55 protein-coding genes and 1 pseudogene (2 of these 56 cut by a window edge) are annotated in these 56,027 nt (G+C 67.0%); 33 read left to right on the top strand and 23 right to left on the bottom strand.

What is annotated here, in order from left to right; translation table 11 throughout:
- The 4 genes from OM977_RS10900 to OM977_RS10885 form a co-directional block, all read right to left on the bottom strand.
- Positions 1–58: the 5' portion of a hypothetical protein gene (locus tag OM977_RS10900; RefSeq protein WP_264353994.1), read on the bottom strand. It extends 71 nt beyond the left edge of the window; only the first 58 of its 129 coding nucleotides appear in the window; its start codon is at positions 56–58; its stop codon lies off the left edge, out of view.
- A 170-nt stretch (positions 59–228) separates the two neighbouring features.
- Positions 229–396 (bottom strand): hypothetical protein, encoded by a 168-nt coding sequence (locus OM977_RS10895; protein ID WP_264353993.1) that lies wholly within the window; start codon positions 394–396, stop codon positions 229–231.
- 19 nt (positions 397–415) lie between these two features.
- Positions 416–961, bottom strand: a complete 546-nt coding sequence (locus tag OM977_RS10890; protein ID WP_264353992.1) for an Hsp20/alpha crystallin family protein — start codon at positions 959–961, stop codon at positions 416–418.
- A gap of 148 nt (positions 962–1,109) precedes the next feature.
- On the bottom strand, positions 1,110–1,799 hold the full coding sequence (locus OM977_RS10885) for an endonuclease/exonuclease/phosphatase family protein (protein ID WP_264357384.1): 690 nt from the start codon (positions 1,797–1,799) through the stop codon (positions 1,110–1,112).
- A gap of 173 nt (positions 1,800–1,972) precedes the next feature.
- On the opposite strand from OM977_RS10885, the gene OM977_RS10880 reads away from it, so the two are divergent.
- Positions 1,973–2,257: a DUF427 domain-containing protein gene (locus OM977_RS10880; RefSeq protein ID WP_264353991.1), complete on the top strand. Its 285-nt coding sequence runs from the start codon at positions 1,973–1,975 to the stop codon at positions 2,255–2,257.
- 67 nt (positions 2,258–2,324) lie between these two features.
- Here OM977_RS10880 and OM977_RS10875 read toward each other — a convergent pair whose 3' ends face one another.
- From OM977_RS10875 to OM977_RS10855, 5 genes are all read right to left on the bottom strand, one after another.
- A complete protein-coding gene (locus OM977_RS10875; protein ID WP_264353990.1) occupies positions 2,325–3,890 on the bottom strand; it encodes a carbohydrate-binding domain-containing protein in 1,566 nt (521 codons plus the stop codon).
- 130 nt (positions 3,891–4,020) lie between these two features.
- Positions 4,021–4,803 carry a polyphosphate polymerase domain-containing protein gene (locus OM977_RS10870; RefSeq protein WP_264353989.1) on the bottom strand — a complete coding sequence of 261 codons (783 nt, stop codon included), beginning with the start codon at positions 4,801–4,803 and terminating at the stop codon, positions 4,021–4,023.
- On the bottom strand, positions 4,800–5,447 hold the full coding sequence (locus OM977_RS10865; protein WP_264353988.1) for a DUF4956 domain-containing protein: 648 nt from the start codon (positions 5,445–5,447) through the stop codon (positions 4,800–4,802). Before OM977_RS10865 ends, OM977_RS10870 begins: the two co-directional genes overlap by 4 nt.
- Positions 5,448–5,461: 14 nt before the next feature.
- Positions 5,462–6,616 carry a bifunctional glycosyltransferase family 2/GtrA family protein gene (locus OM977_RS10860; protein ID WP_264353987.1) on the bottom strand — a complete coding sequence of 385 codons (1,155 nt, stop codon included), beginning with the start codon at positions 6,614–6,616 and terminating at the stop codon, positions 5,462–5,464.
- 9 nt (positions 6,617–6,625) lie between these two features.
- On the bottom strand, positions 6,626–7,591 hold the full coding sequence (locus OM977_RS10855) for a phosphodiester glycosidase family protein (protein ID WP_264353986.1): 966 nt from the start codon (positions 7,589–7,591) through the stop codon (positions 6,626–6,628).
- 130 nt (positions 7,592–7,721) lie between these two features.
- Here OM977_RS10855 and OM977_RS10850 point away from each other — a divergent pair, with 130 nt between their 5' ends.
- Positions 7,722–8,525, top strand: coding sequence for a thioesterase family protein (locus OM977_RS10850; RefSeq protein ID WP_264353985.1), 804 nt, complete (start codon positions 7,722–7,724; stop codon positions 8,523–8,525).
- Between the two features lie 58 nt (positions 8,526–8,583).
- Here OM977_RS10850 and OM977_RS10845 read toward each other — a convergent pair whose 3' ends face one another.
- The gene (locus tag OM977_RS10845; protein WP_264353984.1) at positions 8,584–8,967 is read right to left on the bottom strand and encodes a DUF2177 family protein; all 384 of its coding nucleotides are present in this window, start codon (positions 8,965–8,967) and stop codon (positions 8,584–8,586) included.
- Between the two features lie 16 nt (positions 8,968–8,983).
- Between OM977_RS10845 and OM977_RS10840 the strand changes: the two genes are divergently transcribed.
- Positions 8,984–9,733: a lipoate--protein ligase family protein gene (locus tag OM977_RS10840; protein WP_264353983.1), complete on the top strand. Its 750-nt coding sequence runs from the start codon at positions 8,984–8,986 to the stop codon at positions 9,731–9,733.
- Between the two features lie 24 nt (positions 9,734–9,757).
- Here the strand turns inward: OM977_RS10840 and OM977_RS10835 are convergent, their stop codons facing one another.
- From OM977_RS10835 to OM977_RS10825, 3 genes are all read right to left on the bottom strand, one after another.
- A complete protein-coding gene (locus OM977_RS10835; RefSeq protein ID WP_264353982.1) occupies positions 9,758–10,381 on the bottom strand; it encodes an MBL fold metallo-hydrolase in 624 nt (207 codons plus the stop codon).
- Between the two features lie 38 nt (positions 10,382–10,419).
- On the bottom strand, positions 10,420–11,505 hold the full coding sequence (locus OM977_RS10830; RefSeq protein WP_264353981.1) for an S-(hydroxymethyl)mycothiol dehydrogenase: 1,086 nt from the start codon (positions 11,503–11,505) through the stop codon (positions 10,420–10,422).
- Between the two features lie 98 nt (positions 11,506–11,603).
- The gene (locus tag OM977_RS10825; protein ID WP_264353980.1) at positions 11,604–11,861 is read right to left on the bottom strand and encodes a mycoredoxin; all 258 of its coding nucleotides are present in this window, start codon (positions 11,859–11,861) and stop codon (positions 11,604–11,606) included.
- A gap of 166 nt (positions 11,862–12,027) precedes the next feature.
- On the opposite strand from OM977_RS10825, the gene OM977_RS10820 reads away from it, so the two are divergent.
- Positions 12,028–12,756 carry an SOS response-associated peptidase gene (locus OM977_RS10820; RefSeq protein WP_264357383.1) on the top strand — a complete coding sequence of 243 codons (729 nt, stop codon included), beginning with the start codon at positions 12,028–12,030 and terminating at the stop codon, positions 12,754–12,756.
- A 1-nt stretch (position 12,757) separates the two neighbouring features.
- On the opposite strand, the gene OM977_RS10815 is transcribed toward OM977_RS10820, so the two are convergent.
- Positions 12,758–13,180 (bottom strand): VOC family protein, encoded by a 423-nt coding sequence (locus tag OM977_RS10815; RefSeq protein WP_264353979.1) that lies wholly within the window; start codon positions 13,178–13,180, stop codon positions 12,758–12,760.
- 14 nt (positions 13,181–13,194) lie between these two features.
- Here OM977_RS10815 and OM977_RS10810 point away from each other — a divergent pair, with 14 nt between their 5' ends.
- Positions 13,195–13,521, top strand: a complete 327-nt coding sequence (locus tag OM977_RS10810) for a chorismate mutase (protein ID WP_264353978.1) — start codon at positions 13,195–13,197, stop codon at positions 13,519–13,521.
- 10 nt (positions 13,522–13,531) lie between these two features.
- Here the strand turns inward: OM977_RS10810 and OM977_RS10805 are convergent, their stop codons facing one another.
- Complete coding sequence (locus OM977_RS10805; RefSeq protein ID WP_264353977.1) at positions 13,532–13,918, bottom strand: hypothetical protein; 387 nt, start codon at positions 13,916–13,918, stop codon at positions 13,532–13,534.
- A 165-nt stretch (positions 13,919–14,083) separates the two neighbouring features.
- Between OM977_RS10805 and OM977_RS10800 the strand changes: the two genes are divergently transcribed.
- From OM977_RS10800 to pdxS, 6 genes are all read left to right on the top strand, one after another.
- Complete coding sequence (locus tag OM977_RS10800; protein ID WP_264353976.1) at positions 14,084–14,407, top strand: DUF6504 family protein; 324 nt, start codon at positions 14,084–14,086, stop codon at positions 14,405–14,407.
- Positions 14,404–17,904 carry a DNA polymerase III subunit alpha gene (locus OM977_RS10795; protein WP_264353975.1) on the top strand — a complete coding sequence of 1,167 codons (3,501 nt, stop codon included), beginning with the start codon at positions 14,404–14,406 and terminating at the stop codon, positions 17,902–17,904. The genes OM977_RS10800 and OM977_RS10795 overlap by 4 nt, the downstream gene beginning before the upstream one ends.
- Before the next feature lie 106 nt (positions 17,905–18,010).
- Positions 18,011–20,020: a threonine--tRNA ligase gene (thrS, locus tag OM977_RS10790; protein WP_264353974.1), complete on the top strand. Its 2,010-nt coding sequence runs from the start codon at positions 18,011–18,013 to the stop codon at positions 20,018–20,020.
- A 9-nt stretch (positions 20,021–20,029) separates the two neighbouring features.
- On the top strand, positions 20,030–20,698 hold the full coding sequence (locus tag OM977_RS10785) for an HIT family protein (protein ID WP_264353973.1): 669 nt from the start codon (positions 20,030–20,032) through the stop codon (positions 20,696–20,698).
- Positions 20,688–21,326 carry a phosphatidylinositol phosphate synthase gene (gene pgsA, locus OM977_RS10780; RefSeq protein ID WP_264353972.1) on the top strand — a complete coding sequence of 213 codons (639 nt, stop codon included), beginning with the start codon at positions 20,688–20,690 and terminating at the stop codon, positions 21,324–21,326. Before OM977_RS10785 ends, pgsA begins: the two co-directional genes overlap by 11 nt.
- A 172-nt stretch (positions 21,327–21,498) precedes the next feature.
- Positions 21,499–22,425 carry a pyridoxal 5'-phosphate synthase lyase subunit PdxS gene (pdxS, locus tag OM977_RS10775; protein WP_270102931.1) on the top strand — a complete coding sequence of 309 codons (927 nt, stop codon included), beginning with the start codon at positions 21,499–21,501 and terminating at the stop codon, positions 22,423–22,425.
- Positions 22,426–22,652: 227 nt separating this feature from the next.
- Here the strand turns inward: pdxS and OM977_RS10770 are convergent, their stop codons facing one another.
- Positions 22,653–24,665: a M3 family metallopeptidase gene (locus OM977_RS10770; protein WP_264353971.1), complete on the bottom strand. Its 2,013-nt coding sequence runs from the start codon at positions 24,663–24,665 to the stop codon at positions 22,653–22,655.
- Between the two features lie 81 nt (positions 24,666–24,746).
- Between OM977_RS10770 and OM977_RS10765 the strand changes: the two genes are divergently transcribed.
- The 3 genes from OM977_RS10765 to OM977_RS10755 all read left to right on the top strand — a co-directional run bounded on the left by OM977_RS10765 (position 24,747) and on the right by OM977_RS10755 (position 27,770).
- A complete protein-coding gene (locus OM977_RS10765) occupies positions 24,747–26,015 on the top strand; it encodes a CapA family protein (protein ID WP_264353970.1) in 1,269 nt (422 codons plus the stop codon).
- Positions 26,016–26,082: 67 nt separating this feature from the next.
- Positions 26,083–26,877, top strand: coding sequence for an alpha/beta fold hydrolase (locus OM977_RS10760; protein WP_264353969.1), 795 nt, complete (start codon positions 26,083–26,085; stop codon positions 26,875–26,877).
- Positions 26,878–26,927: 50 nt separating this feature from the next.
- On the top strand, positions 26,928–27,770 hold the full coding sequence (locus tag OM977_RS10755; protein WP_264353968.1) for an alpha/beta fold hydrolase: 843 nt from the start codon (positions 26,928–26,930) through the stop codon (positions 27,768–27,770).
- Here the strand turns inward: OM977_RS10755 and OM977_RS10750 are convergent.
- The 3 genes and pseudogenes from OM977_RS10750 to OM977_RS19685 form a co-directional block, all read right to left on the bottom strand.
- A complete protein-coding gene (locus OM977_RS10750; RefSeq protein ID WP_264353967.1) occupies positions 27,751–28,254 on the bottom strand; it encodes a GNAT family N-acetyltransferase in 504 nt (167 codons plus the stop codon). The two genes, OM977_RS10755 and OM977_RS10750, sit on opposite strands and share 20 nt — an antisense overlap.
- A 41-nt stretch (positions 28,255–28,295) precedes the next feature.
- Positions 28,296–28,973, bottom strand: coding sequence for a type 1 glutamine amidotransferase (locus OM977_RS10745; protein WP_264357381.1), 678 nt, complete (start codon positions 28,971–28,973; stop codon positions 28,296–28,298).
- Positions 28,974–29,104: 131 nt separating this feature from the next.
- Positions 29,105–30,396, bottom strand: a pseudogene (locus tag OM977_RS19685) (MurT ligase domain-containing protein).
- Between the two features lie 113 nt (positions 30,397–30,509).
- Between OM977_RS19685 and pdxT the strand changes: the two are divergent.
- The 9 genes from pdxT (at position 30,510) to OM977_RS10690 (ending at position 40,508) form a co-directional block, all read left to right on the top strand.
- Positions 30,510–31,211: a pyridoxal 5'-phosphate synthase glutaminase subunit PdxT gene (gene pdxT, locus OM977_RS10730; RefSeq protein WP_264353964.1), complete on the top strand. Its 702-nt coding sequence runs from the start codon at positions 30,510–30,512 to the stop codon at positions 31,209–31,211.
- Positions 31,212–31,214: 3 nt separating this feature from the next.
- Positions 31,215–31,970 carry a YebC/PmpR family DNA-binding transcriptional regulator gene (locus OM977_RS10725; protein ID WP_264353963.1) on the top strand — a complete coding sequence of 252 codons (756 nt, stop codon included), beginning with the start codon at positions 31,215–31,217 and terminating at the stop codon, positions 31,968–31,970.
- The gene (gene ruvC, locus OM977_RS10720) at positions 31,967–32,554 is read left to right on the top strand and encodes a crossover junction endodeoxyribonuclease RuvC (protein WP_264353962.1); all 588 of its coding nucleotides are present in this window, start codon (positions 31,967–31,969) and stop codon (positions 32,552–32,554) included. Before OM977_RS10725 ends, ruvC begins: the two co-directional genes overlap by 4 nt.
- A gap of 101 nt (positions 32,555–32,655) precedes the next feature.
- Positions 32,656–33,309 (top strand): Holliday junction branch migration protein RuvA, encoded by a 654-nt coding sequence (ruvA, locus tag OM977_RS10715; protein ID WP_264353961.1) that lies wholly within the window; start codon positions 32,656–32,658, stop codon positions 33,307–33,309.
- Positions 33,302–34,402: a Holliday junction branch migration DNA helicase RuvB gene (gene ruvB / locus OM977_RS10710; RefSeq protein ID WP_264353960.1), complete on the top strand. Its 1,101-nt coding sequence runs from the start codon at positions 33,302–33,304 to the stop codon at positions 34,400–34,402. Before ruvA ends, ruvB begins: the two co-directional genes overlap by 8 nt.
- Before the next feature lie 262 nt (positions 34,403–34,664).
- The gene (yajC, locus tag OM977_RS10705) at positions 34,665–35,072 is read left to right on the top strand and encodes a preprotein translocase subunit YajC (protein ID WP_264357380.1); all 408 of its coding nucleotides are present in this window, start codon (positions 34,665–34,667) and stop codon (positions 35,070–35,072) included.
- A 106-nt stretch (positions 35,073–35,178) separates the two neighbouring features.
- Positions 35,179–36,954 carry a protein translocase subunit SecD gene (gene secD / locus OM977_RS10700; protein WP_264353959.1) on the top strand — a complete coding sequence of 592 codons (1,776 nt, stop codon included), beginning with the start codon at positions 35,179–35,181 and terminating at the stop codon, positions 36,952–36,954.
- Entirely contained in the window at positions 36,955–37,965 is a 1,011-nt protein-coding gene (gene secF, locus OM977_RS10695) for a protein translocase subunit SecF (protein ID WP_264353958.1), read from the top strand.
- A gap of 149 nt (positions 37,966–38,114) precedes the next feature.
- Positions 38,115–40,508 carry a RelA/SpoT family protein gene (locus tag OM977_RS10690; protein WP_442960638.1) on the top strand — a complete coding sequence of 798 codons (2,394 nt, stop codon included), beginning with the start codon at positions 38,115–38,117 and terminating at the stop codon, positions 40,506–40,508.
- Here OM977_RS10690 and OM977_RS10685 read toward each other — a convergent pair.
- The 3 genes from OM977_RS10685 to OM977_RS10675 all read right to left on the bottom strand — a co-directional run bounded on the left by OM977_RS10685 (position 40,505) and on the right by OM977_RS10675 (position 43,872).
- Entirely contained in the window at positions 40,505–40,918 is a 414-nt protein-coding gene (locus OM977_RS10685; RefSeq protein WP_264357379.1) for a type IV toxin-antitoxin system AbiEi family antitoxin, read from the bottom strand. The two genes, OM977_RS10690 and OM977_RS10685, sit on opposite strands and share 4 nt — an antisense overlap.
- A gap of 295 nt (positions 40,919–41,213) precedes the next feature.
- A complete protein-coding gene (locus OM977_RS10680; RefSeq protein WP_264353956.1) occupies positions 41,214–43,010 on the bottom strand; it encodes a DUF349 domain-containing protein in 1,797 nt (598 codons plus the stop codon).
- 61 nt (positions 43,011–43,071) lie between these two features.
- Entirely contained in the window at positions 43,072–43,872 is an 801-nt protein-coding gene (locus OM977_RS10675; RefSeq protein WP_264353955.1) for a peptidylprolyl isomerase, read from the bottom strand.
- A gap of 257 nt (positions 43,873–44,129) precedes the next feature.
- Between OM977_RS10675 and hisS the strand changes: the two genes are divergently transcribed.
- The 6 genes from hisS (at position 44,130) to OM977_RS10645 (ending at position 51,989) form a co-directional block, all read left to right on the top strand.
- Positions 44,130–45,476: a histidine--tRNA ligase gene (hisS, locus tag OM977_RS10670; RefSeq protein WP_264353954.1), complete on the top strand. Its 1,347-nt coding sequence runs from the start codon at positions 44,130–44,132 to the stop codon at positions 45,474–45,476.
- A gap of 181 nt (positions 45,477–45,657) precedes the next feature.
- Positions 45,658–47,463 carry an aspartate--tRNA ligase gene (aspS, locus tag OM977_RS10665; protein WP_264353953.1) on the top strand — a complete coding sequence of 602 codons (1,806 nt, stop codon included), beginning with the start codon at positions 45,658–45,660 and terminating at the stop codon, positions 47,461–47,463.
- Positions 47,464–47,559: 96 nt separating this feature from the next.
- Positions 47,560–48,348: a GNAT family N-acetyltransferase gene (locus OM977_RS10660; RefSeq protein ID WP_264353952.1), complete on the top strand. Its 789-nt coding sequence runs from the start codon at positions 47,560–47,562 to the stop codon at positions 48,346–48,348.
- A 172-nt stretch (positions 48,349–48,520) separates the two neighbouring features.
- Positions 48,521–49,048, top strand: a complete 528-nt coding sequence (locus OM977_RS10655) for a PadR family transcriptional regulator (RefSeq protein WP_264353951.1) — start codon at positions 48,521–48,523, stop codon at positions 49,046–49,048.
- Positions 49,045–49,758: an ABC transporter ATP-binding protein gene (locus OM977_RS10650; RefSeq protein ID WP_264353950.1), complete on the top strand. Its 714-nt coding sequence runs from the start codon at positions 49,045–49,047 to the stop codon at positions 49,756–49,758. The genes OM977_RS10655 and OM977_RS10650 overlap by 4 nt, the downstream gene beginning before the upstream one ends.
- Positions 49,755–51,989 (top strand): FtsX-like permease family protein, encoded by a 2,235-nt coding sequence (locus OM977_RS10645; RefSeq protein WP_264353949.1) that lies wholly within the window; start codon positions 49,755–49,757, stop codon positions 51,987–51,989. The genes OM977_RS10650 and OM977_RS10645 overlap by 4 nt, the downstream gene beginning before the upstream one ends.
- Before the next feature lie 72 nt (positions 51,990–52,061).
- On the opposite strand, the gene OM977_RS10640 is transcribed toward OM977_RS10645, so the two are convergent.
- Complete coding sequence (locus tag OM977_RS10640) at positions 52,062–52,709, bottom strand: acVLRF1 family peptidyl-tRNA hydrolase (protein ID WP_264353948.1); 648 nt, start codon at positions 52,707–52,709, stop codon at positions 52,062–52,064.
- Between the two features lie 60 nt (positions 52,710–52,769).
- On the opposite strand from OM977_RS10640, the gene OM977_RS10635 reads away from it, so the two are divergent.
- From OM977_RS10635 to OM977_RS10620, 4 genes are all read left to right on the top strand, one after another.
- Complete coding sequence (locus tag OM977_RS10635; protein ID WP_264353947.1) at positions 52,770–54,224, top strand: replication-associated recombination protein A; 1,455 nt, start codon at positions 52,770–52,772, stop codon at positions 54,222–54,224.
- A 143-nt stretch (positions 54,225–54,367) separates the two neighbouring features.
- A complete protein-coding gene (locus OM977_RS10630) occupies positions 54,368–54,769 on the top strand; it encodes a cupin (protein ID WP_264353946.1) in 402 nt (133 codons plus the stop codon).
- Positions 54,770–54,981: 212 nt separating this feature from the next.
- On the top strand, positions 54,982–55,608 hold the full coding sequence (gene rpsD / locus OM977_RS10625) for a 30S ribosomal protein S4 (RefSeq protein WP_264353945.1): 627 nt from the start codon (positions 54,982–54,984) through the stop codon (positions 55,606–55,608).
- 145 nt (positions 55,609–55,753) lie between these two features.
- Positions 55,754–56,027 carry the 5' portion of a DUF948 domain-containing protein gene (locus OM977_RS10620; RefSeq protein WP_264353944.1) on the top strand. Its footprint extends 101 nt past the window's final position, so the window shows 274 of its 375 coding nt (coding positions 1–274); the start codon lies at positions 55,754–55,756; its stop codon lies off the right edge, out of view.

Genomic DNA, 56,027 nt, shown 5'->3' with positions numbered 1-56,027 from the left:
CCAGGTGGTGTGCCAGCTTTTCCTCGGCCTCCGCACGCCGTTGCCCGACGATGCGCATTTGCTGAGTCGTCGGATTTTCGTGACGGAGCGAGTGACCGGGATGACGGGCCCGCGCCGGGCCCCCGGGGTTGCTGTGGGGCGGATGAGGATCGGTGTTTTCGCTCATAAACGAATCGTCCCACAGCCCGTGTGGGAGAAAAAGGGTCCATTTCGGCGGAACGGACGCTGCTACCGCGGGATTCGCCGGCCCCCGGAACGGTTCAGGATAAAGAGCAGAACGGCGATCACCAAAAGAACCGGCGCGATCCAGAGGAGAAACGAGACCGCCTGGATGGTGCCGCCGAGAAGGAGAGCCACGATGGCCAAAACGCCGACGACCCAGATCAATCGATTCATAACGTTCCTGTCCAGCTGCTCAGACGGACCCTGTCGGGGGTGCTGACGGTCCGCCGGGTTCCGGTGGGGTGGTGGCGGAGAAATGCCCGGGTGCCGTGGCTTCGCTGGTGGTGTCGGGGGTGCCCAAGCCCGCGGACCCTTGGCCGGCGGCCGAGGACGTGCGGCTCACGGGAACTTTTCGGCTGGGGTTTGCATCCTGTTCCGGAGTGGGAATGCGGACTTCCAGGACCCCGTCGGTGTACGACGCCTTGATGTCCTCCTCCCTCGTGCCCTGCGGCAGCTGAATATGGCGTGTGAACGCGCCATACTGGAATTCGGAGCGGTAGTTGTGCTTGCCCCTGTATTCGGTCCGTTCCTCACGTCTGGCCTCGATGGTGAGCGTGGTGCCCGAGACGGTGATATCGACGTCGCGGTCGGGGTCAATGCCGGGCAGTTCGGCCCGGACCACCATTGTTGAGCCGTCCTGGAACTCCTCGACGCGGAGCATGGCCCCGGTCTCGCCGTGCAGGAACCGGCGGAATGGCTCGGGCACATCGAAAGGGACGTGCCGCATGATGTCGCTCATGATTTCCTCCCGGTGATGATGCGATTCTGGCCGGCGGGGCGGGCCTTCGCGGCGCGGCCCAGCCGTTATCAGTACAAGCTACGCCTGAGGTCGGACATGCGAAAGGGAGATTCTTCGGGCGCCCCGGCGGGCCCGGGCCGGGAACGGATCAGTCGGCCGTCGGGGCGTCCTGACCGTACTCGGCCGAGATCAGGATAGGGAGGTGGTCGGAGGCGCCGCGGGGGAGTGTCTCGACACTTTCGATCACCAGGCCCTGGGACGTGGCGAAGTCGAAGTGTCCCTTGAAGACCTTGTACCGCGTGTAGGTCCGCCGGTCGCTGAGGGTCAGGTCATAACCGGCGTCCTTCATCTGGGCGGTGAGGTACTTGGTGAAGAACGGGTAGTTGAAGTCGCCCACCATGAGCGACATCAAGCCGCCGCCCATGCTGAGCAGTTCGGCGTGGGCGGCGTGGATCTGGTTGCGCCGGAGCGAATTGGACGCGGTCAGCGGGGCCGCATGGAACGACGCGATGACAAGATCGTGGTCCGTTTCCCTGTCGATCACGCGCGTGCCGATGAGGCGCTCATGCGCGGGTGACAGGACGCGGTCATGCATCGACTTCTTGAGGGCGAACGTCTTGGTTTCGTAGGCCGTGAACCGGCTCATGCGGTAGTAGATCGCCAGGCCCAGCCGGTTGCCCTTGGTGGCATCGGCCAGGTGCAGATCGCCGATGGTTTCGGGCAGATCGTCCGTGTCGCACTCCTGGAGGCATAAGGCGTCAATCTCAAAATCGCGGGCCAGATCAATCAGCTCACCACTGGCCTTGTGCTTGCGGAGGTTATAACTGATGACTCGAATCAGGAGAGCACCTCTTCGGAGGATAGTCGGGAAAAGCCTGTTTCCGAGTGTACCCAGTCCACGTCGGATCATGCTGGCGGAATCAATGCCGTCCGCGCGTCGTTGAGCCAGTAGCAGGCGGCCACGGCCGCCAGAGACAGGTAGTTCCCGGCAACCAGTACGGAGACCGAACCATGGCAAAGGCAATGTGGAACGGGGCGGTGATCGCCGAAAGCGAGGATACCGTCCTGGTGGAAGGCAACCACTACTTCCCGATCTCCTCCGTCAAGCGCGAATACCTCGAGGACAGCAGCCACCGCAGTGTCTGCGTCTGGAAGGGCGAGGCCAGTTATTACAGCCTGATGGTGGACGGCCAGCGGAACCGGGACGCGGCCTGGTTCTACGCGGAGCCGAAGTCCGACGCAGCCCAGATCAAGGACCATGTGGCCTTCTGGCGGGGCGTCCGCGTCGAAGCCTGAAGCACAGCGGCCGGCGAATCCGACGCCGGCCGCTGTGGTTTTGCGGTGTCGCTTCGGGGCTCCGTTTCTAGCGGCGGTCGCCGGGGCCCCGCGCCGCCGTGTATTCTCCGGCGGTAACGGTGCCCTGCTGCCGGGCGCCGTCCAGTGATCCTTCACCCACGCCCGCCATGACCTGCGCCGTTCCTCCGGTGTAGACGGTGTACTCCTCGCCGGCCGTTATGGCGGCGGAGGAGTACACGAGGGACGCCGCCTGCTTGGCCGTCACGAAGGTAGCCACTAGCTGCCCGCTGGAATCGGCCAGCTGGATGGTCGTCCCGGCCGGTACTGCCGTGCCAAAGGTGACCTGAACGCCGGACTGCGTCGACGACGTCGCGGGGGTCACCGCCATGCCCGCGCTGCCGGCCGCCGCCACGGTGCCTCCGCTGACGGCCAGCCCGCCGTTCACGTCCAGCGCGCCGTTGCCGTCATTGCTTGGTCCGTTGACGACGACGGTGCCGCCGCTGATGGTGGCGTTGCCGTTGGAGTCCAGGCCGTCGCCCTGGGAGTTGATGGTGACATCGCCGCCGCTGATGTCCACGGAATAGTCGCCGACGGTTTCACCGCCGCCCATGCCGCCGCCTTGACCGCCGGTCTGGCTGCCCGTTTGGGTGCTGGAGCTGCCGCCGGCGGCGTTGACGCCGTCGTCGTTGGCGGTGACGCTGACCGTGCCGCCGCTGACGGCGATGTGGGCCGATTCCAGGCCCTCTTCGGACTCTTCGACAGTGACGGTGCCACCGGCGACCGTGAGCTGGGTGACGGCTTTGACGCCGTCGTCCCCTGCCTTTACGGTCAGCGCTCCGCCGCTGACCAGCAGCCAGCCCCGGCCCTCGTCAGTGTCGTTGTCGGCCTTCACTCCGTCGCCGCCGGCGGTGACGGTGTAGGCGCCGTCCAGCAGCACCGTGTAGTCCTTGCCCCGGATGCCGTCGTCCGCGGCGTCCACGCTCACATTGCCGGCCGCGAGTACGAGGCCGTCCTTGGAGACGATGCCGTCGTTGTACCTGCCGCTGACCGTCAGTGCACCGGTGCCGGCGATGGTCAGGTCGGCCAGGGAATAGAGCGCCGCGTTGGGGGCATCGGTTCCCTGGTCCGCGTAGCTGGCGGCGTCCTCAATGGTGTTCGTGCTGCCCTCCTCGAGGTAGACGATGGCCTCGTTGGCGCTCTGGACGACGAACGGGGATCCGGTGGAACTGCTGAGTTCCACCCCGTCCAGGATGATGCGCACAACATCCTCCTCGCCGGCGGCAATGACCACCTGGCCGTCGGACAGGCTGCCGGAAAGCCGGTAGGTGCCGGCCGCGCTGATGGTGACGGTGCCGCCGTCGATCTTGACGGCGTCCGACGTCGACCCTGCGGCCACGGTGCTGGCACTGTCGGCGAGTGTCACGGCCACTTCCTCTGCCGCGTCCCAGCTGAGATCGTCGGAATCGAAGTGCGTGTCCTCTTCCACGGAGGCGACGGTCACGGCGGACTGGGCCCCCGTTCCGGCTGTGCCGGCCTGGCCGGTGGAGGAAGCCGTACCGGCCACCGAACAGCCGGTAAGCGAGACGGCCAGGGCGAGGGCTGCGACGGACATGTAGTTGCGGAACTTGTTCATGGGGGTCCTTGTCTGCTGAAGTGCGCGGTCTGTGAAGTGCGCGGGAAATGAAGGGGAGGTCGTTGAAGTGCGCGGGAAATGGTGGGGTGGTCGTGCGGGGTGCCAGGAGTGGCGGCGGGGAAGCGGCAGGTCAGGCGGCCGCTGCGGGGGTGAGGTGCAGGCTCCGCCGCAGCGTGCCGTGCCAACGGTTGGCCGGAAGTTCGGGGCGCAGGGCGGCCATGCCGGTGGCGAATTTGGAGATGCGGCTGGGCCTGACGCCGTTGGCCCAGAGATGTCGGTCCAGCGGTCCGGCCGTCGAGCCGGACTTTGTCTCGAGGACCAGCGCCCCGTCGAGGAGCCAGGAGCTCCCGCCCGGTCGCTGCCAGATGACCGCTTCGTCGAGGGTGGCGCGGCTGTCCGATGCGGGCAGGAACAGCGTGGTGCGCCGGTAACGGGTCTCAAGCACAGGTTCCAGCGGACCGGGCGGGACGTGCCCAATGGTTGCCGCGAGCGTTTCGTTGATGTAGCCGAGTCCCTCGGCGGTGATCCGGCTGCGGTCCCGCAGCCCGTACGGGATGCGGTCCTTGACGGTGGCTTCGCGGCTGCCTTCCGTTTTGACTTCCAGGAAGCTTACGGCGCTGTCGACGTAGGTCCGGGTGCGGATCTTGAAGCGCCGGCGCCTGCCCCTGGCGGCCAGCAGGTAGCTGTCCAGCTGGGGGGTGTCGAAGTACACGGAGTCGTAGTCGAAAGTGCGTTTTCCGTCCATCTCCAGGATCATCAGGTCCGCCTCGAACGCGGCCAACAGCTGTTGGCCCTGTTGGGCCGGGACAACGTATTTGCGGTCCACCCTGGTCTGCAGCGCAGCGGCGGCATTGAGTTCCTCGAGCCCGATCGGGGGCAGGTGCCGGAGGTTGCCCGCAATGCCGGCGCTCATGCCGCACCGGCTGTGGCGGGGGCAAGCTGGTGCCGCGGCAGTTCCTCGCGGGCCTCGGCGCTGGTGTGCAGGCCGGACATGAGGCCACCTGGTGCGCCGCCGGGGACATAGGCGTAGCGGACGTCGACGATTGTTTTGTCGTTGACCAGGTCGAGTTCCTGCACGGTGGCCGAGTGGACTGTCCCGTGCAGGACCTCCTCCAGGCGTGCGGTGAGTTCCGCGTCGCCGGCGATCGCGCGGTCCAGGATGACTGTCTGGTGGCGGTAGGCCGGCAGGACCCGCGGGTGGTCCCCCACGAACATCACCAGCAGGATCATTGCCATCAGGGACAGCGGCAGCCACACCGGTTCGATCCCCAGGCCGGAGATGAGTCCAAGGGCCAGGGCGGAGAAGTAGTAGGCCACTTCGTGCTGGGCCAGCTCGGTGGAGCGGAGCCGGATGATGGAGAGTACGCCGAAGAGTCCCAGGCCGAGCCCGATGCCGGCGGCCGAGCCGGAGAGGGCGGCGGCCACGGCCATCACGCCGACGTTCATGCCGAGGTAGGACACCACGAGATCGCGGCGGCGGTGCCGGCGCAGGTACAGGGCGAAGGTCAGGATGCTGATGGCGGCCAGGTCGGCGGCAATGAGAATTAGGGGTGTCATGGGAGTCTCCGGAATCAGTGGGTGGATTGGTCTCTACGATTCCCGCTCAGGCTGTGCGGGAACTGTGCCGGGACCATGGCGGGAATATGAGTCGCGTCGACGGCACCGGCCCGGTCCGCGGCCCGGCCTGCGCCGCGGCCTGTGGCCGGATGTTCCGGGGCGAACAGGAACCGCTGCTGCACGGAGTAGCTGACTGCGAGCAGTGCCGCTTCCACCAGGAGCTTGGCGGGCAGGGCCGCGACGGCGATCTGGTCCAGTGCCGCCATCAGCGCCAGGTTGGCGGCCAGAAGCGTGAGGACCAGGGCGAAGTACCGGACGCCGGTACGGGTGGCCTTGCGCTCGCGGCCGTGGCGGAATACCAGGTGCCGGTTGATCAGGAAGTTCACCGCCGAGCTGATACCACGGGCACCGACGACGGCGACCAGGACGGAACCGGTGACGGCGATAATGACGAGGAACGCGGCGGTGTCGAGAACGAACGCGGTCAGGGACGACGCCAGGAACTTCAGCAGGGGTGCGTAGATCCGCACCGAGTCAGCCAGCGGGCGGAAGTGCGAGCCCGAGTTGTGGTCCAGGTAGACGGTTGCGATGTCGACCGTCCGGATCAGGTAACCGGCCTGCCTGGCTTCGAGCAAAAGGTTGAGTTCATACTCGTAGCGCTCGCCGGGGACCCCCCTGAGCCAAGGGAGCATCGCCGCGGGGTATCCCCGGAGCCCGGTCTGCGTGTCCGGGATGGTTTCACCCGTGGCCAGGCGGAACAGCCATCGTGTGGCCGCGTTGCCTATCCTGCTGCGGGCCGGGACTGTGCCGCTGAAACTGCGGGTGCCCAGGACCATCGCATCCGACGCCGCGGGCAGCCGGCCGGCGACCCGCAGGATGTCCTCGACGCGGTGCTGGCCGTCGCTGTCCGCGCAGACCACGTCCCGGCCGGGAAAGTGGTCCGCGATGTAGCCGAAGCCCGCCTTCAGCGCGTGGCCCTTGCCCCGGTTGCGGTCATAGCCGATGACGGTGCACCCAAGCCGGGCCGCGCCGTCGAACACGGGCTGGTAGTCCGGCCCGCTGCCGTCATCGACCACCACCAGAGCGAGCTGCGGAGCCGCGGCGGCGATCGAGCGGATCAGGCGGAGCAACTGGTCGTCCGGCTCGTAGGCCGATATCAGGATGATCATGGCTCCGGCTCACTGTCCTATGTAGAGGATGTCGGAGGTGCCGCGTTCCTTGTTCTGGCCGAGCGGGTTGTTGACGAGCTGGCCGTTGAAATACATGGTGGAGGACCCGCCGCCGTCCAGGTTGTACGCGGTGGTGGCGCCGAGCCCCTGCAGAATTTCCGCGAGTCCGGTCATGGTGACGCCGGCACTGTAGCCGGGGCTGCGGCCGTCCACCACGACGAAGGCGAGGTGGTTGGTGCCGAGAACTCCCACGGCCGTCCGGGGCTGTTCGCCCTGGATGGAGTGGTTGCCGACGTTCGCGTCCACTTCCACGTCCTCAATGCCGTCCACGACCTGGCTGTCCTCAAGGACGGCCGGTCCGAACGACAGTGTGTTCCAGACGCCGTCGGCCACGAGTTGGGCGGCCGTGGTGCTGGTTTCGTCGTAGACCTCCACGGTGCCGTCCCGGTAGAAGGCCAGCCCCTGCCGCGCGCCCTCGTCCCGGTAGACGACGCCGTTGCGGATGACGATTCCGGTGTCCCGGAAACCGTAGTAGTCGCCGTTGATGGCGAAGACGGCGTCGTGGTCGGCCGCGGTGGCCGAGGTGGTCTCCGTGATGTTCCCGCCAAAACTGTTGTCGGCAAACGCGGACTGCAGGACGGTGGCATCGCTGAGGACGACGTCGGCCACGTAGTAGGTGACAGTGCTGTCGCCGCTGCCGGTCACGACCGTGGAGATGTTGATGTTCGAGTCCGCCGAAGTGTATGAACTGTCCGTGGTCTCGGCCGCGGCAACCGCCGTGTCCGCCGTGCCGGACGTTACGCCCCGGCTTGCCTCGTAGGCTGCGACGTCGGAGATCTCGACATGCTCAAAGACGAAGCGGTCCAGCGCCCAGGCGGTGGCGCCTCCCGCCGAGAGAGTCAGGGCCAGGGCTCCGGCCAGCACGGCGCGCCGCACGCGGCCGCCCTTACGGTGGGTGTTCTTCTCAGGTGTCATGCACTATTTCTAGGCGCCGGACTTATACCGGCCATGAGCTCCGGTTTAGCGGGAGCTGTGAAAGCGGCAAGACCCGCGGCCCGAAGGGATAGTGTGTTCAGAACTCACCAGCCACGCGAAAGGGCGCACGTTGACTGCTGTATTACCGGAGCTTGCCGAGGGCGACTTCTACTATGAGGTGCTGGGGGAAGGTCGATTCCGCTCCACCATCCATGCGCAGGGTGCGTGGAATGAGCACGAGCAGCACATGGCGCCCGCGTCCGGGATCCTGGCGGACTGCCTGGACCGGCACGAGCCCCGCGCTGACATGCGTATGGCCCGCCTGAGCTATGAGATCCTCGGCCTGATCCCCGGTGGCGAGTTCGAGGTCACCACCAGGACGCTCCGCCCGGGGCGGACCATCGAGCTGGTGCAGGCCGAGCTCGTGGCGGGCGGCCGCGTGGCCATCCGTGCCACGGCCTGGCGAATGCTGATGTCCGACACCTCCGCCATCGCCGCCTTTGAGGACCCGCGGATTCCGGCGCCGGAAGCCTGCGAACCGTACGACGCCGCAAACGTCTGGCCGGGCGGGTACATCGCCTCGTTGCGGATGCGGATTGCCGAGGGCCACCGTGCGGGTTCGGGCACCGTCTGGCTGCACACCGAGCACCCGCTGACGGACAAGGGCGACAGCAGCGAACTGGCCCGCCTGGTCGGCCTCGTGGACACCGCCAACGGGATTGCCGCGCGCGTCCCGCCGGGGAAGGGCAGCTACGCCTTCCCCAACCTGGACCTGCAGATCCACATGTACCGGCGGCCCGAAGGGGAATGGCTGGGGCTGGACAATGAGGTCTCGTTCGGGACGGACGGGATCGGCCTGACCTCGACGGTGCTGCACGACCTGCAGGGGCCGTTCGGCCGGGCGGAACAGATCCTGACCCTGCGGGCCTCCTAGGGCCGGACCTGGGGCCGGACCGCCGGCGCTCGCCGCCGTCGCCTGCCCGATCGTGGGCCTAGTGGAAGACGAGCCAGCCCACAACTGTGGCGAGTCCGGTCAGCACGGCACCCCAGAGGATGTCCGCCACGACGATGCTGAGGGGCCACTTTTTGAGGGTCGCGGCGTTGGTGAGGTCATAGGTGGCGTAGGCGAAGGTTCCGAGGGCGGCGCCGTAGCCCAGCGCGGTGAGCCAAGTGCCGCCGTCGAGCGCCGGCTGCAGCGCGAAGAAGAGGATCCCGATGATGTACAGGACGTAGAAGACGACGGCGTACCCTAGATGGGGCTTGTCCGCCATGAGGTGCCCCAGGTTCCGCCGGTAAAACTTGCTCGTCGACTTAAGCCAGACGGAATCGAGAACGGCAAATGCGGCGGCAACAACGAGGAACTGCAAGATGATCATAAGGGAGCATAACAATATGCCGGAGGCCGCTGGCGGACCACGGACGCTGACGATTGTCCGGCAGGAGGATTCGCTCGGCGCGGCCGGGGACCTGGACTTCGCCATCGAGCTGCTGCAGAGGGTCAAGACCGGTGCCGTCGGGCCCATGCTCCGCCTCTACCGTCCGGTGCCCACCGTGGCGTTCGGGCAGCGGGACACGCATCTTCCGGGCTTCGAGGCCGCGGCCCAAGCGTGCCGCGAACTGGGCTTTGAGCCGCTGGTCCGCAAGGCCGGCGGCCGGGCCGCGGCCTACCATCAGGGGACTCTGGTAATCGACCACCTGGAACCGGAACGGGACGCGATCGCCGGCGCCAAGGGCCGGTTCTCCTTCTTCGGCGAACTGCTCGCGCGGGCACTTCGCGGCGCCGGCGTCGACGCCGCCGTCGGCGAGATCCCCGGCGAATACTGCCCCGGGGAGTTCAGCGTGCACGGCCAGGATCCGGAATTTCCGCAGCACCAGGTGAAGCTGGTCGGCACCGCCCAGCGGGTGGTCGCCGGCGGCTGGCTGTTCAGTTCCGTGATCGTGGTGGAGAACTCGGCCCCGATCCGGGCCGTCCTGGAAGCCAGTTACGCCGCGCTCGGCCTGGACTGGGACCCGGCGACGGCGGGCGCCGTCAACGACCTCGTCCCGCACCTGGATGTGGACGCCATCGAGGCGGCTGTCATTGAAACGTACGCCCGCTACGCGCAGCTCAGCTACGGAGCATTCGCCGGCCTGCGCGGCTGAGGCGCGCAGACCGGCGAGGGGAGGCTAGTGCCCCCGGGCGATCCATTCCTCCAGCTGCGGCGCCTCGGCGCCGATCGTCGTCGGATCGCCGTGGCCGGTCAACACCACCGTCTCCGCCGGGAGGGTCAGCAGACGCGTCCGGATGGATTCGATAATGGTGGGGAAATCGCTATAGGAACGGCCTGTGGCGCCGGGGCCGCCCTGGAACAGGGTGTCGCCGCTGAAGACTGTGCCCTCGCTTTGCAGGGAGAAGCACATGGAGCCCGGCGAATGCCCCGGCGTGTGCAGCGCCACAAGGCGTGCCCCGGCGACGTCGAAGGTGTCCCCGTCCGCGATGGCGTGCTGGGGCTCGGTGCCCGGGAACACACTGTCCCACAGCATCCAGTCCTCGCGGTTCAGGTACACCGGAGCGTTGACGAGCCGACGGAACTGGCCGACGGCGGCGATGTGGTCATCGTGGCCGTGCGTCAACAGGATTGCCCGCACGGTCCGGCCCGCAACCGCTGTCTCGATGGCGGCCGCGTCGTGCGCCGGGTCGATCACGATGCATTCTGCGTCGTTGCCGACGACCCAGACGTTGTTGTCGACATCCCAGGTGCCGCCGTCGAGCGAAAACGTGCCCGAGGTGACCAGGCGATCGATCCGCACGTTGGCTCCGGCCCCAGTTCCGCCTTCGGCTCCGGCGCTCACAGTTCGACCACCGAGCGCAGCACGGAGCCGGCATGCATCTTGTCGAATGCTTCCTCGACCTCGTCGATGGTGATTCGTTCGGTGACGAAAGCATCGAGATCCAGCTTGCCCTGCCGGTAGAGGCTGATCAGCATCGGGAAGTCGCGTGAGGGCAGGCAGTCGCCGTACCAGGAGGACTTCAGCGCGCCGCCGCGCCCGAAAACGTCCAGGAGCGGGAGTTCCAGGGTCATGTCCGGGCTCGGCACGCCCACCAGGACGACCGTGCCGGCGAGGTCGCGGGCGTAAAACGCTTGCTTGTACGTCTCGGGACGTCCGACGGCGTCGATTACGACGTCGGCGCCGAAGCCGCCGGTGAGTTCGCGGATCGCCTCGACCGGGTCGACCTTGGAGGAGTCAACGATGTGGGTGGCGCCCAGTTCCTTGGCACGTTCGAGCTTCCTGGCGTCGATGTCCACCGCAATCACAGTGGTGGCACCGGCGAGCGCAGCTCCGGCGACGGCTGCCGTGCCCACTCCGCCGCAGCCGATGACCGCGACGGAATCGCCAAGCGAGACGTTTCCGGTGTTGATGGCGGCGCCGAGGCCGGCCATGACACCGCAGCCCAGCAGGCCGATGGCGGCCGGGTCGGCTTCGGGGTCGACTTTGGTGCACTGGCCGGCGGCCACGAGGGTCTTTTCGGCGAAGGCACCGATGCCCAGGGCACCCGTGAGTTCGGTGCCGTCCTCCAGCGTCATCTTCTGCGTGGCGTTGTGGGTGTTGAAGCAGTACTGCGGCTTGCCGCGGCGGCAGGCCCGGCAGTCGCCGCAGACGGCACGCCAGTTCAGGACCACGCGGTCGCCGGGGGCCACCTCGGTGACGTCCGGTCCGACGGCGCTGACAACGCCGGTGGCCTCATGGCCCAGCAGGAACGGGAAGTCGTCATTGATGGCCCCGAGCTTGTAGTGCAAATCGGTGTGGCAGACGCCGCTGGTGAGGATATCCACCAGTGCTTCGCCGGGTCCGGGATCAGGGACCAGGATGGTCTCCACTGTGACGGGCGCTCCCTTGGAGCGGGCTACTACGCCTTTGACTTTGTGGACCATGAGAATCTCCCTCTTTTTCGCGCGTCGCTGCACGCGCTAAGGCGCGGTCCCGCGGGACCGCGCCTTCGTGGTTGAAGTCGTGCGTGGATGGAGTGGGTCTAGGCGGCGAGCCGGCTCTTGACCTCGGCCGCGGAAGGGTTCGTGGCCGCGGTGCCGTCCGGGAACAGCACCGTAGGGACGGTGCGGTTGCCGCCGTTGAGCGTCTCAACGAGATCGGCGGTGCCCTCAACCTCTTCGATATTGATCTCGGTGTAACCGATGCCCTGAGCGTCCAGCTGCTTCTTCAGGCGGTTGCAGTAACCGCACCAGGTGGTCGAAAACATGGTGATGGTGCCGGATTCGGGGGTGAAATCCACGAAGTTCTCCTCAAAGCTGATTGACAAAGCTGGCGGGCGAAGCCCGTTGACAGCGCCGGTTGCCGACAAAAGTCGGACGCCACTCTCAACAACCGTATCCCGAAGCCGGCTATTCCCGCAGAGCACGGGGCGGTGGCATGCTGGTGCCATGTGTGGACGCTATGTGATGGCCCGGGCCGTCGGAGACCTGTTGGCCGAGTTCGACGCCGAACTCGAGGAGGAAATCGCGATCCCGCCATCGTGGAATGTGGCCCCGACCGCGGACGTGCCGGTCCTCCTGGAACGGCTGGTGGACGGTGAGCCGGTCCGCCAGCTGCACCTGGCGCGGTGGGGCCTGGTGCCGTCCTGGGCGAAGGACCCGGGCATCGGCTCGAAGATGATCAACGCCCGCAGCGAAAGCGTGCTGGAGAAGCCTGCGTTCCGGAAAGCCACGCGCTCACGGCGCTGCGCTGTCCCCGCCGACGGCTATTACGAATGGAAGGGCGAGGGCCGGAGCAAGCAGCCCTATTACGTGCACCCGAAGGATGGGCGCCCCATTGTCTTCGCCGGGCTCTATGAATGGTGGAAGGACCCGTCAAAGGCCGACGACGACCCGGAGCGCTGGTTGCTCTCGACCTCGATTCTGACCACTGACTCGCCGCCGGAAGGATACGCCGGGGGGATGCTGGCCGAACTGACCGCGCTGCATGACCGGGTGCCGCTGCCAATGGACCGCGAGACCATGCAGGACTGGCTGGACCCGCACGCCGACGACGCCGCCGCCCTCGTGGGGCTGGTCCGGGCGGGGGCGCATGACGTTGCGGAGGGCTGGACGATCGACGCCGTTGGCACCGCCGTGGGGAACGTGAAGAACGACTCCCCGGAGCTCATCCAGCCGGTAGGAAGCCTGTTCTAGCTCACAGCGTTACCCGGCCGCCGGCGTCGACCGCCCAGGTGGGATTGAAGGCGACCTCCCAGCGGTAGCCGTCAGGGTCGGCAAAGTAGCCCGTGTAGCCGCCCCAGGGCTGGGTCTTGGCCGCGGCGACAATGGTGGCACCGGCCGTCTCTGCGTCCGCCATCACGACGTCGACTTCCGCGGCACTGCCAAGGTTGTGGCTCAGCGTGATGCATGGAATGCCGGCCGGGGGATCGGTGGCCGCCTCGGACCGCATCTGGCCCGCATCCCAAAGCGAAAGGAGCAGGCCGTGATTGGCCTGGATGAAGAGGACTTCGCCCGGAACCTCCCGGTGGACGGGCCATTTTAGGCCATCAACATAGAAGCGGCGGGAGGCGTCAACACTGCGGACGCCGAGTGAAATTAAGTCGACTCGTGGCTGCATATTTCGATACTGTCATGCACATGTCCACAAATCACGCAGACGACAAGACCGCCCAGGCCGACCGGGAACAGCTCGCCGCAGTGCGGGTAGCAGTCGATGAGGTCGACGAGCAGATTGTGGCCCTGATTGGACGCCGGGAACGGCTGATCCGGATCGCCGGCACCCTCAAGGCCGACAGCGCCGAAGTGCGGGCACCGGGGCGGGTGGAGCGGGTCATCGAACACGTCAAGGCGACGGCGGAACACAAGGACATCGACGTCGACCTGGTGGAAAAGACGTACCGGGCCATGATCGATGCCTTCATCACGCTGGAGCTGGAAGTCTACAAGGCCGGCTCCTAGCAGGTCAGGCTTAGAGGGCCTCTTCCACCGGAACGTTGGCCTGGTACTCCCGGCCGTCACAGTCGCTGAAGGCTGTCATGAGGTGTCCTTTGGGGAGACCGAGGACCGTCTCAATCGGGAAGTTGCCGGTGATGGAGCTGCCTGAGTGCTCCACGCCCTTAAGGTCGAAATTTTCTTCGGTTCCGTCGTGGTTGAAGTAGTAAAAAGAAATGGCCTCGCCATTCATGAACTCAATCCCCAGCCTGCGCTGGTGGGAATAGTCCGGTTCGGCGGCCAGAAGGCCTACCACGAAGGCGCCCTGACCCGGGATATTTCCGTCTATATCGAACTTCGCCACCAAGGCGGCGTCCTTGGCGGCGATGCTGACGTGCTTCAGAAGTGCGTTATGGGAGCTCATGGCTCAATCCTGCTACCTGTGCAGGCGTCCGTCCACCCCCGATCTAGGTTTTGTCCGCACCCCGGCGTAGACTGTATTTGTTCGAAGATATATTCGAACAACTGCTTCCGGTTTTGCTGAATAGCTCTACCGGCGGTTCTTACAGGGGTTGGTCCGGGAGGCGCATTGGGCATGTTCAGCGAGTCAGTCGACGTCGTGTGCACACCCTCCGGTGCCCCGGCGGAGCTGGACTGGGCAGGCCGGCACTACACCGTCTGCGCCGAACCGGTCCGCTGGTACGAGCGGCGCCAATGGTGGGCCGAAGAACAGCGGGCACCGCTGGGGAGCGGCCCAGGGCTGGTGGACTCCGAGATCTGGCGGGTCCAGGTACGCCAGACAGATTCACCCGATCCGGAAACCCTCACCCTTGACCTGACCCGCTCAGTCGGCAGCGGCCGTTGGCGGCTGCTTAGGATCCACGACGCCCTGCTTCCACCGAAATCAGCATGAGCTTCACCCATCTCCACGTCTCAACCGCCTTCAGCGCCCATTACGGGGTTTCCTGGCCGGATGAACTGGCTGCCGCGGCTGCGGCTGACGGAGCAACCGCGCTTGCCTGCACAGACCGCGACGGCCTGTACGGGACGGTCAAGCACCTGAAGGCCTGCATGGCAGCGGGACTTGATCCGATCGTCGGCGTCGACCTTGCTGTCTTTGCCGACGACGGCGACCTCCGCACCCAGGTGGGGGGACGGGTCCTGGTCCTGGCCCACGGGCATAACAACGGCGCCGGCTACCGGGCGCTGTGCCGGCTGATCTCCGACGCTCATGCGCGCACCACCGGCAAGGCCGGAGGAGCGGTGCCTGTCGCCGTGACCAGGGCGGAGCTGGCTTCCCGGACCCTTCACCCCGAAACACTGCAACCGGTCCTGACCGTCCTGATCGGGCCGGACTCCGACGTCGGACGGGAAATGGGCGGCAGGCGCTACCTGCGCCCCCGCACCCTGTTCAAGCGCTGGCTGGACGCCATGCCGCCCGGGACGCTCGCCGCCGAGGTGGTCACGCAGCTTAGCCCGCCCGGGGAGCCGCTGAGCACCGCCCACGCGGTGCGGATGCTCAAACTCGCCGCCGAGCACGGCGTGCCTGCCGTGCTAAGCAATGCCGTGCGCTACGTCGCCGAAGACGGGGCCGCCACCGCCGATGTGCTGGATTCGGCCCGGACGCTGAAATCCCTGCCGGAGCTTTCCGCCGCCCCGTTGCTCCAGCCCAACGGGCAGGGCTGGCTCAAATCGGCGGCGCAGATGCTGCAGCTGGGCAAAGAGATCATGCAGGCGGCGGGATACGGTACCGCGGACCTGAAACGGCTGATGGCTCAGACCGAGGCGCTCGCGGACCGTTGCCGGATGGACCCGGTCCGCGACATGGGATGGAAGCAGCCGGTGGTTCCGGAGGCGTCGGTGATCGGAATTGCCGGGGACCCCCTCGTCGAGCTCAGCCAGCGGTGCGAGGCAGGCATCAGCCGCCGTTTCCCGGGAATCGCCGGTAAAGCCGCCGAGCAGCTGCGCAGCCGGCTCGGACACGAGCTGCGGATCATCGACAGCCTGGGCTTCGCCTCCTATTTCCTCACCGTCGCCGAGGTGTCCCGGATGATCATTGACATGGGCGTCCGGGCCGCAGCCCGGGGATCCGGGGCTTCCAGCCTGGTCAATTACCTGATCGACGTCAGCCAGGTGAACCCCCTGCAGCACGACCTCATCTTCGAACGCTTCCTGTCCCGGGACCGGGCCACCCTGCCGGATATCGACATCGACGTCGAAAGCGCCGAACGGCACAACGTCTACCGGAAGATCTTTGAGCGCTTCGGTGCTGAACGCGTCACGTTGATGAGCATGCAGAACGGCTACCGCGCTCGCGGTGCAGTACGGGATGCCGGACTGGCTCTGGGCATGGAGGAAGGCGAAATCGGGGACATCGCCAAACAGCTCTGGCGCTTCTCGGCCCGCAATTTCCGTGAGGCGCTCGAGGAGAAACCGGAGCTGAAGGAATTCGCTGGCCGGGTGGAACAACGGGACTTCACCGGAAACCAGCAACTGGATCTTCTCGTGGATCTCACCGAACGGCTGGACCGGCTCCCGCGCCACATCTCCATGCACCCATGCGGCGTCATCCTCGGCGACGCCACCCTGCTGGACCGCACCCCGGTCCAGCCCAGCGGTCTGGGACTGCCGATGAGCCAGTTCGACAAGCACGACATGGACCCCATGGGCATGCTCAAACTCGATGTGCTGGGGGTTCGGATGCAGAGCGCCATGGCCTTCGCCGTCCGCGAGGTCATCCGGCTGCACCCCTCCAAGGCCGAGGTAGTGGCGGCCGGGGCGCACCCGGCCGGACCGGATGGCACGGGACCCGATTACATTTCACCGGACGGGAGCATCGACCTCAACGCCGTACCGCTCGATGACGAACCCACCTACGAACTGATCCGCAGCACCCACACCCTTGGCTGTTTCCAGATCGAGTCTCCGGGCCAGCGCGAGCTCATCGGCAAGCTGGCGCCCCGGGAATTCAACGACCTCATCATCGACATCTCGCTGTTCCGCCCGGGGCCGATGAAATCGGACATGGTCCGGCCCTTCCTGGAGCACCGGCACGGCTTCGCGCCGGAGGTCTATCCGCACCCGGACCTCAAACCGGTCCTCCAGGAGACCCACGGTGTCACCGTGTTCCACGAGCAGATCCTGAAGACCTTCGACGTGATGACCGGCTGCGGACTGGCGCGGGCCGACGAATTCCGCCGGGCGCTCGGCAACGAGGTACTGGAAGGCAGGGTAGAGGAGTTTTTCCGGAAGGAAGCCCGGGCACGGAAATACAGCCCCGAGGTGGTCGACCAAGTCTGGGGGACGCTGAAGGCTTTCGGCAGCTTCGGCTTTTGCAAAGCCCACGGTGCCGCCTTTGCCGTACCCACGTACCAGTCGGCCTGGCTCAAGACCCACCACCCGGAGGCGTTCCTCGCCGGGCTGTGGGAGCACGATCCCGGGATGTATCCCAAGCGCCTCCTGGTCGCGGAGGCGCGGCGGCTGGGGATCCCGATCCTGCCCCTGGACATCAACCTAAGCCAGGCCGAGTACCGGGTGGAGCGGGTGGCAGCCGGGCCGGACCGCGGCAAACTGGGCATCCGGCTGAGCCTGAACGGCATTTACGGGCTCTCCGGCGCCGAGCTGAAGCGGATCGTGGCGGGACAGCCATACGACTCCCTCGCGGACCTGCGCGCCCGGTCCCGGCTGAGCAAGCCGAGCATCCAGCGGCTGGCCCAGCTGGGTGCCTTCGATTCCCTGCACAGGGCGTCGGGGAATTCCGGCAACCGCGCTGACCTGGTCCAGCACCTGCAGAGCCTGCAGGGCCGGCCCCAGCGGAAGGGGACCGAGGTGATTGACGGCCAGCTGTCACTGCCGCTGGGCGACGTCGAACTCAGCAACCTGAAGGCCGCCCTACCGGCCCCCACCCTGGTGGACACCGTCCGGGCGGAACTGGATCTGATGGCCATGGACGTCAGCGATCACCTGATGTCCAGCCACCGGCCGCTGCTGGACCGGTTGGGGGTCACCACTGCCGACAAACTGCTGGGGTTGCGCAACGGCACCGAGGTGCTGGTGGCCGGCGTCCGGGTCGCCACCCAGACCCCGCCTATGCGGGGCGGCCGCCGGGTGGTGTTCATCAGCATCGACGACGGCACGGGCTGCGTGGATTCGGTCTTCTTCCATGAGGCCCAGGAACAGGCAGGCCCCTTGCTGTTCGGCACCCGGCTGCTGCTGATCCGCGGAACCACCCGTCGGACCGGCCCGCGGGGGATCAGCATCAGCGCCAGCATGGCCTGGGACCTCAGCAACACCGGGACCCTGCCGTTCCCGGAGCCGGCCTCCGGCCGGCCGGTCTACCGGGAACCTGAGCCTCCTGGCGCGCTGGACGGGATCACCCGGAACCTGGCCATCACCGGGTTTGGCGGCTGAGTGGCGCGTTGGTTGGCCTCTGGAGAAACCGATAGCATGGACGAGGCTGGCTGTGGTCCCCGTACGCCACAAGCTACGAAGCCTTAACTTTGAATAGGAGACACCCGTGTCAGATGCCCAGCAGATCACCCTTCTCGTCGATGGCGAAGAGACCAAGGTGACTACCGGGACCACCGGCGCGGAACTCTTTTTTGAGCGCCGCGACGTCGTTGTGGCCCGCATCAACGGCGCTCTGTTGGACCTGGACCAGCCGTTGCCCGAGGACGCCACGGTCGAGGGCGTCACCATCGATTCCCCGGACGGCCTTAACGTCCTGCGGCACTCCACGGCCCACGTCATGGCCCAGGCCGTGCAGCAGCTGCGCCCCGACGCCAAGCTCGGCATCGGCCCGTACATCACCGACGGCTTCTACTTCGACTTCGACGTCGAGGAGCCGTTCACCCCGGAAGACCTGAAGACCCTGGAAAAGATGATGCTCAAGATCATCAACCAGAACCAGAAGTTCGTCCGACGCGTGGTGTCCGAGGACGAGGCACGCGAAGCGATGAAGAACGAGCCCTACAAGCTTGAACTGCTGGGCAAGAAGAACGAAGCCGCCGATGCCGGTGAAGGCGTCAACGTCGAGGTCGGCGCCGGTGACATCACCATCTACGACAACGTGGACCGCAAGAGCGGCGACAGCATCTGGTGCGACCTGTGCCGCGGCCCGCACCTGCCCAACACCAAGCTCATCTCCAACGCGTTCGCCCTGACCAGGTCCTCGGCCGCCTACTGGCTGGGCAACCAGAACAACCAGCAGCTGCAGCGCATCTACGGCACCGCCTGGCCCACCAAGGAGGCGCTCAAGGCCTACCAGGAGCGCATCGCCGAGGCCGAACGCCGGGACCACCGCAAACTCGGCGCTGAGCTGGACCTGTTCTCCTTCCCGGACGAGCTGGGTTCGGGCCTGCCGGTGTTCCACCCCAAGGGCGGGATCATCCGCAAGGCCATGGAGGACTACTCCCGCCAGCGCCACGTGGATGCCGGCTACGACTTCGTCTACACCCCCCACATCACCAAGGGACACCTCTACGAAGTCTCCGGCCACCTTGACTGGTACAAGGAAGGCATGTTCCCGGCGATGCACATCGACGCGGAAATGAACGAAGACGGCACGGTGCGCAAGCCCGGCCAGGACTATTACCTGAAGCCGATGAACTGCCCCATGCACAACCTGATCTTCCGGTCCCGGGGACGGTCCTACCGCGAACTGCCCCTGCGGCTGTTCGAATTCGGCTCCGTCTACCGTTACGAGAAATCCGGTGTGGTGCACGGCCTCACCCGGGTGCGCGGCATGACCCAGGATGACGCCCACATCTACTGCACCCGCGAGCAGATGAAGGACGAGCTCACCAGCACGCTGAACTTCGTGCTTGGGCTGCTCAAGGACTACGGCCTGGACGACTTCTACCTGGAGCTCTCCACCAAGAACGAGGACAAGTTCGTGGGCGACGACGCCGCCTGGGACGAAGCCACGCGCACGCTCGCCGAAGTAGCCGAAGCCTCAGGCCTGGAGCTGATCCCGGATCCGGGCGGAGCCGCATTCTATGGCCCCAAGATCTCTGTGCAGGCCAAGGACGCCCTCGGCCGCACCTGGCAGATGTCCACGATCCAGCTGGACTTCAACCTGCCGGAGCGTTTTGAGCTCGAGTTCCAGGCCGCCGACGGCACGCGCCAGCGCCCCGTGATGATCCACCGCGCCCTGTTCGGATCCGTGGAACGGTTCATGGGTGTGCTCACCGAGCACTACGCCGGCGCCTTCCCGGCCTGGCTGGCACCTGTGCAGGTGGTCGGCATCCCGGTGGCCGAAGCGTTCAACGACTACATGTTCGACGTCGTCGACCAGCTCAAGGCCGCCGGCATCCGTGCCGAAGTGGACATCTCCTCGGACCGTTTCCCGAAGAAGATCCGTACGGCCAGCAAGGACAAAATCCCGTTCGTGCTGATCGCCGGGGGAGACGACGCCGAAGCCGGCGCCGTGTCCTTCCGTTTCCGCGACGGCAGCCAGGACAACGGCGTGCCGGTGGCCGAAGCCGTCCAGCGGATCGTCGACGCAGTCCGCAACCGGACCAGCTAGGGGCGCGGCGTGCAGGAGACTCCAGGAGCCGGTCCGGGGCATCCGGGCGATGACGTCGTGACGGATGACTTTGGCCTGGTCGGGGTGCCGGACGCCTTCCAGCGCCTGTGGACCCCGCACCGCATGGCGTACATCAAGGGCGGCCAGCACCAGTTCAAGAACCAGGACGACTGCCCGTTCTGCGTGGCACCGGACCGGAACGACGACGATTCACTCATCGTTTACCGGGGCCGGACCAGTTACGTCGTGCTGAACCTGTTCCCGTACAACCCGGGGCATCTGCTGGTCTGCCCGTACCGGCACGTCCCGGACTACACGGACCTGACTGTGGAGGAAACGGCGGAGTTCGCCGAGCTGACCCAGACTGCCATGCGGGTGCTGCGCAAGGTGGCCAATCCCAGCGGGTTCAACCTGGGCATGAACCAGGGTGTCACCGGCGGGGCCGGCGTCGCCGCGCACCTGCACCAGCACGTCGTGCCGCGATGGGGCGGTGACGGGAACTTCTTCCCCATCATTGCCCAGACCAAGGCGATCACCCAGACCCTCGGGGAGGTCCGCGAGCAGGTTGCGGACGCCTGGCCGCAGGAGTCCGGCAGTCCGCAGGCCGCCGGCAGCGCACGGAAAAGCCCTGCTGCCGGTGAACGGGAAACTCCTGCCGGGGAGTCAGATGCTGAATAGGCACGCGCGCGGATTTTTCACCGCATTGTTCTCCCCGCTGGCCCGCTGGCTGCTCAGGATCGGCGTCTCGCCCGACGCCGTCACCATCGTCGGAACCCTCGGCGTCGTCGTCGGTGCGTTGGTGTTCTACCCGCTGGGCCATCTCTGGTGGGGCACGTTGTTCATCACGGCCTTCATCTTCTCCGACGTCGTTGACGGCATCATGGCCCGGATGCAGCAGCGCGGGGGCCGCTGGGGCAACTTCCTGGATTCCACCCTGGACCGTGTGGCCGACGGCGCGCTGTTCGCCGGCGTCGCAGTCTGGTTCTTCACCGGTGGTGCGGACACGCCGATCGCGGTTGCCGCCCTGGTCTGCCTGGTCCTCGGGATGGTGGTCTCCTACGCCCGGGCCAAGGCCGAAGCGCTCGGTTTCCACGCCAACGTGGGCATTGCCGAGCGCGCCGAGAGGCTCGTCTCCGTCCTCGTGGTCACCGGTTTTACCGGCCTTGGCCTGCCAACCGTGGTGCTACTGGCGACTCTGTGCCTGCTGGCGTTGGCCAGCCTGGTGACAGTGGTGCAGCGGATCATCGCGGTGCATTCCCAGTCGCTCGCGGAGCCCGAAGGCACGGCCTCGGAACAGACCGCCTGAAGGTCCCGGTATCCGCCCTCCTGCGCGTGTAACGGGAATTCAGCGGCGTCGCGGCAGGGGACTAGTATTAGCATTACCGGCCAATGGATCCGGTAATCCGGTGTGTGCGAGCACGGCAGCTGTATGCCGTCCGCGCCCCGGCGAGGTCATCTATCTACCCATAGGGGTTTTTGTGTCTACACCAGATGTAAGCAGCGAAGCCGGCGCGTCCGCCCAGAACGTGACGGGCAGCAACCGCGTCAAGCGCGGCATGGCGGAGATGCTCAAGGGCGGCGTCATCATGGACGTCGTCAACGTCGAGCAGGCCCTCATCGCCGAAGATGCCGGTGCGGTGGCCGTGATGGCGCTGGAACGCGTTCCCGCGGATATCCGCGCCCAGGGCGGCGTGTCCCGCATGTCCGACCCGGACATGATCGACAAGATCATCGAAGCCGTGTCCGTACCGGTCATGGCGAAGGCCCGGATCGGCCACTTCGTCGAAGCCCAGGTCCTGCAGTCGCTCGGCGTGGACTACATCGACGAGTCCGAGGTCCTTACCCCCGCCGACTACACCAACCACATCGACAAGTGGAACTTCACGGTTCCCTTCGTCTGCGGTGCCACCAACCTCGGTGAGGCCCTGCGCCGCATCAACGAGGGCGCGGCAATGATCCGCTCCAAGGGTGAGGCCGGAACCGGCGACGTCTCCAACGCCACCACCCACATGCGCCAGATCCGCGCCGAGATCCGCAGGCTCGCGGGCCTGGCCGAGGACGAGCTCTACGTCGCCGCCAAGGAACTGCAGGCTCCGTACGAACTGGTCAAGGAAGTTGCCGCCAGCGGCAAGCTCCCCGTCGTCCTGTTCACCGCCGGCGGCATCGCCACCCCGGCGGACGCCGCGATGATGATGCAGCTCGGCGCCGACGGCGTGTTCGTCGGCTCCGGCATCTTCAAGTCCGGCAACCCGGCCCAGCGTGCCGCCGCCGTCGTGAAGGCCACCACCTTCTTCGATGACCCGGACGTCATCGCCAAGGCCTCCCGCGGCCTGGGCGAAGCCATGGTCGGCATCAACGTGGACGAGATCCCGCAGCCGCACCGCCTCGCCGAGCGCGGCTGGTAGCGTTCGACTGCTTCTCCACAGACTCGGCGCCAAGGCGCCTCGTCCATGGAGCCTCTGCAGTCTCTCTTATTAAGCCAAGAGAGTCGGGCGCGATTGTCGCCTGAGTATTAATCACGACGGCGGCCGGTCACCTATTCAGGTGGCCGGCCGCCGTCGTCGCAATCGATTGCTCCGTAACGGCCCTTATCAGGCTCCTAAAGGGCGTCTACGGAGCACTCGATGAAAGGTCAGTCCAGGCCGCGGCGCTTCAGCAGCGGGCCGAGTTCGGCGTCGCGGCCACGGAAGGCGCGGAACGACTCGAGCGGATCCCGGCTGTTGCCGCGGGAAAGCAGCTCGGCCCGGAAGAAGTCGCCGTTGGCCCGGCTGAGCCCGCCGTTTTCCTTGAACCACTCCACCGTCTCGGCGTCCAGGACTTCGCTCCAGATGTAGGAGTAGTAGCCCGCGGCATAGCCGGCGCCCGCGAAGATGTGCTGGAAGTACCCGGTCCGGTAGCGCGGCGGGATCAGGCTGTGCGCCACTCCCGCGGCGGCCAGCGCCTTGGCCTCGAACTCCAGCACGTCCTCGGGCACCCCGGCGGCGTCCAGTACATGCCAGGCAAGATCCAGCAGGGCCGCGCCGAGGTATTCGGTGGTCCCGAAGCCTTCGCCCCAGAGCCGTGCCGCGTCGAGCTTCTCGATCACCTCCCGCGGCAGCGCCTCGCCGGTTGCGTAGTGGCGGGCATAGTTGGCCAGTACCTCCGGCCACATGATCCACATCTCGTTGACCTGCGAGGGATACTCCACGAAGTCCCGCGGCACCGAGGTACCGGAAAATCGCGGGTACGTCACCGAGGAGAAGAGGCCATGCAGGGCGTGGCCGAATTCGTGGAAGGTCGTGCGGAGCTCGTCGAGGGTCAGGAGCGTGGGCTCACCCGACGGCGGCTTGGAGATGTTGAGGGTGTTGATCACCACGGATCGGGTGTTCAGCAGCCCGGACTGGTCGACGAGGGAGTCCATCCAAGCCCCGCCGCGCTTCGATTCACGCGTGTAGTAGTCACCCAGGAACAGGCCCAGTTCCGTGCCGTCGGAATTCCGGACTTCCCACACCCGCACGTCCGGGTGGTAGCCGACGAGGTCGGTGCGTTCGGAGAAGGTGATGCCGTAGAGGGCGCTGGCGGCGAAGAACACGCCGTCGTTCAGGACGCGGTCCAGCTCGAAATAGGGGCGCAGGGCCTGCTCGTCCACCGCGTACCGTTCCCGCTTGACCTTGGCCGAGTAGTACGCCCAGTCCCAGGCCTCCACCGGGTGCCCGGCGACCCCGGCGAGTGCTTCCGCCTCGGCGTCGGCGTTCCGGACGGCGGCGGGGGCGAGCCTGTTCAACATGGTCCGCACCGCCCCGAAATCGGGGGCGGTCTGCTGGTCCACGGTGAGCTCGGCAAAGTTGGTGAAGCCAAGGAGGCTGGCCTTTTCCGCCCGGAGCCGGACCATCTGCTTGACCAGGTCCAGCACATCGAGGCTGCCGCCGCCGCTGCCGCGCCCGATCGAGGCCTCGTACAGCCGCCGTCGGACGTCCCGGTTTTCCAGGGCAGCCAGCGCTGGCTGGTTGCTGGGCTGGATGAGGGTGAGCAGGAACTTGCCTTCGTGGCCGGCGGAGCGGGCCGCCTCGGCAGCGCTGGCGACGTCGTCGGCCGGCAGTCCGGCGAGTTCGGCGGCGTCGTCCAAAAGCAGGGACGCGGACTTCATCCCCTCCTTGACCCGCTGGCCGAATTCTGTGCCCAGCCCGGCGAGCTGTGCGTTGACGGCCTTGAGCCGCTCCTGGCCCGCCTCGTCGAGCTGGATGCCGGACTGGCGGAACTCCTTGAGGTATTCCTCGACGAGCCGGGCGGATTCGGGATCGAGCTGGTCCGTGGGAATGGCGGCGAAGCGCTCGAAAAGTCCGTGGTTCAGGTAGACGGCGTCCTGGTGGGCCGAGAAGCGAGGGGACAACAGGGTCTCCAGCTCGCGGATGGTGTCCGAGGCGTCGGCGGAGACGAGGGTGAAGAACGACGCCGCCGCACGCTGCAGCAGCTGCCCCGAGCGCTCCATCGCCAGGGCGGTGTTCTCGAAGGACGCCGGCTCCGGTGTCTCGACGATCGCCCGGATTTCGGCCAGTTGCTCGGCGAGGCCGGCCTCCACGGCTTCGGCGTAGTGCTCGTCGAGGATCTCCGCGAACGGGGGCAGGCCGAACGGCAGGGTGCTGGGGCGCAGTAGCGGGTTGGTCATGAAGGAACTCTTTCATGCAAGCGGAAAGTTCTCAACGGGGGCTGCAGCGTTTTCGAACGCCGGAACCATAGGATGTCCGGCATGGGGAACACCTCGGCAACGCCGGGCGGCCGGCTGCGCGCGGCGGCCGCCGCGACGGCACTTATGGCCTCGCTGGCCGCCTGCGGGTTGTTCGCCGGGCCGGACGACAACACCCGGGGTTCCTCGGCCGGCGCAGGCGGGACAGCGGGGGACGCGGCGGGGTCTTCGTCCGGCGCGCCGCTGCCGGCAGCCCCGACGCCGACCCCGACGCCGGGCAAGGGGCCCGGCTGCGCCGCCGTGCGGTGCGCCAGCGTCGTTGTCACCGGGGACATGCTGGTCCACGCCCAGCTCTGGCAGCAGGCCCGCGAGGACGCCCGCAGCGCCGGCGTGCCGGGGCTGGACTTTGGTCCGCTGCTGGAAGGACAGCGGCGGTACCTCGCGCGGAGCGATCTCGCGATCTGCCATCTGGAGACCCCCGTGGCGGACCCAGCGGGGCCCTTCTCCGCCTATCCTTCCTTCAACGTGCCGCCGCAGATCATCCCCGCCGCACGCGCCGTGGGCTATCAGGCCTGCACGACGGCCAGCAACCACACCATCGACCGCGGCACCGAGGGACTCGTCCGCACCCTCGATGCCCTCGACGCCGCCGGAGTGCAGCACACCGGCTCCTACCGCACGGAGGCCGAATCGCGGGGCGTCCTGATCCTGCAGACCCCCGCGGCCAGGATCGCGGTGGTGGCCGGCGCGTACGGCCTCAACGGGCAGAGCCCCGAGCGGCCGTGGCAGGTGGACCTGCTGGAACCGGAGGCGATGATCGCCAGGGCGCGCCGGGCCCGGGCCCTGGGCGCGGACATCGTGCTCGGAGCCCTGCACGCCGGCGACGAGTACTCCAGCGAACCGAACGCCCAGCAGCAGGACGTCGCCCACGCGCTCGTGGACAGCGGCCAGTTCAGCATGATCTACGGACACCACAGCCACTCCGTGCTCCCGATTGAGAAGTACACGGGAACCTGGATCGTCTACGGCCTCGGCAACGGCATCACCGAACTCTCGCCTTGGTATGTGGTGAACAACGAAGGTCTTTTGGTCCGGGCGCAGTTCAGCCAGGACGCCGCGGGGACGTGGGCTGCCTCGGACCTGGCTTGGGCACCATCGGTGATGGTCCGCGGACCCTACCGCTGGTGCTCGGTGGCGGCCGACGCCCCGCAGGGTCCGTGCGCCGATGCGGCCGCGGACGCCGCAACGCGGCAGCGCACCAAATCCGTCGTGGAGTCACGGGGTGCCGCGGCGGACGGTGCCCATGAACTGCTCATCTCCAGGGAGCCCTAAGCTTGGGCACCATGGAGACTTTAATGAACGACGGCGCACGGTCGCCTCGAAGGGCGCCGACCTCGTAGTGTTCGAGTTCGGCCCGGAGCCAGGGCCGGAGGTGCCGACGCTGCTGTTGGTGCACGGCTACCCGGACGACCACCGGGTGTACCTGCCCGCGATCCGCGACCTCGCACGGACCCACCACGTGGTGGCCTACGACACGCGGAACGCCGGCGCATCCGCCGTCGTCGACGTCCCGGGGGACTTCACCCTGGCCACGCTCGTGGATGACCTGTTCGCCGTGCTGGCGGCCGTCGGCGCCGCCGACGTCCATCTGGTGGGACATGACTGGGGATCGATCCAGGGCTGGGCGGCCGTGCAGGATCCGCGGACCGCAAGGCGGATTGCCCGGTACACGAGCATCTCGGGCCCGGACCTGCGGCACTTCGCCCGCTGGGTGCAGGGCCGGTTTTCGCGTCCCAGCGCATGGCCGCAGCTGGCCGGGCAACTGGCCCGCAGCTGGTACATCGCCGCCTTCCTGCTCCCGAAGCTGCCGGAGGCCGCCTGGCGGCTGTTCCTTACCCGCCGCTATGAGCAGACGGCGAAGCGCGACGTCGGTGACGATCCCATCCGGGGGCTCGCCCTCTACCGCGCCAACTTCTTCGCGGGCAAAAACTGGCCGGCAGGCGGACCCGTGACGATTCCTGTCCAGGTGGTGGTGCCGCTCAGGGATTCCTTCCTGGCGCCAGGCCTCGTGGAGGGGCTGGACACGTGGGTGCAGGACCTCACCGTGATCCGGGTGGACAGCGGCCACTGGTGGCCGGCATCCCGGCCCGCGGAGTTCGCGGAACTGCTGCGGGGCAGCTACATCAGCCGGTGACGGCGCGGCGCGGCGGGCACCTCCCGCCGCGCAGGGGACAGGAGGCATTGATGGCCAGGACGGATCAGGTCGACGGTGTTGCCGGGGACGGAACATTCCGGAACGGAATGGACTACCTGCGCTGGGGCAGCGGTCCAAAGACCCTGCTGTTCATCCAGGGCGGTCCCGGCAGTGCGGTACCGCGGGGGCTATTGCGCCGGATGTTCCGGCGGCAATTCGACCCGTACCTGGCCGCCGGGTTCGCCGTCTGGATCGTCACCCGCCGCAGGAACATGCCGTCGGGGTACACCATGGCCGACATGGCGGAGGACTACGCCCAGGTGATCGATGAGGAGTTCGGCGGCCGGGTCGACCTTGTCGTCGCCGAATCGTTTGGCGGGATGATCGGGCAGTATCTGGCAGCGCTGCACCCGGACTCCTTCGATCGGATCGCCCTCATCATCACCGCCGCCGAGTTGAGCGACTGGGGCAAGGACATCGACTCCCGGATGGCCGAGGCCCTGGCCGGGGGCGACGCCGGGGGAGCCGGGACGGTTTTCGCCGAGTACCTGCTGACGGGCAAGCGCACGCGGTGGCTGCGCCGGCTCATGGGACCCCTCATCGGCGGCGGGCTGTCGGCCGGTTCGGATTACCCGCCGGAAGACCTCCTGACCGAGGCAAGGGCGGAACGGACGTTCAACTCGCGGTCCGTGCTGCCCAAGATCCGGGGGCCGGTCCTGCTGATCTGCGGCGGCAGCGACAGGTTCTTCCCGGCTGAGGTGGCCAGTGAAACGGCCAGGCTGATCCCCGACTGCACCCTGGTCTGGTACGAGGGGCAGGGGCATCTCCGGGTCGGGTCCAGCGGCCGGGTGGCCCGCGACGTCCTGGCGTTCGTTAACGGATCCCGAGGCTGAGGTCGCGGGTCATAAAAACGCTGTTCGGGTCCGGGGCATAGTCGGCAAACGGGGCGCATTCCTTGAATCCGTGCCGCTGATAGAGCCGGCGGGCGGGGGCGAAGAACTCCTGGCTTCCGGTTTCCAGAAACAACCGCGTGTAACCGCTGTCCCTGGCGTCCGCCTGGATGCGGGCGAGCAAAAGCGTGGCAACGCCCCGGCCCCTCGCGTGGGCCGCCGTGCGCATGGACTTGATTTCGCCCTCGCCGGGTCCGAGCTCCTTCAGTGCTCCGCAGCCGAGGAGCTCCTCTTCCTGCCGGGCGGTCCAGAAGGTGATGGTCGGGCCGGAAAGCGCCGCGTGGTCCAGCGCGTGGACGCTTTCCGCGGGCGACGTAGCGTACATGTCCGCCAGATGCCCGGCGAGGAGCCGCTGGACGTCGTCGCGCCCGGGGTCATCGCGCTCAATCCGCATGTCGGCCGTTCGCTCCTCGCCAAAGCGTTCCATCAGATCACCCTTCCCGTCCGCATGATGCGACAGCTCATGCGTCAGCGGGGCCGGCGGGCCGCGTGCTCGCGGGCGAGGACCGCAAAGGAGTCGTCCGGGCTGCCCGGGGAGAAGCTGCCGTACTTGCGTTCGACGGCGGTCCGGATCAGGAAGTCTGCCAGGTTCGGGTTCTTTGGCAGCAGCGAACCGTGCAGGTAGCTCGCCACTATGTTGCGGTAGCGGGCGCCTTCCTGGCCGTCATTGCTGTTATTGCCGGTGCCCTTAGCCGTTGTCCCCAGCGGGGCGACGCCCGGTCCCAGGGCGGTCTGGCCGCTGTGGTTTTCGTACCCGAGGATGCTGCCGAACTCCGGTGAGGACACCGCGACGTTGCCGATCAGCCGCTCGTCAGTCCCGTGCGTTTCCACGTCCAGAATGCCGATTCCGGGAATGACCGAGCCCGTCCGGGTTTTGAAGAACCTCCCGAACAACTGGTACAGGCCGCAGATCACCAGCATCGGCGTACCGTCCTCGGCCAGATCCTTCAAGGTGGATTCCCGGGAGAGCAGGTCGTCCTGGATTACGAGCTGTCCGCTGTCCTGCCCGCCGCCGCCGACGATCAGGTCCACGTCCGCGGGGAAGTCGTCGCCCACGTTGTATTCCAGGAGCTCCGGCGTGTAGCCGTGCCAGCGGAGGCGCTGGGCGAGGACCAGGGCGTTGCCCCAGTCGCCGTAGATGTTCATGTCCCGCGGGTAGAGCTGCAGGACGCGGATGGTTCCCTTGCTCGCAGCGGGTTCCTCGGGCGGCAGTTTGTGTCCGAAGGAGAGGTGCTGCCGGGATTGCGCATCGGAGTCGCCGGACGGGGACTGGGGGGTCATGAGACCACCTCCACTGTGGTGATTTTGGACAGCTCGCGGCGGATCGCCAGCATGGCTGTGTAGGTGCAGAAGATCCGTTTCGGCTTGTCCTTGGCGTCGCGGATGAAGGCCGCCAGTGCGGGCGCGATCTCGGTGTTCACGGCGCCGAGGGGCACGTCATCGTACTGCAGCCGCAGGGCCATGTCGTAGGCGCGCGAGCCGCTCAACTGGTCCACACCGCCTTCCCGCAGGGTATCGAATTCGACGTCCCAGAGCCAGGACATGTCCCTACCGTCGGCGTAATTGTCGTTGATCGCGATCATGGTCGCGTAGCCCGCGGCCGGAAAGGACTTCAGGCCCAGCCGGAAGCCGCTCGGGTTCTTCACCAGGACCAGTTCCAGCGGCAGGCCGTCGACCACGAGGCTTTCACCGCGGCCGAACGCCGGCGCCACGCGGGACAGCGCCGCGAGCAGGCCGTCGCTATCCGCAACCGCTGCTTTCCCCTTGGCGGCGATGGACCGGGCCAGGGCCAGGGCAGCCGCCGCGTTGAAGATGTTGTAGACCCCGCGCAACTTCATCCCGGTGGTGACCGTGACGCCGTCGTACTCAAAATCAGCGTCGTCCGTACCCACCCGGCGCAGGACGACGTCGGCCTGCGGCCTTTCCGGGGCGGCGGAACCGGGCTGCCGGGGGCCGCCCGCATCTCGTCATCATTGGGAAAGGTGCTCAGCAGGGTGTCGTCCAGCCCGAAGTACACGACCTCGGGCCCGTCGAGGGTGTCCGCGATCCGGGCCACCCGGGGGTCCTCCCGGTTCAGCACGACGGTGCCGGTGGTCTTGGACGCGACGTGCTCCAGGAGCTGCGCGGTTTTGTCGATCTCCCCAAAGCGGTCCAGCTGGTCCCGCAGGACATTGAGCAGGAGGCAGTAGCGGGGCGGCACCTGGTTGACGAAGTGCACAGCGTGGGCCTCGTCCAGTTCCAGCACCGCGACGTCGGCCTTCAGCCGGCCGCGCCAATCCACCTCACCGAGCAGGGCGGCGGCGACGCCGCGGGTGAAGTTGCTGCCGGTGCGGTTGGTGAAGACCTTCAGGCCCTGGCTTTCCAGCAGTTCCACTACCATTTTCGTGGTGGTGGTCTTGCCGTTCGTCCCGCTGACGACGGCGACGCCGAGGGGCAGCGTGGACAGTGTCCTCTGCATGAAGCCGGGATCGATTTTCTCGACCACCAGCCCCGGAAGCGCAGAGCCCCCGCCTCTGAGCCGAGAGACCCTGCGGACCAGCTTGCCGAGCGGAACACTGAAGTAAAACATGCTCTGTAATATATCCCAGCGGCGGCATGGAAGCCTGCCGGGCGGGTGTCGGGCCGGCGTCCGTGTGCCGTCCCGGTGCGCTTCCGCCGGGCCCGGCGCACTATGCTGTTCGAATGACCAAACCCCCTTCTGCGCTTCCTTCCCGCGTGGGTGCAGGCCTGCGGATCGGAGTCCTGGCTCTGCAGGGCGATTTCCGCGAGCACCTGCACGCGGTGCAGGAAACCGGCGCCACCGGCGTCGGCGTGCGCCGTCCGTCCGAGCTCGACGACCTCGACGGCCTCATCATTCCGGGCGGGGAATCGACCACCATCGACAAGCTGTCGAGGATTTTCGAGCTTCGGGGCCCGCTCTGTGACCGCATCCAGGGCGGCCTGCCGGTCTACGGCTCCTGCGCAGGCATGATCCTGCTGGCCAAGGAGATCGCCGATCCGGCCAAGGACCTCGCAGGGAATCCGCAACAGACCTTCGGCGGCCTGGACATAACAGTCCGCCGCAACGCGTTCGGCCGGCAGCGTGAATCCTTCGAGACGGACCTCGATTTCAAGGGGCTGGAATTCAGCGCCACCGAGCACGGCGTGGCCCCGGTCCATGCGGTCTTCATCCGCGGGCCCTGGGTTGAGCGCGTCGGGGACGGCGTGGAAGTCCTCGCCAGGGTGGAACCGTCCCGGGCCGGCCACCCTGAGTCGTTGGACGGGACGGCTAGAATTGTTGCTGTGCGTTCCGGCCAGCTGCTGGCCACCTCCTTCCACCCGGAAGTGACGGGGGAGAAACGCGTGCACGAACTGTTTATTCGAATGATCAGAGGAGAAGCGTAAAGCATGTCAGGCCACTCCAAATGGGCGACGACCAAGCATAAGAAGGCCATCCTCGATAGCCGCCGCGCCAAGTCGTTCGCCAAGCTGATCAAGAACATCGAAGTCGCCGCGCGTATGGGCGGCCCTGACCTTGCCGGCAACCCGAGCCTGGAACTGGCCGTCACGAAGGCCAAGAAGACGTCGGTCCCGGCGGACAACATCGACCGCGCCATCAAGCGCGGCGCCGGCCTCACCGGCGAGGTCGTCGACTACACCGAGATCATGTACGAATGCCGCGGCCCGCAGGGTTCGGCGCTGCTGATCGAGTGCCTCACGGACAACAAGAACCGTGCCGCCTCGGAAGTCCGCCTCGCCATTTCCCGCAACGGCGGCACCATCGCCGATCCGGGTTCGGTCAGCTACCTCTTCAGCCGTAAGGGCGTTGTCTCCCTTCCGAAGAACGGCCTCAGCGAAGACGACGTGCTGATGGCGGTCCTCGACGCCGGCGCCGAAGAAGTCAAGGACAACGGCGACAGCTTCGAGATCCACTCCGAGCCGACCGACCTCCAGGCCATCCGCGACGCGCTCAAGGAATCCGGCATCGACTACGAGACAGATGAGGCGGAGTTCGTGCCGTCCATGCAGGTGCCGCTGGACCTCGAGGCCGCGAAGAAATTCTTGAAGCTCGTGGACGCCCTCGAAGAACTCGACGACGTCCAGAACGTGTACAGCAACGCCGACCTCAGCGACGAAGTGCAGGCCGCACTGGAAGCCGAGTGACCCTTCGCGTCCTCGGCGTCGATCCGGGCCTTACCCGCTGCGGGATCGGCGTCGTGGACGTTGAGAAGAACCGGCGCGCCACCATGGTGGCGTTCGGCGTCGTCGGAACTTCGCCCGAGGAAAGCCTCGACCAGCGGCTGCTGGTCATCGCCACCTCCATCGATGACTGGCTCGACAAGTACGAACCCCACGTCCTCGCCGTCGAACGCGTCTTCTCCCAACTCAATGTCAGCACCGTGATGGGAGTCGCGCAGGCATCCGGCGTGGTGATTGCCGCCGCCGCGCGCCGCGGGATCCCGGTGGCACTGCACACCCCGTCCGAGGTCAAGGCCGCCGTCACGGGCAGCGGAACGTCCAACAAGGACGCCGTCACCAAGCTGGTGACCAAAATCCTCCGCCTCGACGCACCGCCGCGTCCGGCCGATGCCGCCGACGCCCTGGCGCTGGCGATCACACATGCGTGGCGGTCCGGCAGCGGGACTTCCAACAAGGGCACAGCCACCACCGGACCGGGCAGCCAGTCGCTGACCCCGGCCCAGCGGGCCTGGGCCGACGCCGAGGCCAAAGCGCGCCGCGCACGGTGAATGTCCGACGTGCTTGCTAGGGTATTCGTAGATATGTTCGGATAGCCGGTTGCCCGGCTATATTGTCAGCGGTATTTCCGCTGTAAACCAGGAGCCCGGCTTTGATCAGTTTTCTCCGCGGAACCGTAGCGCACGTTGGCCTGTCCTCGGCAGTGATCGACCTCAACGGCGCCGGCATGAGCGTAAACGCGACCCCGCAGACCCTCAGCAGCCTGAAAGTGGGTGAGGAGGGAAAGCTGTTCACCTCCCTGATTGTCCGGGAGGACTCCCTCACCCTGTTCGGCTTTTCCAGCGACGACGAACGCGAGGTGTTCGACATCCTGCTGAGCGTCAGCGGCGTCGGGCCCCGCCTGGCCCTGGCCGTGCTGGCCGTGCACGAGCCCGAGGCCATCCGGGTTGCCGCCCACTCGGGCGACGGCAAGTCCTTCACGAAGGTGCCCGGCATCGGGCCGAAGGTTGCCGGCCGGATCGTGCTGGAGCTGGCCGGCAAGCTGGTGCCGCACGGAACGGGCGGCAGCACCGGAGGCGCGGCCCCCGCCCGGTCCGCCGAAGCGGTCTGGAAGCCGCAGGTGGTCGCCGCGATGACCAGCCTGGGCTGGTCCGAAAAGGACGCGACTTCCAGTATTGACAAGTCCCTGGCCGATTCCCCCGAGCTGGCAGAGCAGGGCAACGTGGCGGAAATCCTGCGCGCGACGCTCCGCTGGCTGGGCCAGGACGGCGCCCGCGCCGGGAACCGGGTAGGCGCCCGTGGCTGAACCGTCCCTCGTCGACGGGGGAGAGGAACCGGAGGAGCGCGTCATCGAGGCGGCCCTCCGGCCCAAGAACCTGCACGACTTCGTGGGCCAGCACCGGGTCCGCAAGCAGCTCTCCCTGGTCCTGGAGGCTTCGCGGATGCGCGGACGCAGCGCGGACCACGTCCTCCTCTCCGGTCCTCCCGGGCTGGGCAAGACCACACTCTCCATGATCATCGCGGCCGAAATGAACGCCCCGCTGCGGATCAGCAGCGGTCCGGCCATCCAGCACGCCGGCGACCTTGCCGCGATCCTCTCCTCCCTTTCCGAAGGTGAGGTCCTGTTCCTCGACGAGATCCACCGGATGTCCCGGCCTGCCGAGGAGATGCTCTACATGGCGATGGAGGACTTCCGTGTCGACATCGTCGTCGGCAAGGGCGCCGGTGCCACCGCCATCCCGCTCGAGCTGCCGCCGTTCACCCTGGTCGGTGCCACCACCAGGGCCGGGCTCCTGCCGGGACCGCTTCGCGACCGTTTCGGTTTCACCGGCCACCTTGAGTTCTATTCGGTGGAGGAGCTCGAACTCGTGCTGCGGCGCTCCGCCGGGCTCTTGGACCTGAAGGTCAACTCCGCCGGTTTCAGTGAAATCGCCGGACGGTCCCGGGGCACACCCCGCATCGCCAACCGGCTCCTGCGCCGGGTGCGCGACTGGGCCCTGGTGCACGGGATCGAGCAGATCGACGCCCGGGCAGCGTCCGCGGCACTGGACATGTACGAGGTGGACAAACGCGGCCTTGACCGGCTGGACCGTGCTGTCCTCGAGGCGCTGATTACGAAGTTCGGCGGCGGCCCCGTGGGCCTGTCCACCCTCGCGATTGCCGTCGGCGAGGAGACGGAGACCGTGGAGACAGTCGCCGAGCCGTACCTCGTCCGTGAGGGGCTGCTGGGCCGGACGCCCCGGGGCCGGATCGCCCTGGCTCCGGCCTGGACCCACCTTGGCTATGCGGTGCCTGCCGGGATCTTCGCGCAGGACCCCCTGGAGTTGTTCCGGGCCGCCGACCTCGACGAAGAACCCGGTGGGACGGCGGATCCGGAATGGATCCGTAACAGTCAGTAGCACCCTGCCGCAACGATTTCCCTTTAGACTGGTAGAACGCTCGGCACGTTCGGGTCTTTGCTTCTGTGGGCGCCAGGCATCTGGCCGCAGCTGGCCGGGCATGGTTTTCTGGCAGGTTGATCTGCCGGACAATCTGCCGGACGGCCCGGAGTAAAGCGGACGTTGCTGAAACCCAGCTACGCAAGTACAGAACGGAACTATCCCTGTGTTCGGACTTATTTCTGCCCAGACCCAGCCGCAGGCCGGCGGTGGCATCGACATCATGACGATTCTCCTCTTCGTCATGCTCGGACTTTTCATCTTCATGATGTTCCGCCGCAACAAGAAGACGCAGCAGCAGCAGACCCAGCTCCAGTCGAAGTTCGCACCGGGCGTAGAGGTCATGACCAGCTTCGGGCTGTACGGGCGCATCGTGGAAATCGACGAGGAAGAAAACAAAGTCCTGCTCGAACTCTCCCCGGGCAACACCGCCACCGTGCACCGCCAGGCCGTCACCAAGATCGTTGAGCCGGTTGTTGCAGCCGAGGAGGAGACGGTTGTTCCCGACGACGCTTCCTCCCTGACCACCGAAACGGCGGACCGGCCCGCCCCTGCCGCTGACGCGCCGCGCACTGAAACACCCGACGAAACCTTGCGCCGCCTCAATGACGAAGGTAAGAAAGACAGCTAGTCTGCCTATCTGAGCTATCCCGCGTAGTAACGGCTGCGGGCATCCGTCGGTGGGGGTTTCCGGACCCGCACCGGCGGTTCCTCCGTAATTAAAAGAAAGATCGACAATGGCACGAACTGGCCCCAAAAACTCAGCCCTCAGGGCGCTGGTCTGGCTTGGCGTTATTCTCGCCGTCCTGACTGCCGTCCTGGCGGGCGGCACGATTGCCGGCCAGGCGAGCTGGGCTCCCAAGCTCGCCCTGGACCTTGAAGGCGGCACCCAGATGATCCTGGCGCCCAAGGTTGAGGGCGGTTCGGACATCAATGAAGAACAGCTCAACCAGGCCGTGGCGATCATCCGTCAGCGCGTGGATGGCTCGGGCGTCGCGGAAGCTGAAATCAGCACGCAGTCCGGCCGCAACGTCGTGGTCAGCCTCCCCGGCACCCCCTCCAAGGAAACCCGTGCGCTGATCCAGGCGTCGGCAGACATGAACTTCCGCCCGGTGCTGCAGGCCGGTGCAGGCGCAGCCGTCCCGGCGGAATCCCGGACCCCCGCCGAGCAGCTGCCCAAGCCCGCAGCGGAGCCCACCAACGGCAGCGACGAAAACTGGATCACCCCCGAGGTCTACCAGCAGTTCGAGGCACTGGACTGTGACAACCCGGCCCAGGACAAGCAGGAGCGCTCCGACCCGGCCAAGCCGCTGGTGACCTGCGAACCCGCGTCCGCCAACTCGCCCGCCATCAAATACATTCTCGGCCCCGTCGAGGTGAAGGGCTCGAACATCAAGGGTTCGACCTTCCAGCTCCAGCGCGGAGCCCAGGGCGCGGTGACCAACGAGTGGGCCGTCAACATCCAGTTCGACGATGAAGGCACCGCGAAGTTCAAGGAAGTCACCGAGCGGCTCTACCAGTTCTACACCGCGGCCGGCGGCCAGACGGGTTCGGACCCGAAGGCCCAGTTCGCCATCGTCCTCGACGACCAGGTCATCTCGGCCCCGCGTTCCCTCGCGGTCATCACCGACGGCCGCCCGCAGATCACCGGTGGCTTCACCGAGGCATCCGCGAAGGCCCTCTCCGACCAGCTGCGCTTCGGCGCCCTGCCGATCAGCTTCGAAATTCAGAGCGAACAGCAGATCTCCGCAACCCTCGGCGGGGAACAGCTCCGCATGGGCATGCTCGCCGGGCTGATCGGCCTGCTCCTCGTGGTGGTCTACTCGCTCTTCCAGTACCGGGCGCTCGGCTTCGTCACCGTGGCCTCGCTCGTAGTGGCCGGCGCACTGACCTACCTCGCCATCGCCATCCTGGGCTGGACCGAGAACTACCGCCTGTCCCTCGCCGGCGTCGCGGGCCTCATCGTCGCCATCGGCCAGACGGCGGACTCGTTCATCGTCTACTTCGAACGCATCCGTGACGAGCTCCGCGAGGGCCGCGGCCTCGTTTCCGCCGTTGAGAACGGCTGGAAGCGCGCCAAGCGCACGGTCCTGGCGTCCAAGGCCGTGAACCTCCTCGCCGCCCTCGTGCTGTACTTCGTGGCGGTCGGCAACGTGCGCGGCTTCGCGTTCACCCTCGGCCTCACCGCGATCGCCGACCTCATCGTCGTCTTCATGTTCACCCACCCGACCCTGAGACTGCTGGCCCGCACCAAGTTCTTCGGTGAAGGCCACAGGTTCTCCGGGCTCGACCCGAAGCGCCTCGGTGCGGTTCCGCTGTACCGGGGAGCAGGCCGTATCCGCACCCCGGAGCAGAAGCCCACGATGGCGGTCCGTGCCAAGAACACCGGCGCCGCGGCCGAAGCCGAGCGCCGGATGACGATAGCGGAGCGCCGGCTCGCGGAACGTCAGGAACAGGAAAAGCAGGGCCAGCTCGCTGGTTCCTCCAAGAGCGCGTCCAAGGAGGGCAAGTAAATGGCCAGCTTCTCGAATTTCGGTAACGAGCTGTACACGGGCAAGCGCTCGTACGATTTTGTCGGCTACAAGAAGATCTGGTTCCTGATCGCGGCGGTCGCCGTGGCGCTCTCGATCCTGCTCCCGGTCGCCAAGGGCGGCTTCAACCTCGGGATCGAATTCCGGGGCGGGTCCGAGTTCACCGTCTCGAACGTCAAGACCACGGACCCGACGATCGGGGAGAAGGCTGTCGAGGATGTTGTTTCCGGCAGCGTCCCGCGCGTGGCCAACGTCGCCGGCAACACGATGCGCATCCAGACGGACAAGCTCACGGATGACGAGACGCTGCAGATCAAGGATGGCCTCACCCAGGCTTACGGCGTCACCGAGAACGAAGTGACGTCCACGTTCATCGGCCCCACGTGGGGTGCGGACGTTACCAAGCAGGCCCTGCTGGGTCTGGTCATCTTCGTGGCGCTGGCCGCCGTGCTGATGGCGCTGTATTTCCGCACCTGGAAGATGTCGCTGTCAGCGATTGTCGGCATGCTCGTGACGATGTTCATCACGGCCGGCGTCTACGCCCTCAGCGATTTCGAGGTGACGCCGTCGGCCATCATCGGATTCCTTACGGTTCTGAGCTACTCGCTGTACGACACCGTGGTGGTCTTCGACAAGATCCGTGAAAACACCGACGACCTGCAGGCCTCCACCCGCCGGACCTTCGGTGAGGAAGTCAACCTTGCAGTCAACCAGACGCTCGTCCGCTCCATCAACACCATGATGGTGGCCATCCTGCCCGTTGGCGCGATCCTGTTCATCGGTGCCGGGCTGTTGGGTGCCGGAACGCTGCGGGACCTCTCGCTGGCGCTTTTCGTGGGAATCCTGATCGGCACGGCAGCGACGATCTTCATCGCAGCTCCGCTATTCGCGTGGCTGCGCCAGAACGAACCTGACCTGGTGAAGCAGGCCAAGCGGGTTGAGCAGCGCCGGGCCGAGACGGCCGCCAAGAGCGCGGCGCCGGCCACGGCTTAGCCTGCAGCTGATCCGCCAAAAGCGGTCCGACGGGCCGGAGAACGTCACCTGTGACGCTCTCCGGCCCGTCGCCATATCCGGCCCGGTTATCGGAGTATCCTGCCGCGGGAATAGACTTGAATAATTAACGGGTTATGAGGGGTGCTTCATTGGAAGAACGTTCGACGCCGGTGCAGGCGGCACCGGCGGATAAGAGTGCCAGCCAGGCTACCCAGACTGGTCTGGTGGTTCCCGTACGCGCCGAGCCAGCCGTTCCGATCGACAATTCGGGAGCCCGGCCCACCTTCCCCGGCCGCCGGGAACGCACGCGTTCCAGGCTCGCCCGATTAACAGGCCGCGGCGCCCCCGCCTACTCGCCCATCCTCGAGCCGCTGCTGCGCACCGTCCGCGCCAACAACCCCAAAGAGGACTTCGACCTCATCCAGCGCGCCTTCGTCGTGGCGGAGCGCTGTCATCGCGGTCAGAAGCGCAAGAGCGGCGACCCCTACATCACCCACCCCGTGGCGGTAGCCACCATCCTCGCCGAGCTGGGCCTCAGCGGAACCACCCTTGCCGCGGCGCTGCTGCACGACACCGTGGAGGACACCTCCTACACGCTGACGGACCTCAAGGCCGAGTTCGGGCCCGAGGTTGCGATGCTGGTGGACGGCGTCACCAAGCTGGACAAGGTCAGCTTCGGCGAGGCCGCCCAGTCCGAAACGGTGCGCAAGATGGTCGTGGCGATGGCCAAGGACATCCGCGTGCTGATGATCAAACTTGCTGACCGGCTGCACAACGCCCGCACTTGGCGCTTCGTCTCGGCAGAGTCCTCGGCCCGGAAGGCCCGGGAAACCTTGGAAATCTTCGCGCCACTGGCCCACCGGCTCGGCATGAACACGATCAAATGGGAGCTGGAGGACCTGTCCTTCGCCGCCCTGTATCCGAAGGTCTATGAGGAAATCGTGCGGATGGTGGGGGACCGGACGCCGGAGCGCGAAAAGAACCTCGGAGTCATCCGCAACCAGATCACGGATGACCTGCGCGAGGCCAAGATCAAGGCCACCATCACCGGACGGCCGAAGCACTATTACTCGATCTACCAGAAGATGATCGTCCGGGACAAGGACTTTGACGACATCAACGACCTGATGGGCGTCCGGGTCCTCGTCGACTCCGTCCGGGACTGCTACGCCGCCCTCGGCGCCATGCATTCGCGCTGGAACCCCCTGCCCGGGCGGTTCAAAGACTACATCGCGATGCCGAAGTTCAATATGTATCAGTCCCTTCACACCACCGTGATCGGTCCGGGCGGCAAACCGGTGGAGATCCAGATCCGCACCCATGAGATGCACCGCCGCGCCGAGTACGGCGTGGCCGCGCACTGGAAGTACAAGGACCAGCCCAACCGTACGGCCTCCGGACCCGGCAGCCCCCGCGACGGCGACATGGGCTGGTTGCGCTCCCTCGTCGACTGGCAGCAGGAAACCTCGGATCCGGGCGAATTCCTTGACTCGCTGCGCTTCGAAATCAACGCCCGCGAGGTCTTCGTCTTCACCCCCAAGGGCGAGGTCATGGCCCTGCCGGCCGGTTCCACGCCCGTCGACTTCGCCTACGCGGTGCACACCGAGGTGGGCCACCGCACCATTGGCGCCCGGGTCAACGGCAAGCTGGTGCCCCTCAACAGCGAACTGAACCACGGCGACTGGGTGGAGATCTTTACCTCGAAGGCCGAGGGGGCCGGCCCCAGCCAGGACTGGCAGCACTTCGTCAAGAGCGCCAGGGCGCGCAACAAGATCCGGCAGTGGTTCAGCAAGGAACGCCGCGAGGAGTCGATCGAACGCGGCAAGGACCTGCTGACCAAGGCAATGCGCAAGCAGAACCTGCCGCTGCAGCGCCTGATGACCCACGACGCCTTGGCTGCGATCGCCGAAGACTTCAAGTACGTTGACATCTCCGGCCTCTACGCCGGCGTCGGCGACGGGCACACCTCCGCGCAGTCCGTCATGGAACGCCTCGTGGAGAGTCTCGGCGGCAACGACACCCCCGAAGACGACCTCACCGAGGTCTCCATCCCGACCCAGGTAACCAAGGCCCGGTACTCCGATTCCGGCGTCGTGGTCCGCGGTGTGGATGACGTCTGGGTCAAACTCGCCCGCTGCTGCACTCCGGTGCCGCCGGACCCGATCCTGGGCTTCGTCACGCGCGGCTCCGGCGTCTCGGTGCACCGGACCGACTGCACCAATGTCAGCGGCCTGCTGGAGCAGCCGGACCGGATCGTCGAAGTGGACTGGGCGCCCACACAGTCCAGCGTCTTCCTGGTCGAGATCCAGGTCGAAGCGCTGGACCGCAAGTCCCTGCTCTCCGACGTCACCCGGATCCTCTCCGAAAACCACGTCAACATCCTCGCGGCCAGCGTGCACACTTCCACGGACCGGGTGGCCATCTCCAAGTTCGCCTTCGAGATGGGCGACCCCAAGTACCTGAGCCATGTGCTGAGCGCCGTTCGCCGGATCGATGGCGTCTTCGACGTCTACCGGACCACGGGGAACCGGCGGCGCAGCTAAGGCGGCTGTGCGGTCTCGAGGATGGCGAGCCGTTCCAGCGCCGCCTTCTTGTGCGGCACCCGCGGACTGGCCTCCACGGCAAGCCTGAGCAGGCGCAGCCGCACGCCCAGCTCGGTCCGGTCCAGCAATGCGGCCAGAACCGGCAGGGCACGGTCGGATTCCACATGCAGGGCGATGTCCAGGGCGGTCCGCAAAGGACTGGAGACCATCAGTCCGCCGAGGCTCACGACGTCCAACGCGCCCAACCGCACCTCATGGAAGGTGCAGCCGCGCGTAGACCTCAGGCTTGAAATCCTCCGGCTGGCATCCACCAGCAGCGCCAGCCGGTCGGGTTCCTGTGCGCAGCCGTAAACCCAGGCCGCCGTCAGCCTGCCGGCCACCACGCGCTGCCTGATCGGCGGCGGGATCATCGTGCCCAACGCGCGTGCCCGGAGCCGGGGGTGGAACGGGTTCCCGGCGGCAGGTAGCCGCGCTGGTACAGCTGCGTCAGCACGCCGTCGGACGCCATTGCCTGTAGCTCCGGCCAGGAGAAGAGCTGGCCGGGTGAGTACAGCTCTACCGGAAGGGCACTAGAGGCATCCGGGTCAGCGGCGCCGGGCGGGTGGACCATGCAGCAATCGTCCCGGCTGCCCGGAAAATGAAACAGGCCCCGTCGCGGTCATGTGGATAACCGAAACGGGGCCTGGAGTGTTTTCCGGTGGAGCGCTAGGAGAGCTCGCTCGCTGAGCGTTCGAGCTGTTCCAGCCATGCCTGACGGGCTTCGAGAGCCTCCCGGGCTGCCTTGATCTTGCGCTCGTCGCCTGCCTTCTCCGCCTTGGCAAGGTCATCCTTGAGACCGGCGATGGCGGATTCCAGCTGACTCAGCGCGCTGTTAGTGCGGGCCTTCGTTTCCGGATTCGACCGCTTCCAGTTTTCCTCCTCGGCATGGCGGACGGCGTCCTCCACCTTTCGGAGGCCTGCTTCGATGCGGGCCATGTCGGCGCGCGGCACCTTGCCCGCTTCTTCCCAGCGGTCGCGGATGGACTGGAGGGCTTTCTTGGCGGCCGCGAGGTCCTTGATGGGCAGCAGCTCGCTGGCTTCCACCAGCAGCGCTTCCTTCACGACCAGGTTTGCACCGTATTCCTGGTCGATCTCGTCATTGGCTGCCTGCCGGTTCGTGAAGAACACGTCCTGCGCGGCCCGGAAACGTGCCCAGAGGGCGTCGTCGTCCTTGCGGCTGGCACGGGGTGAGGCCTTCCACTGGTCCATGAGGCGGCGGTATTCGCCGGCCGCAAAGCCCCAGTCGGTCGAGGAGGAGAGTGCTTCCGCCTCCGTGATTAGCTTCTCCTTGGCGGCCTTGGCTGCCGAGTTGTTGCTGTCCAGCTGCGAGAAGTAGGCCCGGCGGTGCCGGTCAAAGACGGTGCGGGCAGCACGGAAACGCTTCCAGAGGGCGTCTTCGTTGCTACGGCCGAGCCGAACGCCGCTCTTCTGTGCCGTCTTCCAGCTCTCAAAGAGGTCGTTCATCCGGGCGCTGGAGGTCTTCCACTGGATCTGCGCCGGATCGTGCCCGGCGATCTCTTCGGCCTCCGCCACGATGGCTTCGCGGGCTGCCAGTTCGGCGGCCCGGACGGCGTCGTGTTCGGCCTTCTCGACCTTCTCGAGTTCGCTGATCTGCGTGACCAGGGCATCCAGTCGGGCTTCGGCTGAGCGGATATCGCCCACCATGTTCCGTTCTGCCAGCTGTTCGCGCAGGTGCGTGACGGTCTTTTGCATGTCCGTGGTGGGCGCCTTGGAGCTGACGCGCTGTTCCAGCAGGACGATCTGCGCGACGACGTCGTCGTACTTCCGGGCGAAGTAACCCAGGGCCTCGTCGTCGCTGACGTCCGGGTACTGTCCGACCGGGTGCTCCTCGCCGTCCACGGTCAGGAAGACGTGGCCGTCGCCTTCGACGCGGCCCCAGCGGGAGGCCTCGGCGAGGGAAGCAGCGGAGGAAACGGACGCCGGGGCGGCAGCCGGTGCGGCCGGGGAGGGCTTGGCCTTGGGCCGGGCCGCGAACGCTGCCGGGGACGGCGCAGGACGGGCCGGGGCGGGGGAGGAGGTGGCGGCCTCGGGCTCTGCAGAAGCGGGTGCCGGAGCTTCGGGAGCTGCTGCCTCCGCAGGAGCGGGTGCTGCAGCTCCGGGCTCGGCGGCAGCGGGCTCGGCCGGAGCCGGTGCTGTAGCTTCGGGAGCTGCTGCCTCCGGCGCGGCGTCCGCTTCCGGGGACGCCGGGGCGGCCTCCGCCTGCGGCTCTACGGTCTCGGCCTCAGTTGTCTGCGGCTCTACGGTCTCGGCCTCAGTCGCCTGCGGCTCTACGGTCGCCTCCGGTGCTGTCGCTGTGGGGGTGTCGGTCGCTTGTTCTGCCTCTTGTCCCGTTGCCTGTGCTGATGCTTGTCCTGGTGCTTGTCCTGCGGACGTTGCCTCGGTTTCGGTCTCGTTGGCAGCTGCTGCTGACACTGTTTCGTCGGATTTCTGACTGTCTGTCACCGCTAGAAGTCTTTCGCTTGGAGGGAAATACCGGCACCGCGGCCACGAGGGCCGCGGCTGGTTACTTCAGTGAGAACGAGTCTATCGTGACTGGTTCCACAGGTGCGCCGTCTGTGGCGTTATCACCGGGTTTAAGGCCTGCGGCGGCGATTCCGGAGACGACGTCCAGGCCGGAGGTAACCTTGCCCACCACGGTGTAGCCGCCGGCGGCGTCGGCCGGGATGACGGTGTCCTTGTACACGATGAAGAACTGCGTGCCGTTACCGTTGGCATTCCCGCCGGTCCTGGCGACCGCGATGGTGCCTGCCGGATAGTTGTTGTCCGGCGGCGTGTTTTCCAGCGGACCCCAGGTGTAGGCCGGATCGGCGCTGCCGTCGCCGGTTTTGGAGCCGCACTGCAGCACGCCGAAGGTTTCGCCAGTGGTGAGACGGTGGCAGCTGAGGCCGGCGTAGAAGTTCTGGTCCGCCAGGGACTTGAAGACGGCAGCGGCCTGCGGGGCCTTGGTGCCGTCCAGTTCGACGCCCAGCGTGCCGGCGTTGAGCTTGAGCTCTCCCGTAAAGGTCTGGCCGGCCGCGGTCTCAGGTTTCGGGATGTTGTCGCCGTTGCTGGGCGAGGCCGACGGCGTCGCGGACGGGGAAGCCAGGTCGGCCTGCGCCGCGGCGAACTCCGCCTCGGTCGGGTTGGAGGAAAAGACCGTCAGCTGGAGGACGAGGGCCAGGGCCACCGCCGCGCCGCCGGCGCCGATGGCGAGGATGTTGTCGCGCTTCCGGCGCTTATCCTGTTCCCGTCGAAGCTCGCGCTTCGCCTCCATCTGCTGGACGCGCCGCTTGGCATCGCGGGCGCTCCGTGAACTGGCCGCCAAAAGTCCTCCTGGTTGTCGGGCCGGAACCCCGGCGGGCCATGGCGCCGTCGCGGTTTCAGCTGTAAAGCTGGAGGCAGCCCCAAGCCTGTCCGGCCGCATTAGAGAAGCCGGCGTTCAACGCATAAACTGACTGCCGCACACAGTTTATGCACGACTGGCCGGTCTGCCGCCTATCTGTTCCCCGTTTCGGACAACCCGTTACGGCCGGAAACGCGGCACCAGTTCCCGGCCGGTGATACCTGAGGAGAAAATCCACCATGGCACGCACCGCCTCCCTGTCCGGATTCCCCGAGTGGCTTCCCGAGGAGCGGCTGGTGGAGCTGCATGTGCTGGACACCCTGCGCCGTGTCTTTGAGCTCCATGGCTTCTCCTCGATCGAGACCCGGGCCGTGGAAACCGTGGGCCAGCTGCTGCGCAAGGGCGAGATCGACAAAGAGGTTTACGGCCTCAGCCGACTGCAGGATGAGGAAAGCGACGAAGCCAAGTCCTCTAAGGGCGACCCGCACGCCCTCGCCCTGCACTTTGACCTCACGGTCCCGTTCGCCCGCTACGTCGTGGAGAACGCCGGCTACCTCGCCTTCCCGTTCCGCCGCTACCAGGTCCAGAAGGTCTGGCGCGGGGAACGGCCGCAGGAGGGCCGCGCCCGGGAGTTCACCCAGGCGGACATCGACATCGTCGGCGACGGCGAACTGCCGTTCCGGTACGACGTCGAAATCGCCCTGGTGATCGCCGAAGCGCTGGGCGCCCTGCCGATCCCGGACTTCCTGCTCCGGATCAACAACCGGAAGCTGGCCGAGGGCTTCTACAACGGCATCGGCCTGACGGACACCGCCGGCGTACTGCGCAGCATCGACAAGCTGGAAAAGATTGGCCCCGCCAAAGTCGCCGCGCTGCTGCAGTCCGAACTCGGCGCCACCCCGGAGCAGGCCGAGTCGGCGCTCAAGCTCGCCTCGATCCGCACCGAGGACACGTCCTTCGTGGAGCAGGTCCGGGCACTGGGCGTGCGCAACGAGCTGCTCGAGGAAGGCCTCAACGAGCTGGAGCAGGTCATTGCTGCCGCCGTCCAGCGCGCGCCCGGCCGCGTGGTCGCGGACCTCAGCATCGCCCGCGGCCTGGACTACTACACCGGTACCGTGGTGGAGACGGTCCTCGTCGGCCACGAACAGCTCGGCTCGATCTGCTCCGGCGGACGCTACGACGCACTGGCCAGCAAGGGCAACCGGACGTTCCCCGGCGTCGGGCTCTCCATCGGCGTGACCCGGCTGGTCTCCCGGATCCTCAGCCAGGACCTCGCCAAGGCCTCGCGCTCGGTGCCGACTGCCGTGCTGGTGACGCTCACCAACGATGACAGCTGGGGAGCGGCCCAGGATGTCGCCGAGAAGCTGCGCGCCAGGGGCATCGCCACCGAGGTCGCCGCGAAAGCCGAAAAGTTCGGCAAGCAAATCAAGTTCGCCGACCGCCGCGGCATCCCCTTTGTCTGGTTCACCGACGACGACGGCAAGCACCAGGTCAAGGACATCCGCTCCGGCGAACAAACCGACGCCGATCCGGCCAGCTGGGCCCCGGCGGAGGAAGACCTGCACGTCCAGGTCACCATGGCCTAGCTGCCGCGCTGCCTGCAACCCGGGCCCGCCCCGGAATGACAGCCGCATGAGGGGTTGTCATTCCGGGACGTGCCCGGCCAGCGGGTAAACTCGAACGGGACCGTTCCCGTAGCGGTCCACTCCACCTTGATTCTGTCTTCCCTCTGTTTTCTTCAGACTGTCTTCTTCAGAAAGGCGTGCTGTGCTGCGCACACATGACCTCGGATCCCTTCGCTCCGAGCACATTGGACAAACCGTAACCCTGGCCGGCTGGGTCGGCCGGCGTCGTGACCACGGTGGTGTCGCCTTCGTTGACCTGCGCGACGCTTCGGGCGTCGCCCAGGTCGTCGTCCGCGAGGAAGAGGTCTTCCACGGTCTGCGCAACGAGTTCGTGCTGCAGATCATCGGCACCGTCTCCAAGCGCCCCGAGGGCAACGAGAACGCTGCGCTGGCCACCGGCGAGATCGAGGTTCTGGCCGAAAAGGTCACCATCCTCAACACCTCGGATCCGCTGCCTTTCCAGATCGATGAGCACGTCGAGGTGGGCGAGGAGGCACGCCTCAAGCACCGCTACCTTGATCTGCGCCGTCCGGGCCCCGCCCGCAACCTGCGCCTGCGCTCCGAAGCCAACCGGGTTGCCCGTGAACTGCTCCACGAGGACGGTTTCGTCGAAATCGAAACCCCCACCCTGACGCGTTCGACGCCGGAAGGCGCCCGCGACTTCGTCGTCCCGGCACGCCTGGCCCCCGGCTCCTGGTACGCGCTGCCGCAGTCCCCGCAGCTGTTCAAGCAACTCCTGCAGGTGGGCGGCTTCGAAAAGTACTACCAGATCGCCCGCTGCTACCGCGATGAGGACTTCCGCGCGGACCGCCAGCCCGAATTCACCCAGCTCGACATCGAAGCCAGCTTCGTGGAGCAGGACGACATCATCCGCCTCGGCGAAGCCATTGTGAAGGCTCTCTGGAAGCTGATCGACGTCGAGATCCCGACCCCGATCCAGCGCATCACGTACTCCGACGCGATGGCACGCTACGGCTCGGACAAGCCCGACCTGCGCTTCGGCCTGGAGCTCACCGAGCTCACCGAGTTCTTCAAGGACACCAACTTCGGCGTCTTCAAGGCCCCCTACGTGGGCGCCGTCGTCATGCCGGGTGGCGCCTCGCAGGCCCGCCGCGCCCTCGACGCCTGGCAGGAATGGGCCAAGCAGCGCGGCGCGAAGGGCCTTGCGTACGTCCTGTTCAAGGAGGACGGCGAACTGACCGGCCCCGTAGCCAAGAACCTCACCGACACCGAACGTGAGGGCCTCGCCGACGCCGTTGGCGCCAAGCCGGGCGACTGCATCTTCTTCGCCGCCGGCGAGAAGTCCCCGTCGCGCGCCCTGCTGGGTGCCGCCCGCGTGGAGATCGGCCACCGCACCGGCCTGATCAACCCGAAGGACTGGGCGTTTGTCTGGGTCGTTGACGCGCCCATGTTCGAACCGGCCGCAGCCGCCGTCGCCTCCGGTGACGTCGCTGTCGGAGCCGGCCAGTGGACTGCCGTGCACCACGCGTTCACCTCGCCCAAGCCCGAGTTCATGGACAGCTTCGACCAGGATCCCGAGTCTGCGCTCTCCTACGCCTACGACATCGTCTGCAACGGCAACGAAATCGGCGGCGGCTCCATCCGTATCCACGAGCGCGAGGTCCAGGAGCGGGTCTTCGAGCTGATGGGACTGGACAAGGCGGATGCCCAGACCAAGTTCGGGTTCCTGCTCGAGGGCTTCAAGTTCGGCGCGCCTCCGCACGGCGGCATCGCCTTCGGCTGGGACCGCGTGGTCGCGCTGCTGGCCGGCGTCGAGTCCATCCGCGACGTCATCGCCTTCCCGAAGTCCGGCGGAGGCTACGACCCGCTGACGCAGGCGCCGGCGCCGATCACGGCGCAGCAGCGCAAGGAAGCCGGCGTCGACTTCAAGCCGGAAGCCAAAAAGGCCGCGCCTGTGCCCCAAAAGGCCGAGGACACAGCCAAGTAGAGTGGCCTGATCGTCAGCAAAGGCTCTCCGGGAAACCGGGGAGCCTTTGCTGTCCCGGCAGCAGCCAATGCACCAGCCCCGGACGGAGTGAGCCTGATGAAACGGAATCCGATGCCGGATATCGGAGCGCTGATGGACGCAGCGTGGCCCGCCGCTGAGCGGGAGGTATCAGGAGGGTGGGTGCTGCGCGCCGCAGCAGGCGTGACACAGCGGGCCAACTCGGTCTGGCCCAGGGACCCCGGCGGCGAGCCGGCCCGGCAGCTCGCCGCACTGCGGAGCGCACGGCTCTGGTACCGGAACAGGCGCCTGCCGCTGATCTTCCAGATGTTCGAGGATCCGCGTTCAGCGCCCCTGCACGCCGTCCTCGACGCGGAGGGCTTCACCCGGCAATCCGAAACCCTGGTGCTGGTCCGGAAGGCCGGGGCGGAGTCCGGACCGGCGGATACGGGCGTCGAGCTTGCAACGACGCCCTCCGCGGAGTGGCTGCGGCTCTGGTGGAGCGTCGACGGCCGCGGCGACGAGACGGCGATGGCTGTCGCGCGCGGAATCCTCGAAGGCTGCCCCGCGCTGTACGCTCTGTTGCGGGACGACGCCGGGGCGCCCGCCGCCGTCGGACGGCTGGCTGTACCTCCCGCCGGCGCGCTCGGCTGGGGCGGCCTGTACTGCATGGCGACCCGTCCGGACGCCCGTCGCCGGGGTTACGCCGCCCGGATCCTGCAGGCGTTGCTGGCCGCGGCCCCGGAGCGTGGGCTGGACCGCTACTGGCTGCTGGTGACGGCTGCCAACTCTGCAGCACGGGAACTCTACGCCCGCGCCGGCTTTCAGGAAGCAGGCCGGTATTTGTACCGGCAGGAGCGGCCGAAGCGGCACCTGACCGGCTGCTAGAGAGGGGGACAATCGCTGGAATCCTGTCCCGATCGCGGCGGCACGTCAGGCTCCAGCGCTCCCGGGCCGAGTCGGCTCGCGCAGCAGTCCACGAGACGCCGCATCCCGTCGTTGTTAGCCATCGCCCCAGATTGGGCTGGACTCCGCTAGGTACTGAGTGTATAGATAAGGGATGAATAACACGCTCACCCTCTTAGGGCTGCTGAGCCGGGAGCCGAGCTACGGCTACGATCTCAAGCATTCCTATGACCGCTACTTCGGCGCCGAGAAGCCGCTGGCCTTTGGGCAGGTGTATTCCACGCTGGCCCGGATGATTCGCGATGAACTGATCCGGGCTCTGGGGGAGGAGGCCGGCGGCGGCCCGGACCGCAAGAAGTACGAAATCACCCGGGCCGGTCAGGACCGGGTGCGTCAGTGGCTGTTCACCCCCGATGTTCCGTCGGAGGCGCTGCAAAGCGAGCTGTTCGCGAAGACAGTGGTCGCGCTGCTCATTGACGACGACGCGGGGCGGCTGCTCGACGTGCAGCGCAGTGAGCACATGGCCCGCATGCGCGAACTGACCCGGCTGAAGAAGGACGCAGACCTGCTGCAGGTGCTGATGTGCGACCACGGACTTTTCCATATTGAAGCCGACTTGCGCTGGATCGAACTCACCGGTGCCCGCCTGACCCAACTCAAGAAGGAGCTCCAGAGCGCATGAGCACCAATGACACCGCTGCACCCATCCTCAGCGCCCGCGGCCTGCACCACTCCTTCGGCCAGACCGAGGCATTGCGGGGTGTCGACCTCGACGTCCACGCCGGGGAGGTGCTCGCCGTCATGGGCCCCTCCGGATCGGGCAAGTCCACGCTGCTGCATTGCCTTGCCGGTGTTCTGGTCCCCGACGGCGGTTCGGTGACGTACCGACCCGCAGGTCATTCCCCGATGGAGTTAAGTGCCCTCGGGGAGCCGAAACGGGCCCGGCTGCGGCTGACCGATTTCGGGTTCGTCTTTCAGTTCGGCCAGCTGCTGCCGGAGCTTACCGCGGTGGACAACGTCAGCATCCCGCTGCTCCTGGCCGGAACCAGGCGGCCGGAAGCGCTGCGCCGGTCGGCGGACCTGCTGGAACGCCTGGGCCTGGACGGGCTGGGCGCCAGGTTGCCGGGCAACCTGTCCGGTGGCCAGGCCCAGCGCGTCGCTGTTGCCCGGGCGCTGGTGACGTCCCCTGCGGTGTTGTTCGCCGATGAGCCCACCGGGTCTCTGGATTCGCTCGCGGCAGAGAACGTGCTGACGCTCATGCTCGAGCTGGTGCGGGAAGCCGGCACGACGCTGGTGATGATCACCCACGATGCGCGTACCGCAGCCTATGCGGACCGTGAAGTCATAGTGCGCGACGGCGCAATCGGCGCCGGGTATCGGGTGTCGGCGTGAATTCCGGGCTGCTGAAACTGGCGGTCGTCGGCAGCGGGTCCGCGTACGGCCGGCTCGCCGGAATCGCCGGAGGAGTCGCCGTCGGGGTGTGCCTGTTGATGTTGCTGTGGGGCGGCGCCAACGGCCTGAGCGCCCGCGATGACCGCGGTGCCTGGCTGCGCGAAGGCGGGCGCCCCGCGGTGTCCATTCCGGCGGCAACAAGTGTTCCGGCCGCTTCGGGACCGGCAACACCCGTGCCACTGAGCAAGGATACGGTGCTCATGAGGACCAACCCGGTAGAGATCTTTCGCAACCAACTGATCAACCGCCGCGACTTCGCGGCGCTGGGCTCCACCACGGTACAGATCCCCGGGATCGGCAGCCCTCCGGCGCCGGGCCAGTACTATGCGTCCCCGGCGCTGCAGCGTCTGATCGAGTCAACGCCGTGGGACCAGCTTGGCGGCCGTTTCGGCACGTTTGCCGGCACGATTGACGATGCTGCCCTACCCGGACCGGATTCCCTGATCGTCATCACGGGAGCCACGGAAACCGAACTCCGCCAGAGCGGGACAGCTTCCCTGGTGTCAGACTTCACGACCAACCCTTACGGCGGCAGCGCGGCCGCCTACAACACGGTGCTGTCCATCGGGGCCATTGCGGTGTTCTTCCCCGTTCTGCTGCTGATCAGCATTGTCACCGGCCTGGGCGCTGCCCAGCGCCGGGAACGCTTCGCGACCCTGCGCCTCATTGGCGCATCCCCACGGGTGGTCTCCCGGATCGCCGCCGTCGAAACCGCCATCCCCAGCCTGATCGGCGCGGCGCTGGGAATTGTGCTGGCCATCGTGCTGAGGCCGGTTGCCGCGCAGATACCGGTCAACGGCACCAGGATGTTCGCCGCCGATCTGACCACCGGCTGGGCGGCGGCCGCCGTCGTCGTCGCCGCCGTAGTCGCGGCCTCGGCACTCGTTGCCGCGCACCGCACGGCCCGTGCGGGCATTGGCCCCCTCGGGGTGACGCGTGCCATGCACGAAAAGACACCCACCACGTGGCGGATCGTGCCGTTGATGGCCGGGCTGGCCGCCATGATTGCGGCCGTGGCTCTGATCCGGGTCCTGAAAGTGCGGCTGCCGTGGCTGGAATCACCGCTCCTCATCGTCGGCTTTGTGCTGATCCTCGTCGGCATCGTGGTCATCGGCCCCTGGCTAACCCGCCTGGTGAGCCGGATGGGTCTGCGCCAGGCACGGAGCGCGGCGGGAGTCATTGCCGCCAGCAGGATCCAAAGAACCCCGGTGGCGACCTTCCGTTCCGTATCGGGTCTCGTGATCGCCGTGTTCGTCGTCTCCGTCTTCGCCGGAGCATCCAGCATCATCGAGTCCACTGAAGCGCCCCCGGCCCGGCCCGGTCTGCTCCAGCCCACCAGCCTCCACGCCACCGTGGGCGCCGGACGCACTCCCGCCCAGGCTGCGGAGGCCGCCCGCCAGGCCAGGGAACTGCCCGGAATCAGCAGCGCCACCGTCGGCTACGGCCCGGCAGTCCTCTCCGGACCGGATGCCGGCCTGGAAATCTACCTTCGCGCCGCGGACGCCCCCGGCCTCGGATTCGAGGACATCCCAGCAACCGGGATCGTCACCGTTGATACGTCGTTCCTCCACTACTGGACAAGACAGCCACTGGCGCTGAGCCCGGCGCCCGCCGCCAACCTGGACGGCCTGGTACCGGTCGTCATTGTGCTCGGCACCGACGGGACCCCCGAGGCCATGGACCGCGCCCGGACAGCCTTAAACGGTTCAGGCATCACGGCCGTCCCGGCTACGTCCCCGTTGGATAGCAGGCTGCAGTCCGCCACCCGGCTGATTCAGGGCCTGGCCGTGCTCGCATATCTCGGCATGTTCGTCGCAATCGCGATCGCCGGATTGTCCCTGGCCGTCGCCACCACCTCCGCCATCCTGGACCGGAAAAGAGTTCTCGGCCTCATGCGGCTGATGGGGATGCCCGTGTCCGTCCTGCGCCGGATCATCACCCGTGAGGCAGCAGTCCCGCTTTTTACCGTTCTGCTGCTCTCAGTCGGCCTCGGGTTCCTTGTTGCCTGGCTAATGGTGACGTTCATCGACGACACCTATCGGGTAACCTGGCCGACGCCCGACTACTTCGTCGCCCTGGGCCTGAGCCTGCTCCTGGCGCTGGGAGCTGTGGCAGCCACGTTCGGTCTCATTCAAAGAAACACTGCAATGACCGTTACACGCTTCGAATAGTCCGGGGGCCGCAGGCGCGGGCCGTTCGCAGCGGCGGCCGGTTCTACACCGGCCGGTTCTACACGGCGGGTTCTACAGCGGCGGGTCGGTCACCCGGATCCGCACCGCGCACAGGTCCGCCGCGGCCTTCTTCAGGACCGCGGCGCGGGGGTCCGGGACATCCAGGAACGGCAGCCGCGGGAGGGCGGCGAACCGTTTGAGGACCGGCTCCGCGAGGACCAGCTCGGCCAGGGCCTGGTCGCCGCCGGGACCGAGGTACTCGATCCGCTGTTCCGCGAAGATCCGCGCGGCATGGTCCGCCACTGCCTCGACGAGGGCATCGGCCTGGTTGGCCCGACGCCGGGCGAAGCGCTGCTGGGACCAGCCGCCGGCCGCCGTCCGGGACTGGATGTGCCGCGTCCCGGTCTTGGCGGCGAGCACCGCCCCGCCGCTGACCACGGCCACCGAGTAGCCGCCCCGGCGGACCAGCACGGCACCGATCAGCCTCGGCTGACCGGCCAGGGAGGCCAGCCGGGACACCGCATCACTGCCGCGCCCGGGCCGCCCGTCCACCGGCCACGGCGGCTGGAGCAGCGCCACCGCCCCGTCGGCGGCGCGCAGCTGCAGCCCGCCGTCGAGCTCCTCTTCGGCCACGGCGCCGTGGCTCGCGGCGAAGCGCTCCACCCAGCCGGACAGCCGGTCACCGGAAACGAACGCCTGGCGGATTTCGGGGGTGGCCATGGGAAGGGGCTCCGTTGGGTAGGTGTCGGGGCGGGCGGGAACTAGAAGTAGCCTATCTATGTGGATGATCTCTTTGGCGCAGGGCAGGACAACGCCGGTGGAAACGACGACGACGCCGAAGAGTCCGCGGACGTCCGGCCTCCGGGCGGCGGTCCCTCCTCGCCCCGCAGCCCGCTGGCGGTCCGGATGCGGCCACGGACGCTGGACGACGTGGTGGGTCAGCAGCATCTTCTCGGCCAGGGGTCACCGCTGCGCCAGCTGGCGGCCGGAACGGACGCGACCGGCCCCGCCGGCCCGAGCTCGCTGATCCTCTGGGGGCCTCCCGGCACGGGCAAGACGACGCTCGCCCACGTGATCGCCAAGGGCCCGGGACGGAAGTTCGTGGAGCTCTCCGCGATCACCGCCGGCGTCAAGGACGTCCGCCGCGTCATGGACGAGGCCCTGACCGCCCGCGACCTCTTCAAAACCACCACCGTGCTGTTCCTCGACGAGATCCACCGCTTCAACAAGGCCCAGCAGGACGCCTTGCTGCCCGGCGTCGAAAACCGCTGGGTGGTGCTGGTGGCTGCAACCACCGAAAACCCCTCCTTCTCCGTCGTCTCCCCGCTGCTGTCCCGGTCCCTGCTGCTGACCCTGAAACCACTCACCGACGCGGATGTCGAGGGGCTGCTGCTGCGGGCCACCGCGGATGCCCGGGGGCTTGGCGGGAAGGTCGAACTCAGCGAGGAGGCCCTGGCCCACCTCGTCCGGCTTTCCGGCGGGGACGCCCGCCGGGCGCTGACCGCGCTGGAAGCGGCCGCCGGGGTCGCGTTCGGCGACGCGGACGACATTCGCGCAGTCGATAGCGACGCCGCCGCCGGAACCGCCGGACCCGCTCCGGTCAAAATCGAACTGAAGCACACCGAGCGGGCGCTCGACGTCGCGTCCGTCCGCTACGACCGTGCAGGTGACCAGCACTACGACGTCGCCAGCGCCTTCATCAAGTCCATCCGGGGCTCCGACGTCGACGCCGCCCTCCACTACCTCGCGCGGATGCTGGAGGCGGGGGAAGACCCGCGGTTCGTTGCGCGGCGGATCGTCATCTCCGCAGCCGAGGATGTCGGCATGGCCGACCCCACGGCACTGCAGACCGCCGTCGCCGCGGCCCAGGCCGTGCAGCTGATCGGGATGCCCGAGGGCCGGATCGTCCTGGCCGAAGCGGTGGTCCACCTGGCCACGGCGCCCAAGTCCAACGCCGCTTATATGGGCCTCAACCAGGCGGTCGCCGACGTCCGGGCAGGGCTGGGCAACGGCATCCCCGCGCACCTCCGGGACGCCCATTACCCGGGCTCCAAGCAGTTGGGCCACGGAAAGGGCTACAAATACGCCCATGACGCGCCGCACTCGGTGGCCACCCAGCAGTACCCGCCGGACGACCTCGTGGGCCGCAACTACTACGAACCGACCGCCAACGGCGCGGAGCGGGACATCTCCACCCGGCTGGAGCGGCTGCGGAAAATCATCCGCGGCCAGTAGCCGGGCGCAACTGCCCGTTGACTTCCGGTCCGTGAGGTCTAACGTTGAAATACGTCAGCATGATCTGCTGCACGTGCCCGGTCTCCAGCGTCTGGTCTCCAAACGTCCCATTCCCAGGTCGTCCCGTTCTCAGGTCGTGTCCCATGTCAGTCAATTTCGTCACAGCTATGGCCATCAAGTCCTTTGACGTTCCGGACAAGAAGCGTTGTCCGAACAACAAGGCCGAATTTGACCTGGTCACCGTGAACGATTACTCCGTGGCGCGTCTAATCCTGGGCCCGGGCTGGCGCTGGTCTGAGTGCATGAAGCCGTTCGAGGAGACCGACCAGTGCCAGCACCACCATCTCGGATTCTGCCTTTCCGGGGTGATGGAAGTGGAGACCATGGAAGGCCTGCGGTCCACCATCCAGGCCAACGACACCTACGCGATCCCGCCGGGCCATGACGAATGGGTCGTGGGGTCCGACTCGTTCGTAGCCGTGGAATTCCTGGGTGCGGCCTCGTTCGGACGGCGCGGCAGCCGGGGCCTGCACGCGAGGATCTGACGGCCGGCCCGCCGGTCCCACCATGGTAGGCTTGTTCGTTGTCTGGCAAGGCACGGACGCACAATCCACCGGTATTCAGCATTTTCTGCTGTCTGCTTGATTTTCCGGTGGGCTGGTGCCCGGCGCCCAGTAGCAAAAGGCAGCGGTTGGCCGATGCTCTCCATCGTGGAGGCCAGTAACACTGACACACCGCAGATATTGGAAGGACACAAGTGGCTAACAACACTCGTGCTCGCCGTACCGCACGCCTTTCGCGTGCACTCGGCATCGCTCTGACCCCCAAGGCCGCCAAGTACATGGAGCGCCGCCCGTACGGCCCCGGTGAGCATGGCCGTGCCCGCAAGAAGCAGGACTCCGACTACGCCGTACGTCTGCGCGAAAAGCAGCGTCTGCGCGCCCAGTACGGCATCCGCGAAGCCCAGATGACCCGCGCCTTCGAAGAAGCCCGCCGCACCAAGGGCCTGACCGGCGAAAACCTGATCGAACTGCTCGAGATGCGTCTCGACGCCCTCGTGCTGCGTGCCGGCTTCGCCCGCACCATCGCCCAGGCCCGCCAGCTGGTTGTGCACCGCCACATCCTGGTTGACGGCATCCGCGTTGACCGCCCGTCTTTCCGCGTCTCCGAGGGCCAGCTGGTCCACGTGCACAGCCGCAGCGAGCCGATGCCCCCGTTCCAGGTTGCAGCAGCCGGCGCTCACCGCGACGTCCTGCCGATCGTTCCGGCTTACCTGGACGTCAAGCTTGACGCCCTGCAGGCCCGCCTCGTGCGTCGCCCCAAGCGTTCCGAGATCCCCGTGACCTGCGAAGAGCAGCTCGTCGTGGAATTCTACGCACGCTAGATTCAACGCAACACCTTACGAAGAAGCCCGTGGCAAGCGCCGCGGGCTTCTTTGTATGTAAGGTACTTGGGGGAGTTCTGCGGTTGCCGGCTGTGCCAGTCGGAGCAGGCCGCAGGAATACGACGCAACAAGGAGATGAACGACTATGACTGGTGGCGATATTGCCGGCCTGATCGCGGCCGGAGTGTTTGCACTGCTGGTCCTGCTGCTCGCCGTGCCAATTCTGAAGCTCGGGGGAGTCTTCGACGAAGTCCGCTCTTCCATCCGCTCGATCAGCGACGGCGCCACCCCGCTCATGGACGAAGTCACCGCCACCGTCTCCACGACGAACGAGCAGCTGAAGAAAGTGGACGGGATCGCGAACAATGTCTCGGACGCCTCGGCCAACATCTCCGCGCTGTCCTCCCTCGTGGCCGCCA

Source organism: Pseudarthrobacter sp. MM222 (assembly GCF_947090775.1).
In the GTDB taxonomy this organism is placed as follows: domain Bacteria; phylum Actinomycetota; class Actinomycetes; order Actinomycetales; family Micrococcaceae; genus Arthrobacter.
This window is presented reverse-complemented; position numbering and strand designations above follow the sequence as displayed.

What these genes read in the sequence shown, in the direction of transcription:
- OM977_RS10865 (WP_264353988.1), bottom strand. Translation starts at nt 5,447, where the DNA reads ATGACACCCCTAATTCTCATTGCCGCCGACCTGGCCGCCATCAGCATC.
- pgsA (WP_264353972.1), top strand. Translation starts at nt 20,688, where the DNA reads ATGCTGAATAGGCACGCGCGCGGATTTTTCACCGCATTGTTCTCCCCG.
- OM977_RS10630 (WP_264353946.1), top strand. Translation starts at nt 54,368, where the DNA reads ATGTCAGTCAATTTCGTCACAGCTATGGCCATCAAGTCCTTTGACGTT.
- OM977_RS10855 (WP_264353986.1), bottom strand. Translation starts at nt 7,591, where the DNA reads ATGACACCTGAGAAGAACACCCACCGTAAGGGCGGCCGCGTGCGGCGC.
- OM977_RS10745 (WP_264357381.1), bottom strand. Translation starts at nt 28,973, where the DNA reads ATGAACATCTACGGCGACTGGGGCAACGCCCTGGTCCTCGCCCAGCGC.
- OM977_RS10755 (WP_264353968.1), top strand. Translation starts at nt 26,928, where the DNA reads ATGGCCAGGACGGATCAGGTCGACGGTGTTGCCGGGGACGGAACATTC.
- OM977_RS10845 (WP_264353984.1), bottom strand. Translation starts at nt 8,967, where the DNA reads ATGATCATCTTGCAGTTCCTCGTTGTTGCCGCCGCATTTGCCGTTCTC.
- OM977_RS10815 (WP_264353979.1), bottom strand. Translation starts at nt 13,180, where the DNA reads ATGCAGCCACGAGTCGACTTAATTTCACTCGGCGTCCGCAGTGTTGAC.
- secF (WP_264353958.1), top strand. Translation starts at nt 36,955, where the DNA reads ATGGCCAGCTTCTCGAATTTCGGTAACGAGCTGTACACGGGCAAGCGC.
- OM977_RS10765 (WP_264353970.1), top strand. Translation starts at nt 24,747, where the DNA reads ATGGGGAACACCTCGGCAACGCCGGGCGGCCGGCTGCGCGCGGCGGCC.
- OM977_RS10810 (WP_264353978.1), top strand. Translation starts at nt 13,195, where the DNA reads ATGCACATGTCCACAAATCACGCAGACGACAAGACCGCCCAGGCCGAC.
- OM977_RS10805 (WP_264353977.1), bottom strand. Translation starts at nt 13,918, where the DNA reads ATGAGCTCCCATAACGCACTTCTGAAGCACGTCAGCATCGCCGCCAAG.
- OM977_RS10770 (WP_264353971.1), bottom strand. Translation starts at nt 24,665, where the DNA reads ATGACCAACCCGCTACTGCGCCCCAGCACCCTGCCGTTCGGCCTGCCC.
- hisS (WP_264353954.1), top strand. Translation starts at nt 44,130, where the DNA reads ATGGCACGCACCGCCTCCCTGTCCGGATTCCCCGAGTGGCTTCCCGAG.
- OM977_RS10840 (WP_264353983.1), top strand. Translation starts at nt 8,984, where the DNA reads ATGCCGGAGGCCGCTGGCGGACCACGGACGCTGACGATTGTCCGGCAG.
- OM977_RS10875 (WP_264353990.1), bottom strand. Translation starts at nt 3,890, where the DNA reads ATGAACAAGTTCCGCAACTACATGTCCGTCGCAGCCCTCGCCCTGGCC.
- secD (WP_264353959.1), top strand. Translation starts at nt 35,179, where the DNA reads ATGGCACGAACTGGCCCCAAAAACTCAGCCCTCAGGGCGCTGGTCTGG.
- yajC (WP_264357380.1), top strand. Translation starts at nt 34,665, where the DNA reads ATGACGATTCTCCTCTTCGTCATGCTCGGACTTTTCATCTTCATGATG.
- OM977_RS10725 (WP_264353963.1), top strand. Translation starts at nt 31,215, where the DNA reads ATGTCAGGCCACTCCAAATGGGCGACGACCAAGCATAAGAAGGCCATC.
- OM977_RS10655 (WP_264353951.1), top strand. Translation starts at nt 48,521, where the DNA reads ATGAATAACACGCTCACCCTCTTAGGGCTGCTGAGCCGGGAGCCGAGC.
- OM977_RS10650 (WP_264353950.1), top strand. Translation starts at nt 49,045, where the DNA reads ATGAGCACCAATGACACCGCTGCACCCATCCTCAGCGCCCGCGGCCTG.
- OM977_RS10685 (WP_264357379.1), bottom strand. Translation starts at nt 40,918, where the DNA reads ATGATCCCGCCGCCGATCAGGCAGCGCGTGGTGGCCGGCAGGCTGACG.
- OM977_RS10895 (WP_264353993.1), bottom strand. Translation starts at nt 396, where the DNA reads ATGAATCGATTGATCTGGGTCGTCGGCGTTTTGGCCATCGTGGCTCTC.
- OM977_RS10830 (WP_264353981.1), bottom strand. Translation starts at nt 11,505, where the DNA reads ATGGTCCACAAAGTCAAAGGCGTAGTAGCCCGCTCCAAGGGAGCGCCC.
- OM977_RS10870 (WP_264353989.1), bottom strand. Translation starts at nt 4,803, where the DNA reads ATGAGCGCCGGCATTGCGGGCAACCTCCGGCACCTGCCCCCGATCGGG.
- OM977_RS10640 (WP_264353948.1), bottom strand. Translation starts at nt 52,709, where the DNA reads ATGGCCACCCCCGAAATCCGCCAGGCGTTCGTTTCCGGTGACCGGCTG.
- pdxT (WP_264353964.1), top strand. Translation starts at nt 30,510, where the DNA reads ATGACCAAACCCCCTTCTGCGCTTCCTTCCCGCGTGGGTGCAGGCCTG.
- OM977_RS10890 (WP_264353992.1), bottom strand. Translation starts at nt 961, where the DNA reads ATGAGCGACATCATGCGGCACGTCCCTTTCGATGTGCCCGAGCCATTC.
- OM977_RS10860 (WP_264353987.1), bottom strand. Translation starts at nt 6,616, where the DNA reads ATGATCATCCTGATATCGGCCTACGAGCCGGACGACCAGTTGCTCCGC.
- OM977_RS10880 (WP_264353991.1), top strand. Translation starts at nt 1,973, where the DNA reads ATGGCAAAGGCAATGTGGAACGGGGCGGTGATCGCCGAAAGCGAGGAT.
- OM977_RS10820 (WP_264357383.1), top strand. Translation starts at nt 12,028, where the DNA reads ATGGCCCGGGCCGTCGGAGACCTGTTGGCCGAGTTCGACGCCGAACTC.
- OM977_RS10750 (WP_264353967.1), bottom strand. Translation starts at nt 28,254, where the DNA reads ATGGAACGCTTTGGCGAGGAGCGAACGGCCGACATGCGGATTGAGCGC.
- OM977_RS10660 (WP_264353952.1), top strand. Translation starts at nt 47,560, where the DNA reads ATGAAACGGAATCCGATGCCGGATATCGGAGCGCTGATGGACGCAGCG.
- OM977_RS10795 (WP_264353975.1), top strand. Translation starts at nt 14,404, where the DNA reads ATGAGCTTCACCCATCTCCACGTCTCAACCGCCTTCAGCGCCCATTAC.